The 57,671-nt window shown below is 61.2% G+C and carries 41 protein-coding genes, 2 tRNA genes and 4 rRNA genes (2 of these 47 running past the window's edge); 24 read left to right on the plus strand and 23 right to left on the minus strand.

Annotated elements, in window-relative coordinates; genetic code table 11:
• From JN756_RS00540 to JN756_RS00605, 14 genes are all read right to left on the minus strand, one after another.
• On the minus strand, window positions 1–879 hold the 5' portion of the coding sequence (locus tag JN756_RS00540) for a Na/Pi cotransporter family protein (RefSeq protein ID WP_126589231.1). The gene continues 780 nt to the left of window position 1, outside the view; only the first 879 of its 1,659 coding nucleotides appear in the window; it begins with the start codon at window positions 877–879; its stop codon lies beyond the left edge, outside the window.
• A 211-nt stretch (window positions 880–1,090) separates the two neighbouring features.
• On the minus strand, window positions 1,091–1,858 hold the full coding sequence (locus JN756_RS00545; protein ID WP_017849047.1) for a TerC family protein: 768 nt from the start codon (window positions 1,856–1,858) through the stop codon (window positions 1,091–1,093).
• Window positions 1,859–1,922: 64 nt separating this feature from the next.
• Entirely contained in the window at window positions 1,923–3,230 is a 1,308-nt protein-coding gene (locus JN756_RS00550) for a CitMHS family transporter (protein WP_017849048.1), read from the minus strand.
• 311 nt (window positions 3,231–3,541) lie between these two features.
• Entirely contained in the window at window positions 3,542–5,503 is a 1,962-nt protein-coding gene (locus tag JN756_RS00555; protein WP_108525744.1) for a DUF7844 domain-containing protein, read from the minus strand.
• Complete coding sequence (locus JN756_RS00560) at window positions 5,500–5,820, minus strand: DUF2388 domain-containing protein (protein WP_017849050.1); 321 nt, start codon at window positions 5,818–5,820, stop codon at window positions 5,500–5,502. Before JN756_RS00560 ends, JN756_RS00555 begins: the two co-directional genes overlap by 4 nt.
• Window positions 5,821–5,846: 26 nt before the next feature.
• A complete protein-coding gene (locus tag JN756_RS00565) occupies window positions 5,847–6,155 on the minus strand; it encodes a DUF2388 domain-containing protein (RefSeq protein WP_046381522.1) in 309 nt (102 codons plus the stop codon).
• Between the two features lie 106 nt (window positions 6,156–6,261).
• Window positions 6,262–6,582, minus strand: coding sequence for a DUF2388 domain-containing protein (locus JN756_RS00570; RefSeq protein WP_201021688.1), 321 nt, complete (start codon window positions 6,580–6,582; stop codon window positions 6,262–6,264).
• Between the two features lie 159 nt (window positions 6,583–6,741).
• Complete coding sequence (locus JN756_RS00575; RefSeq protein WP_126589229.1) at window positions 6,742–6,924, minus strand: DUF1127 domain-containing protein; 183 nt, start codon at window positions 6,922–6,924, stop codon at window positions 6,742–6,744.
• Window positions 6,925–7,189: 265 nt separating this feature from the next.
• Window positions 7,190–7,405 carry a DUF1127 domain-containing protein gene (locus JN756_RS00580; RefSeq protein ID WP_017849054.1) on the minus strand — a complete coding sequence of 72 codons (216 nt, stop codon included), beginning with the start codon at window positions 7,403–7,405 and terminating at the stop codon, window positions 7,190–7,192.
• A gap of 316 nt (window positions 7,406–7,721) precedes the next feature.
• The gene (scpC, locus tag JN756_RS00585) at window positions 7,722–9,215 is read right to left on the minus strand and encodes a succinyl-CoA:acetate CoA-transferase ScpC (protein ID WP_017849055.1); all 1,494 of its coding nucleotides are present in this window, start codon (window positions 9,213–9,215) and stop codon (window positions 7,722–7,724) included.
• 179 nt (window positions 9,216–9,394) lie between these two features.
• Window positions 9,395–10,831, minus strand: coding sequence for an NAD(P)(+) transhydrogenase (Re/Si-specific) subunit beta (locus JN756_RS00590; RefSeq protein WP_201021689.1), 1,437 nt, complete (start codon window positions 10,829–10,831; stop codon window positions 9,395–9,397).
• On the minus strand, window positions 10,831–11,151 hold the full coding sequence (locus JN756_RS00595) for an NAD(P) transhydrogenase subunit alpha part 2 (protein WP_003187417.1): 321 nt from the start codon (window positions 11,149–11,151) through the stop codon (window positions 10,831–10,833). The genes JN756_RS00590 and JN756_RS00595 overlap by 1 nt, the downstream gene beginning before the upstream one ends.
• Before the next feature lie 15 nt (window positions 11,152–11,166).
• Window positions 11,167–12,288, minus strand: a complete 1,122-nt coding sequence (locus JN756_RS00600) for a Re/Si-specific NAD(P)(+) transhydrogenase subunit alpha (RefSeq protein ID WP_046381520.1) — start codon at window positions 12,286–12,288, stop codon at window positions 11,167–11,169.
• A gap of 452 nt (window positions 12,289–12,740) precedes the next feature.
• Window positions 12,741–13,640, minus strand: a complete 900-nt coding sequence (locus tag JN756_RS00605; protein ID WP_102618547.1) for a LysR family transcriptional regulator — start codon at window positions 13,638–13,640, stop codon at window positions 12,741–12,743.
• Between the two features lie 156 nt (window positions 13,641–13,796).
• On the opposite strand from JN756_RS00605, the gene JN756_RS00610 reads away from it, so the two are divergent.
• From JN756_RS00610 to JN756_RS00650, 9 genes are all read left to right on the plus strand, one after another.
• Window positions 13,797–14,978, plus strand: coding sequence for an acyl-CoA dehydrogenase (locus tag JN756_RS00610; RefSeq protein ID WP_017849059.1), 1,182 nt, complete (start codon window positions 13,797–13,799; stop codon window positions 14,976–14,978).
• 13 nt (window positions 14,979–14,991) lie between these two features.
• Window positions 14,992–16,212: a CaiB/BaiF CoA transferase family protein gene (locus JN756_RS00615; RefSeq protein WP_126589228.1), complete on the plus strand. Its 1,221-nt coding sequence runs from the start codon at window positions 14,992–14,994 to the stop codon at window positions 16,210–16,212.
• Window positions 16,213–16,851: 639 nt separating this feature from the next.
• A 16S ribosomal RNA gene (locus JN756_RS00620) occupies window positions 16,852–18,388 on the plus strand.
• Window positions 18,389–18,470: 82 nt separating this feature from the next.
• Window positions 18,471–18,547 (plus strand) — tRNA-Ile (locus JN756_RS00625).
• 27 nt (window positions 18,548–18,574) lie between these two features.
• A tRNA-Ala gene (locus JN756_RS00630) sits at window positions 18,575–18,650 on the plus strand.
• Window positions 18,651–18,897: 247 nt separating this feature from the next.
• Window positions 18,898–21,789, plus strand: a 23S ribosomal RNA gene (locus tag JN756_RS00635).
• 156 nt (window positions 21,790–21,945) lie between these two features.
• Window positions 21,946–22,061: ribosomal RNA gene (gene rrf / locus JN756_RS00640) — 5S ribosomal RNA — on the plus strand.
• A gap of 109 nt (window positions 22,062–22,170) precedes the next feature.
• Window positions 22,171–22,286, plus strand: a 5S ribosomal RNA gene (rrf, locus tag JN756_RS00645).
• The 16S, 23S and 5S rRNA genes sit together here with 2 tRNA genes alongside, the layout of an rRNA operon.
• Before the next feature lie 346 nt (window positions 22,287–22,632).
• A complete protein-coding gene (locus JN756_RS00650) occupies window positions 22,633–24,513 on the plus strand; it encodes a methyl-accepting chemotaxis protein (protein WP_046385139.1) in 1,881 nt (626 codons plus the stop codon).
• A gap of 39 nt (window positions 24,514–24,552) precedes the next feature.
• Here JN756_RS00650 and JN756_RS00655 read toward each other — a convergent pair whose 3' ends face one another.
• The 5 genes from JN756_RS00655 to JN756_RS00675 all read right to left on the minus strand — a co-directional run bounded on the left by JN756_RS00655 (window position 24,553) and on the right by JN756_RS00675 (window position 31,176).
• Complete coding sequence (locus JN756_RS00655; protein WP_079442569.1) at window positions 24,553–25,011, minus strand: SRPBCC family protein; 459 nt, start codon at window positions 25,009–25,011, stop codon at window positions 24,553–24,555.
• Window positions 25,012–25,030: 19 nt separating this feature from the next.
• Window positions 25,031–28,399: an amino acid adenylation domain-containing protein gene (locus JN756_RS00660; RefSeq protein WP_201021690.1), complete on the minus strand. Its 3,369-nt coding sequence runs from the start codon at window positions 28,397–28,399 to the stop codon at window positions 25,031–25,033.
• Window positions 28,396–29,343 carry a diiron oxygenase gene (locus JN756_RS00665; protein WP_169886196.1) on the minus strand — a complete coding sequence of 316 codons (948 nt, stop codon included), beginning with the start codon at window positions 29,341–29,343 and terminating at the stop codon, window positions 28,396–28,398. The genes JN756_RS00660 and JN756_RS00665 overlap by 4 nt, the downstream gene beginning before the upstream one ends.
• Window positions 29,340–30,098, minus strand: coding sequence for a DUF3050 domain-containing protein (locus tag JN756_RS00670; RefSeq protein WP_046385135.1), 759 nt, complete (start codon window positions 30,096–30,098; stop codon window positions 29,340–29,342). Before JN756_RS00670 ends, JN756_RS00665 begins: the two co-directional genes overlap by 4 nt.
• A 379-nt stretch (window positions 30,099–30,477) precedes the next feature.
• A complete protein-coding gene (locus JN756_RS00675) occupies window positions 30,478–31,176 on the minus strand; it encodes a GntR family transcriptional regulator (RefSeq protein ID WP_026139846.1) in 699 nt (232 codons plus the stop codon).
• Between the two features lie 332 nt (window positions 31,177–31,508).
• Between JN756_RS00675 and JN756_RS00680 the strand changes: the two genes are divergently transcribed.
• From JN756_RS00680 to JN756_RS00715, 8 genes are all read left to right on the plus strand, one after another.
• Window positions 31,509–32,402, plus strand: a complete 894-nt coding sequence (locus JN756_RS00680) for a TauD/TfdA dioxygenase family protein (RefSeq protein ID WP_057006036.1) — start codon at window positions 31,509–31,511, stop codon at window positions 32,400–32,402.
• A 14-nt stretch (window positions 32,403–32,416) separates the two neighbouring features.
• A complete protein-coding gene (locus JN756_RS00685; protein ID WP_201021691.1) occupies window positions 32,417–33,442 on the plus strand; it encodes an ABC transporter substrate-binding protein in 1,026 nt (341 codons plus the stop codon).
• 1 nt (window position 33,443) lies between these two features.
• Window positions 33,444–34,295 (plus strand): ABC transporter ATP-binding protein, encoded by an 852-nt coding sequence (locus JN756_RS00690; RefSeq protein WP_201021692.1) that lies wholly within the window; start codon window positions 33,444–33,446, stop codon window positions 34,293–34,295.
• Between the two features lie 12 nt (window positions 34,296–34,307).
• Window positions 34,308–35,156, plus strand: coding sequence for an ABC transporter permease (locus JN756_RS00695; protein ID WP_057006034.1), 849 nt, complete (start codon window positions 34,308–34,310; stop codon window positions 35,154–35,156).
• A 72-nt stretch (window positions 35,157–35,228) separates the two neighbouring features.
• A complete protein-coding gene (locus JN756_RS00700) occupies window positions 35,229–36,185 on the plus strand; it encodes a LysR family transcriptional regulator (RefSeq protein WP_046385129.1) in 957 nt (318 codons plus the stop codon).
• A gap of 107 nt (window positions 36,186–36,292) precedes the next feature.
• Complete coding sequence (locus JN756_RS00705) at window positions 36,293–37,828, plus strand: MFS transporter (protein ID WP_201021693.1); 1,536 nt, start codon at window positions 36,293–36,295, stop codon at window positions 37,826–37,828.
• Window positions 37,829–37,855: 27 nt separating this feature from the next.
• A complete protein-coding gene (locus JN756_RS00710) occupies window positions 37,856–38,914 on the plus strand; it encodes an HlyD family secretion protein (protein ID WP_201021694.1) in 1,059 nt (352 codons plus the stop codon).
• Window positions 38,911–40,356: an efflux transporter outer membrane subunit gene (locus JN756_RS00715; protein WP_201021695.1), complete on the plus strand. Its 1,446-nt coding sequence runs from the start codon at window positions 38,911–38,913 to the stop codon at window positions 40,354–40,356. Before JN756_RS00710 ends, JN756_RS00715 begins: the two co-directional genes overlap by 4 nt.
• 126 nt (window positions 40,357–40,482) lie before the next feature.
• On the opposite strand, the gene JN756_RS00720 is transcribed toward JN756_RS00715, so the two are convergent.
• On the minus strand, window positions 40,483–41,187 hold the full coding sequence (locus JN756_RS00720) for a DUF3142 domain-containing protein (protein WP_046385125.1): 705 nt from the start codon (window positions 41,185–41,187) through the stop codon (window positions 40,483–40,485).
• Window positions 41,184–43,352, minus strand: coding sequence for a PA5441 family protein (locus tag JN756_RS00725; protein WP_201021696.1), 2,169 nt, complete (start codon window positions 43,350–43,352; stop codon window positions 41,184–41,186). Before JN756_RS00725 ends, JN756_RS00720 begins: the two co-directional genes overlap by 4 nt.
• Before the next feature lie 219 nt (window positions 43,353–43,571).
• On the opposite strand from JN756_RS00725, the gene JN756_RS00730 reads away from it, so the two are divergent.
• Genes JN756_RS00730 through JN756_RS00745 form a run of 4 tightly spaced genes read left to right on the plus strand, consistent with a single transcriptional unit; the run spans window position 43,572 to window position 48,231 of the window.
• Window positions 43,572–44,288 carry an efflux RND transporter periplasmic adaptor subunit gene (locus tag JN756_RS00730; protein ID WP_231590069.1) on the plus strand — a complete coding sequence of 239 codons (717 nt, stop codon included), beginning with the start codon at window positions 43,572–43,574 and terminating at the stop codon, window positions 44,286–44,288.
• Entirely contained in the window at window positions 44,285–45,604 is a 1,320-nt protein-coding gene (locus JN756_RS00735) for an efflux RND transporter periplasmic adaptor subunit (protein WP_128192272.1), read from the plus strand. Before JN756_RS00730 ends, JN756_RS00735 begins: the two co-directional genes overlap by 4 nt.
• Window positions 45,604–47,700 carry a site-2 protease family protein gene (locus JN756_RS00740; RefSeq protein ID WP_046385121.1) on the plus strand — a complete coding sequence of 699 codons (2,097 nt, stop codon included), beginning with the start codon at window positions 45,604–45,606 and terminating at the stop codon, window positions 47,698–47,700. Before JN756_RS00735 ends, JN756_RS00740 begins: the two co-directional genes overlap by 1 nt.
• Before the next feature lie 15 nt (window positions 47,701–47,715).
• A complete protein-coding gene (locus JN756_RS00745) occupies window positions 47,716–48,231 on the plus strand; it encodes a GNAT family N-acetyltransferase (RefSeq protein ID WP_046385120.1) in 516 nt (171 codons plus the stop codon).
• Here the strand turns inward: JN756_RS00745 and JN756_RS00750 are convergent.
• Together JN756_RS00750 and JN756_RS00755 are read right to left on the minus strand one after the other, a co-directional pair.
• Window positions 48,207–48,515, minus strand: a complete 309-nt coding sequence (locus JN756_RS00750) for a hypothetical protein (RefSeq protein ID WP_046385119.1) — start codon at window positions 48,513–48,515, stop codon at window positions 48,207–48,209. The genes JN756_RS00745 and JN756_RS00750 overlap by 25 nt on opposite strands.
• A 55-nt stretch (window positions 48,516–48,570) precedes the next feature.
• Complete coding sequence (locus JN756_RS00755) at window positions 48,571–49,158, minus strand: phage tail protein (RefSeq protein ID WP_046385118.1); 588 nt, start codon at window positions 49,156–49,158, stop codon at window positions 48,571–48,573.
• Between the two features lie 202 nt (window positions 49,159–49,360).
• Between JN756_RS00755 and JN756_RS00760 the strand changes: the two genes are divergently transcribed.
• The 3 genes from JN756_RS00760 to JN756_RS00770 form a co-directional block, all read left to right on the plus strand.
• On the plus strand, window positions 49,361–50,974 hold the full coding sequence (locus JN756_RS00760) for a glycosyltransferase family 39 protein (protein ID WP_057006041.1): 1,614 nt from the start codon (window positions 49,361–49,363) through the stop codon (window positions 50,972–50,974).
• Between the two features lie 118 nt (window positions 50,975–51,092).
• On the plus strand, window positions 51,093–51,926 hold the full coding sequence (locus tag JN756_RS00765; RefSeq protein WP_017845533.1) for a sulfotransferase family protein: 834 nt from the start codon (window positions 51,093–51,095) through the stop codon (window positions 51,924–51,926).
• 114 nt (window positions 51,927–52,040) lie between these two features.
• Window positions 52,041–57,671: the 5' portion of an Ig-like domain-containing protein gene (locus tag JN756_RS00770; protein ID WP_236255067.1), read on the plus strand. The gene runs 1,281 nt beyond the window's last position; the window shows 5,631 of its 6,912 coding nt (coding positions 1–5,631); it begins with the start codon at window positions 52,041–52,043; its stop codon lies off the right edge, out of view.

Genomic DNA, 57,671 nt, shown 5'->3' on the forward strand with positions numbered 1-57,671 from the left:
GCTCGGTAGCAGGATCAGGCAGCGACTGACGTTGTAGAGCAGGTGGAAGCTGATGACCATGCCTTGGGCGCTGTAATCCAGGCTGTCCATCCACAACACGAGCGGGTCGAGCACCGGGATGATCAGCAACAGGCCGATCAATTTGTACAACAGGCTGCCCAGGGCCACCTGGCGTCCGGCGGCGTTCTGCATGTTGGTGCTGAGGAAGGCCAGCACGCCGCTGCCGATGTTGGCGCCGATCACCAGGCCGATGGCCACGTGCAAGCCGATCACTCCGGCGCCGGCCAGGGTGGCGGTCAGCAGTACGGCGGCGAGGCTGGAGTAGGAAATCATCGCGAACAACGCGCCGACCAGCGCATCGAGCAGGATGTCGCCGGTCAGTGAGGCGAACAGCACCTTCACGCCCTGTGCGTGGGTAATCGGCCCGGCGGCTTCGACGATCAACTGCAGGGCGAGGATGATCAGCCCGAGGCCGATCCCGACCCGACCCAATTGCCCGGCCCGTGTCTGCTTGCGCGAGAGGAAGAAGATCACCCCGAGAAAGATCAGCAGCGGCGACAGCCAGGACAGGTCCAGGGTGAGCACCCGGGCCATCAGCGCCGTCCCGACGTCGGCGCCGAGCATGGTCGCCAGGGCAGGCATCAGCCCCATCAGGCCCTGGCCGACAAACGATGTGACCAGCATGGCGGTGGCGTTGCTGCTCTGCACCATGGCCGTCACCAGGATACCGGCGACGAACGCCAGCCAGCGCTTGGACATGTTTTGCCCGATGACGTGGCGCAGGTTGGAACCGTAGACCCGCAGGATGCCGGTACGGACGATATGCGTGCCCCAGATCAGCAGGGTCACGGCGGAAAGCAGATTGAGCAAGGTCAGCATGCTCGGCCCCCCGTGTGGGTGGGCTCCAACAGGAGCCAATGAGAATTGCCGCGTGCCGTTCTACGTCTTGTACTTAAGCTGTAGTTGGCGAAAGGGCTGTGCGCCAGCATCGCATAGCTAAAGTCGGGTTTGAAACAAAACTGTCATGAAGTCAGTTTTGTGCAGATGAAAAAATGGGGCGCGAACGCCCCATTTCAGCAGCGGATCAAGATTATTGACCCGGAATGTCCTTGCGCAGTTTCACAGGGTCCTGCTGTTTCTTCTTTTTCGCGATGGCGGTACGCATCTTGATGTTCACCGCTTCCACCGCCAGCGAGAACGCCATGGCGAAGTAGACGTAGCCTTTAGGCACATGCACGTCGAAGGATTCGGCGATCAGCACGGTACCCACCACTACCAGGAACGACAGCGCCAGCATCTTCAGCGACGGGTGCTTGTCGATGAAGTCACTGATGGTGCCGGCCGCTGCCATCATCACCAGCACCGCGACCACGATCGCCGCGATCATCACCGGCACGTGGGACACCATGCCGACGGCAGTGATCACCGAGTCCAGGGAGAACACGATGTCGATGATCGCGATCTGGATGATGGTGTAGATGAACTTGCCACCGGCGCCTTTGGGCTCTTCGTGGGTTTCGTCTTCACCTTCCAGGGCGTGGTACATCTCCTGGGAGCTTTTCCACAGCAGGAACAAACCACCGAAGAACAGGATCAGGTCGCGCCCGGAAATGCCCTGGCCGAAGACCACGAACAGGTCGTCGGTCAGGCGCATGACCCAAGTGATGGACAGCAGCAACAGGATTCGCGTGACCATGGCCAGGGCCAGGCCGAAGATCCGGGTACGCGCCTGCATATGCTTGGGCATGCGGCTGACCAGGATCGAAATCATGATGATGTTATCGATGCCCAGGACGATCTCGAGGGCCGTCAGGGTGAAGAAGGCAATCCAGATTTCCGGATTGGTCAGCCATTCCATGTGTATTCCTTTAAGCGAGTGTTAAACCGCGCCAGCTGCAGCGCCGCGCGGTGAGTCGGTACGATTATAGAGTGCTGAACAGCGGAAAAATCCCCATCAGCAACGCCGCGAACATTATGCACAGGCACACCAGCACTGCCCACTTCAGGGTGAAGCGCTGGTGATCGCCGAATTCGATACCGGCCAGGGCCACCAGCAGGTAAGTCGATGGCACCAACGGGCTGAGCAAGTGTACGGGTTGGCCGACGATGGAGGCGCGGGCCATTTCCACGGCGGTGATGCCATAGTGACTGGCAGCTTCGGCCAGCACCGGCAGTACGCCATAGTAGAACGCATCGTTGGACATGAAGAAGGTGAACGGCATGCTCACCAGCGCGGTAATCACCGCCAGGTAAGGGCCCAGGGCTTCTGGAATGACCGCCAGCAGGCTCTTGGACATGGCGTCGACCATGCCGGTGCCCGACAGGATGCCGGTGAAAATCCCTGCAGCGAAGATCAACCCCACCACGGCCAGTACGCTGCCGGCATGGGCGGCGACGCGGTCTTTCTGCTGTTGCAGGCACGGGTAGTTGACGATCATCGCGATACTGAACGCCACCATGAACAGCACCGGCAGTGGCAACAGGCCGGCGATCAACGTACACATCAGCGCCAGGGTCAGCACGCCGTTGAACCAGATCAGCTTCGGACGGCGGGCATCCGGGTATTGCGACACGCTGATTTCGCTGTGATCGATCTCGTCGCCCTGCAGGTGCAGTTCACCCAGGCGCGCACGTTCGCGCTTGCCGTACATGTAAGCGATCACCAGGATCGCGACCACGCCGGCGGCCATGGCCGGGATCATCGGGACGAAGATGTCTGACGGGTCCACATGCAGCGCACTCGCGGCGCGAGCGGTCGGGCCGCCCCAGGGCGTCATGTTCATCACGCCACCGGCGAGGATGATCAGGCCGGCCATGATCCGCGGGCTCATGCCGATGCGCTGGTACAGCGGCAGCATCGCGGCCACGCAGATCATGTAGGTGGTGGCGCCGTCACCGTCGAGGGACACCACCAAGGCCAGCACGGCGGTGCCGACCGAGACTTTCAGCGGGTCGCCCTTGACCATCTTGAGGATCTTGCGCACGGCCGGGTCGAACAGGCCGGAGTCGATCATCAGGGCAAAGTAGAGGATGGCGAACATCAGCATCACGCCGGTCGGCGCGAGCTTGGTAATGCCTTCGAGCATCATCGGGCCGATCTTCGGCGCGAAACCGCCGAACAGCGCGAACAGAATCGGCACGATGATCAGGGCGATCAGCGCGGACAGGCGCTTGGTCATGATCAGGAACATGAACGTGATGACCATGGCAAAGCCAAGGAAAGTCAGCATAGGAATACTCCAGGCGTAGCGCGGCTAAGGAATGGCGAACCGGGTGGGGTCAGCGCAGAACGAGAGGCACGAGGCTTACGGGTGGAGTGGGGGCGAACAGGCGGGAGCGAGCGGACATCGGGAATCACCATTGTTGTTGTTAACAGCCGGTCTGTTGCCGGCAGTGGGGGCGATCCTAGACGCGTAAGCTTTCAGCCAGCTTTCGTTGATCAAACAGGTGAGGTGGAAATGACACACGGTCTCCAGGCCTGCGCAGATCAACATGTGGGAGGGGGCTTGCTCCCACATTCAGCTGGTGTATGCGCAAATTTTCAGGGCAATTCGAGGCCGCCCGCTGCTTTGTGCAGTTTGCGCAGATGTTCGCCAACCTGCTTGAGGTTGGCTTCGCACGCGGCAATCTCGGCGGCGCGGGACGGGTCCAGCAGCGCCCTCACCTCTTTATCCAGTTCGCCGGTCAGGGATTGCAGCTGTTTCTGGCGCTCGGCACTTTCCGATTCCAGCCGCTTGGACTCCGAAGGTTGCGGCAAGCCGTAGCCACCGCTGCCCAGCAGTTCTGCCGGGCGGCTGAGGAAGCCGCTGTTGGCGAGAATCTGCTGCAGCGTGGCGTTGGCTTTCTCCATGCCGCCATTTTTCAGCTCGCGGGCGCCGAGGTAGCGTTGTTTGACTTCGTCCTGGGCCAGCATCAATTGCTTGCGAAAGCTTGCCTGTTCCAGCAGCAGTAATGCGGCGCTGGTGCGCAGGTCGGCCTGCTCGAACCAGTGGCGGCGCTCTTGCGCGCTCAGGGACAGCCAGTCTTCGACCTGGGTCTGCTGGATCGGCAGGCGCTTGCGCAGCACGTCGAACATCGCTTGGTAGCGCTCGCGGAACGAGTCGAAGTGATAGCCCAGGCGCAGCGCCTCGCGCTTGTCGTTCAACACGCTGGTATCGGCCAGGCCGCGCGCCTGCAGGACCTCCAGCAGCCCGTTGGGCGTGATGTTGTCCAGACCGGTCAATTGCGGGTTGGCGCTGCCGCTGCGTAACAGTTTCAGGCCTTCGACCGCACAGTTGTTGGACAGGAAGAAGTAGTTGCCGTCGTAGCTCCAATGCATTTCGGCCGCGTGTTCGACGGTGTCCTCGATCTCCCGGCGCGTCAGCTTCAGCGGCACCGAGGCGAGGCCGCGCAACTCGGTCTTGGTGTACTCGTCGATGACCTGGGCCAGCGGCAACACGAACAGCCGTGACGGGTACTTGCCCACCAGGCCGTCCCAGCTCGACAGTTGTACGTCACCGACAAAGGCGCGGTAGGACAACACCAGATGCTGGTCCAGATCCAGCCGACAGTCCGGGCCGCGAGGGCGCCCCGGCGCGCAGATCACCAGGCGCAACATGCTGTGGCCCCAGCGACTGACCAGGTTCTGGTTGGCTTCGGCGAGCAGGTAATCGATTTCGTAGACCCGTTCCGGGTCGACATGGCCCAGGGGCGTCTTGGCGAAATCGTTGCCGGCGTTGAGGAAGGCGTAGGTCTTGGCGCAGGTGTCTTGCGCGGGCGGCGCCCAGCCAAAGTGTTCCTTGTAATAGCGGAACAGCGCGGGGCGGCGGCAGGCGTAGCTCGGGTCGAGGAGGAAATATTCCATATTGACCGCGACGAACTCCAGCGGGCTGCTGGTTTCGTAGAGGTCCGGGCTGCGCGCGACCTGGCGGTTGTGCTGCTCGCGCTCACCGCGGCGGCCGACGTATTGCGGCCAGCCGGCGAGGTCGAGCAGGCGCGGGTCGTCGCTGAGGGTGAAGCGGCGGTCGTTCTGGCCACGGCATTGATCGGGCAGTCCGACCAGGCCGGTGATGTTGTTCTGGCGGCTGCAGCGTCGGATCAGCGCGCGCTCGTCGCTGGGCCACAGGCGCGCACGGTCGTAGATGTGGGTCAGTTCATGCAGCACGGTGGCGAGCATTTCCCGGCGCACGGTGCCGTGGGGGCGGTTGGTCTTGCGGGTGGCGGCGCTGCCGTCGGTCAGGCTGGCGAGCAGGTTGCGGTTGAGGTCCAGCTCGGACACCAGGGAGGCCTGGCCGTAGGCGTTGGCGGGCATCTTGTCGGTCCAGCCGACATCGATGCGCCGGTCCAACTGTTCGATGAAGCGCGGCGGCAGTGAGCGCAGCGCTTCATCGAGCAACGCCTGGCTGGCCTGCTGTTCGGCTGGGCTCAAACCCTCGGTAATGAGCCGCAGTTGCAGGCTGGCCTGGGCTGCGCCGGCACACAACAGCACAGCCCCGGCCAGGAGCCAGGCGATGAGACGCCTCACAGCGCGAGAATGGCTTCGGCGAGGGTCTGGTCGCTGGCATCACGGGCTTCCGGCACGCGGGTGCGCAGGGTGTCGAAGGCGGCTTCGAGTTGTGCGCCACGGATCTCGCCGTTGCTGGCGACGAAGCTGGCGGCGTCATCGTGGGCTTCGCGCACGATTTTGGAGTCGCGGATGGAGGTGGTGGTGTCCGAGGTGAAATCAATGGTGCGCGCGGAGGCGCGGACGATGATGTTACTGGTGGCCTTCAAGGTCTGCGCGTGGGCGACATCGGTCAACAACAGCAGGCCGAGAGCGGCGGCGATCAGCGGGCTACGCATGGAATGACTCCGAAATACAAAGATGATTATTGGACGAGAATTGCTTGCGCCAGTTCAAGGTCGCTGGCGTTAAGTTTTGGTTGGCTGCGGCGCAGACGATCCAGCGCTGATTCCAGCCGAGCCCCCCGCCATCGGCCGTCAGTGGCAATGAATGCGGCAGCGTCATCCTGGGCGGCCAGCACCCACTTTCGGTCAAACGGCGCGGAGGTCACTTTGCTGGTGGCATAAGCGCTCACCACAGTGCTCTGGGTGGACAGATCAAAGGCCGAAGCCAATGGCGACCAGCCGGCAGCAAACATCACGGGAACCAGCACTAGGCGGTATGAAAAAGCCATGGGACTCGACAACTGAAAGCGAGCGCCAAGGCTAGCGCAATGCCCGGGCGAGAGCCAGCGTCGAGGCATCCGGGAGCGGCTGGCGCTCCCTTGTTCCGACGGGTTTTCAGATGGCCAGAATAGCCTGGGCCAGTTGTGCGTCTGTCGCAGCGCTCAGTTGTGGCGCTTGCTGGCGGATCTGTGCCAGAGCGCTTTCCAGTTTGACCCCACGAATGGCGCCTTGGCTGGCGACGAAGCTGGCGGCGTCGTCACGGGCGGCGCGCACGACCTTGTTGTCACGCAGGGAGGAGGTGGCATCGGAACTGGCATCGGAGGTGGCTTTCAATGCGCCGACGATCGAGTCGGTCGTCACGATGAGGCTGGACGCATGGGCGTTGGCGGCGAGGGCCAACAGGGTGGCGGCACTCAGCAGGCGAAGACGGGACATGGGGTTACTCCTGTAGATGAACAAATAAGGTCACGCGCAGCGGCCACTGTGAAACGGATGTGGATGCCATTGAGCATCAGACGCCCGTTCTACACGGTTCGCCACGTGGTGACCGGATATTAAGCCGCGGCCTGTCCATTCGAAAAGCGTCTTGACTGTCTAGTCACGCCAGAACGGCTTGGACAGCTCGACCTGGCGCTCGCCGGGGCTGATACCCGCGTCGGACAGCTCTCGCGGGTCGAGCTGGGCCAGTTGGTGTCGTTCTCGGGCCTGTTGCCGCCACCTGGCGAGCGTGGCGACGGTGCGGCGTAACAACGTGGTGCGCGGGGCTGGTGGGTGCATGGGGAGCGCCTTACAGGGTCTTTTTTTTGGAAGACCATGTTGAGCGGATCGTTTCGACCGATACAGATACACCGGCGCTCAATTGTACTGCCTAATTGTTATAATAATTGAACTGTACTGGTTGCTTTGCAAGCGATCTGTTCGGGGCCGAAAACACCCGGGCCCAGACACAACAAAGCCCGCCTCCGGTGACCCGGGGCGGGCTTTGCTTAACGAATCAGGTTGCTGGCTGTGGACCCGGTGGGTCAGGGCCAGCGAGCGCTCATTAGCGCCAGAACGGCTTGCTCAGCTCTTCGTAGCGTTGTGCTTCGCTGATACCTGCGTCAGCCAGCAGACGCGAATCCAGACGAGCCAGTTGATGGCGGCTGGAGATGCGGCGCTGCCACAGCATCAGGTTGGCGATAACGCGCAGAGGCAGGGAAGCCTGGGTGCTTACAGCTTTTTCTTCAAAGAACAGATCGGAACTGAGTGTACGTTCCATGATGACATCCTTCCGCTTGTGGCGGGATTAGGTAGTGGTTTAACTGATGCCAATGATCCTCCTCCCGCGCAAGACTCTCTAGATACAGTTCACCTGTATTGTGAGGGGCCAGTTAACTGTTTATAGCGGCTGTACTGTACGGAAATGGGGCAACTGTACCTGTCCGCACTGAAACAGTGCAAAAATGGGATTTTAGAAGAAGGGTGTGGGATATTTCGGTAGGAAAAGACCGGTACAGCAGTACAGTTTTTTACAGAAAGGAGGGTGGTGCAACCGAGCTGATGAAACTGTGTGCATCAGCTCGGTTGTGTATCGATCAATCCTTGAGCATGTGCCCGGTTTCTTCCAGGTTAATGTGCCAGCTCAGGGCTTCGCGCAGGACGTGAGGGGTGTGGCCACCAATCGCGCAAGCGGCGTTGAAGTATTTGTTCAACGCATCGCGATAGTCCGGATGCACGCAGTTGTCGATGATCACCCGTGCGCGCTCCCGTGGCGCCAGGCCACGCAAGTCGGCGAGGCCCACTTCGGTCACCAGGATGTCGACGTCGTGCTCGGTGTGGTCGACGTGGCTGACCATCGGCACCACGCTGGAAATCGCCCCGGCCTTGGCAATCGACTTGGTCACGAAGATTGCCAGGTGCGCGTTACGCGCGAAGTCGCCCGAGCCGCCGATCCCGTTCATCATCCGCGTCCCGCACACGTGCGTGGAGTTGACGTTGCCGTAGATGTCGAACTCCAGCGCGGTGTTGATCGCGATGATGCCCAGGCGACGAACCACTTCAGGGTGGTTGGAAATTTCTTGCGGGCGCAGCACCAGTTTGTCCTTGTAGTGCTCCAGGTTGCCGAACACGTTGCTGTTGCGCCGCTCCGACAAGGTGATCGAACTGCCGGAGGCGAAGCTCAGCTTGCCGGCGTCAATCAGGTCGAACGTCGAGTCCTGCAGCACTTCCGAATACATGGTCAGGTCTTCGAACGGCGAATCGATCAAGCCACACATCACGGCGTTGGCGATGTTGCCGATCCCGGCCTGCAGCGGGCCGAGCTTGTTGGTCATGCGGCCGGCGTCCACTTCCTGCTTGAGGAAGTTGATCAGGTGGCTGGCGATGCCTTGGGTGTCGGCGTCCGGCGGCGTCACTGTGGAAGGCGAGTCAGCCTTGTTGGTGATCACGATGGCGACGATCTTCTCCGGCGGAATCGGGATCGCGGTGCTGCCAATGCGGTCGTCGACTTTTACCAGCGGGATCGGCGTGCGCGTTGGCCGATAGGTCGGGATGTAGATGTCGTGCAGGCCTTCCAGGTTCGGGTTGTGCGCCATGTTGATCTCGACGATCACTTGCTTGGCGAAAATCGCGAAACTGGCCGAGTTGCCCACGGAAGTGGTCGGCACGATATGGCCTTGTTCGGTGATCGCAACGGCTTCGATCACGGCAATGTCAGGCAGCTTGAGCTGGTTGTTGCGCAGTTGCTCGACGGTTTCCGACAAATGCTGGTCGATGAACATCACCTCGCCGGCATTGATCGCCTTGCGCAGGGTGCTGTCAACCTGGAACGGCATGCGTCGCGACAGTACGCCGGCTTCGGTCAGTTGCTTGTCGAGATCGTTGCCCAGGCTGGCGCCGGTCATCAGGGTGATTTTCAGCGGCGACGTCTTGGCACGTTCGGCCAGAGCTTGAGGGACGGCTTTGGCTTCACCCGCACGGGTAAAGCCGCTCATCCCGACGGTCATGCCGTCCTCGATCAGTGCGGCGGCATCAGCCGCGCTCATGACCTTGTTCAACAGCGAAGGCAAGCGGATACGATCACGGTACATGGATTGTTATCTCGAGATACGGAGGCAAGGTGCGCAGTTTAGTGATTTCAAAAGTTTTCGGCCCGCTACCATGGTCGAATGCCGGGCAGCGATTTAGGGCCTTTGGTCGGTTTTCATGCTGCAATAAAAAACCCTAGCCTACTGCAGGCCAGGGTTTCGGGTATTGCGCTGGCGCAGTGTTACTCGACAGCCTTGACCATGTCTTCGATAACCTTCTTGGCGTCGCCGAAGACCATCATGGTTTTGTCCAGGTAGAACAGCTCGTTGTCCAGGCCGGCATAGCCGCTGGCCATCGAGCGCTTGTTGACGATGATGGTCTTGGCCTTGAACGCTTCGAGGATCGGCATGCCGGCAATCGGCGAGTTCGGATCGTTCTTGGCGGCTGGGTTGACCACGTCGTTCGCGCCGAGCACCAGTACTACGTCAGCCTGGCCGAATTCGGAGTTGATGTCTTCCATCTCGAACACCTGGTCGTAAGGCACTTCGGCCTCGGCCAGCAATACGTTCATGTGTCCGGGCATGCGGCCGGCCACCGGGTGGATCGCGTACTTCACGGTCACGCCACGGTGGGTCAGCTTCTCGGTCAGTTCCTTCAGCGCATGCTGTGCCCGTGCCACTGCCAGGCCATAGCCCGGCACGATGATCACGGTATCGGCGTTGGTCAGCAGGAACGTGGCGTCGTCGGCCGAGCCGGACTTCACCGGGCGCGCTTCTTTCGAGCCGGCCGCCGCACCGGCATCCGGCGCATTGCCGAAACCGCCGAGCAGCACGTTGAAGAAGGAGCGGTTCATCGCCTTGCACATGATGTAGGACAGGATCGCACCGCTGGAGCCCACCAGCGAGCCGGCGATGATCAGCATCGAGTTGTTCAGCGAGAAGCCGATCCCTGCCGCAGCCCAGCCGGAGTAGCTGTTGAGCATCGACACCACTACCGGCATGTCGGCGCCGCCGATCGGGATGATGATCAGCCCGCCCAGCACGAACGCCAGGGCCAGCATCAGCGCGAAGGCAGAGAGGTTGCCGGTGAACATGAAGGTCAGGCCGAGCCCCAATGTAGTCAGGCCGAGCACCAGGTTCAGTTTGTGTTGGCCGCCGAACTGTACCGGTGCGCCTTGGAACAGGCGGAACTTGTACTTGCCCGACAGCTTGCCGAAGGCGATCACCGAACCGGAGAAGGTGATGGCGCCGATGGCGGCACCGAGGAACAGTTCCAGGCGGTTACCGGCCGGGATCGCATCGCCCAGGTGTTTGACGATGCCCAGGGATTGCGGTTCGACCACGGCGGCAATGGCGATAAACACCGCGGCCAGGCCGATCATGCTGTGCATGAAGGCGACCAGTTCCGGCATCTTGGTCATTTCCACGCGCTTGGCCATGATCGAGCCGGCGGTGCCGCCGATCAGCAGGCCCACGATCACGTAGCCGATGCCGGCAGTGGCAAGCTCAGCGCCCAGCTTATAGATGAGGCCCACGGTGGTGAGCACCGCCAGCGCCATGCCGAGCATGCCGAACAGGTTGCCGCGCCGCGAAGTGGTCGGATGCGACAGGCCTTTGAGGGCCTGGATGAAACAGATCGACGCGATCAGATAGAGCGTCGTGACAAGATTCATGCTCATTACTTCGGCGCCTCTTCTTTTACTTTCGGGGCTTTCTTCTTGAACATCTCAAGCATCCTGCGAGTCACCAGGAAGCCGCCGAACACGTTGACGGCCGCCAGGGCCACGGCCAGGGTGCCCATGGTCTTGCCCAGCGGAGTCACGGTCAGCGCAGCGGCCAGCATGGCGCCGACGATCACGATCGCCGAGATTGCGTTGGTCACCGCCATCAACGGCGTGTGCAGTGCGGGGGTAACGTTCCAGACCACGTGGTAACCGACATAAATCGCCAGCACAAAGATGATCAGGTTGTAGATACCGGGGGAGATAAGCTCTTCCATCGTCTGAATCCCTGCTTAGGCGTTTTTGCGGATGACTTGGCCGTCGCGGCACATCAGGCACGCGGCGACGATGTCGTCTTCGAGGTTGATTTCAAACTGCCCTTCCTTGTTGAAGACCAGCTTCAGGAAGTCCAGCAGGTTGCGCGCATACAGGGCCGATGCGTCGGCGGCGACGGCACCCGCCAGGTTGGTCGGGCCGCAAATGATCACGCCGTTTTCCACCACCACCTGGTCGGCGACGGTCAGCGGGCAGTTGCCGCCCTGGGCTGCGGCAAGGTCGATCACCACTGAGCCCGGCTTCATCTGGGCAACCGTGTCGGCGCTGAGCAGGGTCGGAGCCTTGCGGCCCGGGATCAGGGCGGTGGTGATGACGATGTCGGCCTGCTTGGCGCGTTCGTGGACCGCCAGGGCCTGGCGTTGCATCCAGCTGGTCGGCATCGGGCGTGCGTAACCGCCGACGCCGACGGCGCATTCACGCTCTTCGTCGGTCTCATAAGGCACGTCGACGAACTTGGCGCCGAGGGATTCGATCTGCTCCTTCACGGCCGGGCGCACGTCAGACGCTTCGATCACTGCACCCAGACGTTTCGCCGTGGCGATGGCCTGCAGGCCCGCGACGCCAGCGCCGAGGATCAACACGCGCGCGGCTTTTACCGTACCGGCGGCAGTCATCAGCATCGGCATGAAGCGTGGGTAATGATGGGCGGCGAGCAACACGGCCTTGTAACCGGCGATGTTGGCCTGGGACGACAGCACGTCCAGGCTCTGGGCCCGCGAAGTTCGCGGCGCGGCTTCGAGCGCGAAGGCCGTGATGCCCTGCTCGGCCAGCTTGGCGATGGTTTCATTGCTGAACGGATTGAGCATGCCCACCAGCACGGTGCCGCTTTTGATCAGCGTCAGTTCGCTGTCGCTGGGGGCAACCACTTTAAGGATCAGCTCCGCGCCAAATGCATCGCTGGCGCTGCCAATGGTTGCACCTGCCGTTTCATAGGCACTGTCGACGATGCTGGCTTTAATGCCCGCCCCGCTTTGTACAGTGACCTTATGGCCCTGGCCGATCAGCTTCTTGATGGTTTCCGGGGTGGCAGCCACCCGCGTTTCACCGGTCTGGGTTTCGAGAGGAACACCAATGTGCACGTGAAATCTCCTGCATGATCTTTTTGCTTTTGATCTTATTGTAAAAAGGCCAGCGCACCGTGAGTGGCGCATCTGGGGCGGCCGATCAGCACGATCCCGCTGAAATGACAGCGGGGCGCGGCATTTTGCAGGCGAACTTTACGGCCTTCAAGGGATTATGACGGGTGACGAAAAATTAACTACAAGTCACCCTGTGACTGATTGTCGCAATGCCTTGAGATAACTTATTTAAATACAAGTGGTTAAAGGTGTATTTCGGTTTTTTGGTAGTTTCGCCCTCGCCGTTGTGAATAGTCGGGCATTAGCCGGTAATAGTTGCTACAAACCATGAGAATCATGGCTTTTAGCCTCATTTTCGCCGAACAGGTACAGTTTGCTGGAATGCGACATTTATATATATCTGTAGGATTCTATTTTAGCTGACTACATAGTCAACAAATGCCGCTCCGTCCTTAGATTACTGGGCTATAGCGCTGGGACTGGTCGATCAGCCAGTCCCTGAAGGCGTGCAGGGAGGCCGATTCGACTTTCCTGTCAGGAATCATCAAGTAATACGCCTTCGAACTGCTCAGTGCTTCAGGGCTCGCGATCACCAGTTGGTGCTCGTCCAGTTCGCGCTGGATGAGGAACGGTGGAATCAGCGCAATGCCCATGTCATGCATGGCCGCCTGGGACAACATCGAGAATAGCTCGTAGCGGGGGCCTGTCATGTCGCGGGGTATGTTCAGTTGTTGCGCGTTGAACCACTGGCGCCAGGCATAGGGCCGCGTGGTCTGCTGCAGCAGCGGCAGTTCTGCGATTTCCTGGGGGCTGAAGTGTGCGCGGCTGCCGAGTAAGCGCGGGCTGCACACCGGGACCGGGTTTTCTCCCATCAGCCGGTGGGATTCGGTACCGGACCAGTCGGCATCACCGAAATAGATCGCGGCGTCGAATTCGGTGTCGGCAAACAGGAAGGGGCGCGTGCGGTTGGTGAGGTTGACCGTGACTTCCGGGTGCTGGCGCTGAAAGTCCTTGAGGCGAGGGATCAGCCATTGGGTGCCAAAGGTCGGCACCACCGCCAGCTCGATGACGTTCGCGCCCTGCTGTCCCATGACGGACAAGGTGTCGCGCTCCACCGCGTCCAATTGCGTGGCGACACGACGGCTATACGACAGGCCCGCTTCCGTCAGCTTGACCCCACGCCGCGAGCGTCGAAACAGCTCGACACTTAAAAACTCCTCGAGGCTGGCGATCTGTCGGCAAATGGCGCCCTGAGTGATGGAGAGCTCCTGCGCCGCCTTGGTAAAGCTCTCGTGGCGGGCTGCAGCTTCAAAGCTGACAAGGGCGGTGGTGCTGGGGATTTTTCTGCGCATGTACCTTGTTCTCACTTATAAGGCGCGTTTGCGCCCTTCTCGGCCGTTACGGAGTGAGAAATTAGCACAAGCCTATGCAAAAACCTCGTTTGCCCTCTGCGCTTGCCGAGCCTAGTCTGCATCCACGACTTCTGATTTCTTTGCGAGGACTTATTCATGGCTGGCAAGGCAAGCTTCAACTGGATCGATCCACTGCTGCTGGATCAACAGCTCACCGAAGAAGAGCGCATGGTGCGCGACAGTGCTGAGCAATTCGCCCAGGACAAGTTGGCGCCAAGGGTGCTCGAAGCCTTCCGCCATGAAAAGACCGACCCGGCGATCTTCCGTGAGATGGGCGAAACCGGCCTGTTGGGCGCGATGATTCCCGAGCAGTACGGCGGCAGTGGCCTGAATTACGTCAGCTACGGGTTGATTGCGCGTGAGGTCGAGCGAGTCGACTCCGGCTATCGCTCGATGATGAGTGTGCAGTCGTCACTGGTCATGGTGCCGATCAATGAGTTCGGCACCGAAGCGCAAAAACAGAAATACCTGCCGAAACTGGCGTCGGGTGAATGGATCGGTTGCTTCGGTCTGACCGAGCCTAACCACGGTTCCGACCCGGGCGCGATGATTACCCGGGCACGCAAGGTGGATGGCGGCTACAGCCTGACCGGCGCCAAGATGTGGATCACCAACAGCCCGATCGCCGATGTGTTCGTGGTGTGGGCCAAGGACGATGCCGGCGATATCCGCGGTTTTGTCCTGGAGAAAGGCTGGAAAGGTCTGAGCGCTCCGGCGATTCACGGCAAGGTCGGCCTGCGGGCTTCCATTACCGGCGAGATCGTCATGGACAACGTGTTCGTGCCCGACGAGAACATCTTCCCGGATGTGCGTGGCTTGAAAGGCCCCTTCACCTGCCTTAACTCCGCTCGTTACGGGATCTCCTGGGGCGCGCTGGGAGCTGCCGAGTTCTGCTGGCATACCGCTCGCCAATACACCCTTGATCGGCATCAGTTCGGTCGGCCATTGGCGGCGACCCAGCTTATCCAGAAGAAGCTCGCGGACATGCAGACCGAGATCACTCTGGCCTTGCAAGGCTGCCTGCGCCTGGGACGGATGAAGGATGAAGGCACTGCGGCGGTGGAAATTACTTCGATCATGAAGCGCAATTCCTGCGGCAAGTCGCTGGATATCGCACGCATGGCGCGGGATATGTTGGGCGGCAACGGTATCTCCGACGAGTTCGGGGTGGCGCGTCACCTGGTCAACCTGGAAGTGGTGAACACCTATGAAGGTACCCACGATGTACACGCCTTGATTCTGGGGCGCGCGCAAACCGGTCTTCAGGCGTTCTATTAATAGGAGCACGGGCATGGGCGCGCTTTCGCATCTGCGGGTACTGGATTTGTCGCGAGTACTGGCGGGCCCTTGGGCCGGGCAGATCCTCGCGGACCTTGGGGCCGAAGTGATCAAGGTCGAGCGGCCGGGCAATGGTGACGACACGCGTGCCTGGGGGCCTCCCTTCCTCAAGGACGCGTATGGCGAGAACACCAGTGAGGCGGCGTATTACTTGTCGGCCAACCGCAACAAAGAGTCGGTGACCATCGACTTCACGCAGCCGGAGGGGCAGAAGCTGGTGCGTGACCTGGCGGCCAAGTCCGACATCCTGATCGAGAACTTCAAGGTGGGCGGCCTGGCGGCGTATGGGTTGGACTATGCCTCGCTGAAGGAGGTCAACCCGGCGTTGATCTATTGCTCGATCACGGGGTTTGGCCAGACGGGGCCTTATGCGGCGCGTGCGGGCTACGACTTCATGATCCAGGGGTTGGGCGGACTCATGAGCCTGACGGGGCGGCCTGAGGGTGATGAGGGGGCGGGCCCGGTGAAAGTGGGGGTGGCGTTGACTGACATCCTTACGGGGCTCTATTCGACGGTGGCGATCCTGGCGGCGCTGGCTCATCGCGAGCGTGACGGCGGCGGGCAACATATTGATATGGCGCTGCTAGACGTGCAGGTGGCTTGTCTGGCCAACCAGGCGATGAACTACCTGACGACAGGCGTGCCGCCAAAGCGCTTGGGCAATGCACATCCGAATATCGTGCCTTATCAGGATTTTCCCACGGCCGATGGCGACTTCATCCTGACGGTGGGGAATGACGGGCAGTTCCGTAAGTTTGCGCAGGTGGCAGGTCGGCCGCAGTGGGCGGATGATCCGCGTTTCGCGACCAACAAGGTGCGGGTGGCCAATCGCGCGGAACTGATTCCCTTGATTCGCCAGGCGACGGTGTTCAAGACGACGGCTGAATGGGTGTCGCAACTGGAGCGAGTCGGCGTGCCGTGCGGGCCGATCAATGATCTGGCGCAGGTATTCGCGGATGCCCAGGTCAAGGCGCGCGGGCTGGCGATTGAGTTGCCTCACGCACTGGCGGGGATGGTGCCTCAGGTTGCCAGTCCTATACGGTTATCCAAGACCCCTGTGGAATACCGCAGCGCGCCTCCTTTATTGGGTGAGCATACGGTCAGGGTGTTGCAGGAAGTGCTGGGGTTGATGCCGGCGAATGTGGCTGCTTTAAAAGAAGCTGGGGTTATCTGAGTCATCTCTTCTATATAGAGCGTCATTAAGGGCTCTATATAGAAGAAAGTTGGTTGTTTTTTAGCCAATCCTAACTATTGGATAGATAAGCGAAATTAAAGGTTGACGGCAAATCCTGGACGTCTATAATTCGCCCCACTTCCGGCGCAGTCGAAACGGAAAACTCCTTGGTAAACAAAGAGTTACACGAGATTCGACAGCGGCCTGCTTCAGTTCATCGAAGCCTGGAAGGAGTTGGTAGAGCAGGGTTGTTTGGCTCTATTAACGTTTCGATCTTCTCGGTCGAAAGCGGAGAAAAAGAGGTGTTGACAGCAGCGTGTAACGCTGTAGAATTCGCCTCCCGCTAACGAGAGATCGGAAGCGCAAGTGGTTGAAGTTACAAAGGAAACTTTGAAAACTTCTGAAAATAATCACTTGACAGCAAATGAGGCTGCTGTAGAATGCGCGCCTCGGTTGAGACGAAAGATCTTAACCAACCGCTCTTTAACAACTGAATCAAGCAATTCGTGTGGGTGCTTGTGGAGTCAGACTGATAGTCAACAAGATTATCAGCATCACAAGTTACTCCGCGAGAAATCAAAGATGTAACCAACGATTGCTGAGCCAAGTTTAGGGTTTCTTAAAAACCCAAAGATGTTTGAACTGAAGAGTTTGATCATGGCTCAGATTGAACGCTGGCGGCAGGCCTAACACATGCAAGTCGAGCGGTAGAGAGAAGCTTGCTTCTCTTGAGAGCGGCGGACGGGTGAGTAATGCCTAGGAATCTGCCTGGTAGTGGGGGATAACGTTCGGAAACGGACGCTAATACCGCATACGTCCTACGGGAGAAAGCAGGGGACCTTCGGGCCTTGCGCTATCAGATGAGCCTAGGTCGGATTAGCTAGTTGGTGAGGTAATGGCTCACCAAGGCGACGATCCGTAACTGGTCTGAGAGGATGATCAGTCACACTGGAACTGAGACACGGTCCAGACTCCTACGGGAGGCAGCAGTGGGGAATATTGGACAATGGGCGAAAGCCTGATCCAGCCATGCCGCGTGTGTGAAGAAGGTCTTCGGATTGTAAAGCACTTTAAGTTGGGAGGAAGGGCAGTTACCTAATACGTGATTGTTTTGACGTTACCGACAGAATAAGCACCGGCTAACTCTGTGCCAGCAGCCGCGGTAATACAGAGGGTGCAAGCGTTAATCGGAATTACTGGGCGTAAAGCGCGCGTAGGTGGTTAGTTAAGTTGGATGTGAAATCCCCGGGCTCAACCTGGGAACTGCATTCAAAACTGACTGACTAGAGTATGGTAGAGGGTGGTGGAATTTCCTGTGTAGCGGTGAAATGCGTAGATATAGGAAGGAACACCAGTGGCGAAGGCGACCACCTGGACTGATACTGACACTGAGGTGCGAAAGCGTGGGGAGCAAACAGGATTAGATACCCTGGTAGTCCACGCCGTAAACGATGTCAACTAGCCGTTGGGAGCCTTGAGCTCTTAGTGGCGCAGCTAACGCATTAAGTTGACCGCCTGGGGAGTACGGCCGCAAGGTTAAAACTCAAATGAATTGACGGGGGCCCGCACAAGCGGTGGAGCATGTGGTTTAATTCGAAGCAACGCGAAGAACCTTACCAGGCCTTGACATCCAATGAACTTTCTAGAGATAGATTGGTGCCTTCGGGAACATTGAGACAGGTGCTGCATGGCTGTCGTCAGCTCGTGTCGTGAGATGTTGGGTTAAGTCCCGTAACGAGCGCAACCCTTGTCCTTAGTTACCAGCACGTAATGGTGGGCACTCTAAGGAGACTGCCGGTGACAAACCGGAGGAAGGTGGGGATGACGTCAAGTCATCATGGCCCTTACGGCCTGGGCTACACACGTGCTACAATGGTCGGTACAGAGGGTTGCCAAGCCGCGAGGTGGAGCTAATCCCAGAAAACCGATCGTAGTCCGGATCGCAGTCTGCAACTCGACTGCGTGAAGTCGGAATCGCTAGTAATCGCGAATCAGAATGTCGCGGTGAATACGTTCCCGGGCCTTGTACACACCGCCCGTCACACCATGGGAGTGGGTTGCACCAGAAGTAGCTAGTCTAACCTTCGGGGGGACGGTTACCACGGTGTGATTCATGACTGGGGTGAAGTCGTAACAAGGTAGCCGTAGGGGAACCTGCGGCTGGATCACCTCCTTAATCGACGACATCAGCTGCTCCATAAGTTCCCACACGAATTGCTTGATTCATTGAAGAAGACGATAAGAAGCAGCCCGAAATTGGGTCTGTAGCTCAGTTGGTTAGAGCGCACCCCTGATAAGGGTGAGGTCGGCAGTTCGAATCTGCCCAGACCCACCAATTTTGTGTGGGAACCTGTAGAAATACGGGGCCATAGCTCAGCTGGGAGAGCGCCTGCCTTGCACGCAGGAGGTCAACGGTTCGATCCCGTTTGGCTCCACCACTACTGCTTCTGAAGTTTGAAAGCTTAGAAATGAGCATTCCATCGTGATGATGGTGAATGTTGATTTCTAGTCTTTGATTAGATCGTTCTTTAAAAATTTGGGTATGTGATAGAAAGATAGACTGAACGTTACTTTCACTGGTAACGGATCAGGCTAAGGTAAAATTTGTGAGTTCTCTTAATTGAGAAATTCGAATTTTCGGCGAATGTCGTCTTCACAGTATAACCAGATTGCTTGGGGTTATATGGTCAAGTGAAGAAGCGCATACGGTGGATGCCTTGGCAGTCAGAGGCGATGAAAGACGTGGTAGCCTGCGAAAAGCTTCGGGGAGTCGGCAAACAGACTTTGATCCGGAGATCTCTGAATGGGGGAACCCAGCCATCATAAGATGGTTACCTTACACTGAATACATAGGTGTAAGGGGCGAACCAGGGGAACTGAAACATCTAAGTACCCTGAGGAAAAGAAATCAACCGAGATTCCCTTAGTAGTGGCGAGCGAACGGGGACTAGCCCTTAAGTGGCTTTGAGATTAGCGGAACGCTCTGGAAAGTGCGGCCATAGTGGGTGATAGCCCTGTACGCGAAAATCTCTTAGTCATGAAATCGAGTAGGACGGAGCACGAGAAACTTTGTCTGAATATGGGGGGACCATCCTCCAAGGCTAAATACTACTGACTGACCGATAGTGAACTAGTACCGTGAGGGAAAGGCGAAAAGAACCCCGGAGAGGGGAGTGAAATAGATCCTGAAACCGTATGCGTACAAGCAGTGGGAGCCTACTTTGTTAGGTGACTGCGTACCTTTTGTATAATGGGTCAGCGACTTATTTTCAGTGGCGAGCTTAACCGAATAGGGGAGGCGTAGCGAAAGCGAGTCTTAATAGGGCGTCTAGTCGCTGGGAATAGACCCGAAACCGGGCGATCTATCCATGGGCAGGTTGAAGGTTGGGTAACACTAACTGGAGGACCGAACCGACTACCGTTGAAAAGTTAGCGGATGACCTGTGGATCGGAGTGAAAGGCTAATCAAGCTCGGAGATAGCTGGTTCTCCTCGAAAGCTATTTAGGTAGCGCCTCATGTATCACTGTAGGGGGTAGAGCACTGTTTCGGCTAGGGGGTCATCCCGACTTACCAAACCGATGCAAACTCCGAATACCTACAAGTGCCGAGCATGGGAGACACACGGCGGGTGCTAACGTCCGTCGTGAAAAGGGAAACAACCCAGACCGTCAGCTAAGGTCCCAAAGTTATGGTTAAGTGGGAAACGATGTGGGAAGGCTTAGACAGCTAGGAGGTTGGCTTAGAAGCAGCCACCCTTTAAAGAAAGCGTAATAGCTCACTAGTCGAGTCGGCCTGCGCGGAAGATGTAACGGGGCTCAAACCATACACCGAAGCTACGGGTATCACGTAAGTGATGCGGTAGAGGAGCGTTCTGTAAGCCTGTGAAGGTGAGTTGAGAAGCTTGCTGGAGGTATCAGAAGTGCGAATGCTGACATGAGTAACGATAATGGGTGTGAAAAACACCCACGCCGAAAGACCAAGGTTTCCTGCGCAACGTTAATCGACGCAGGGTTAGTCGGTCCCTAAGGCGAGGCTGAAAAGCGTAGTCGATGGAAAACAGGTTAATATTCCTGTACTTCTGGTTATTGCGATGGAGGGACGGAGAAGGCTAGGCCAGCTTGGCGTTGGTTGTCCAAGTTTAAGGTGGTAGGCTGGAATCTTAGGTAAATCCGGGATTCTAAGGCCGAGAGCTGATGACGAGTCATCTTTTAGATGACGAAGTGGTTGATGCCATGCTTCCAAGAAAAGCTTCTAAGCTTCAGGTAACCAGGAACCGTACCCCAAACCGACACAGGTGGTTGGGTAGAGAATACCAAGGCGCTTGAGAGAACTCGGGTGAAGGAACTAGGCAAAATGGCACCGTAACTTCGGGAGAAGGTGCGCCGGTGAGGGTGAAGGACTTGCTCCGTAAGCTCATGCCGGTCGAAGATACCAGGCCGCTGCGACTGTTTATTAAAAACACAGCACTCTGCAAACACGAAAGTGGACGTATAGGGTGTGACGCCTGCCCGGTGCCGGAAGGTTAATTGATGGGGTTAGCTAACGCGAAGCTCTTGATCGAAGCCCCGGTAAACGGCGGCCGTAACTATAACGGTCCTAAGGTAGCGAAATTCCTTGTCGGGTAAGTTCCGACCTGCACGAATGGCGTAACGATGGCGGCGCTGTCTCCACCCGAGACTCAGTGAAATTGAAATCGCTGTGAAGATGCAGTGTATCCGCGGCTAGACGGAAAGACCCCGTGAACCTTTACTATAGCTTTGCACTGGACTTTGAATTTGCTTGTGTAGGATAGGTGGGAGGCTTTGAAGCGTGGACGCCAGTTCGCGTGGAGCCAACCTTGAAATACCACCCTGGCAACTTTGAGGTTCTAACTCAGGTCCGTTATCCGGATCGAGGACAGTGTATGGTGGGTAGTTTGACTGGGGCGGTCTCCTCCTAAAGAGTAACGGAGGAGTACGAAGGTGCGCTCAGACCGGTCGGAAATCGGTCGTAGAGTATAAAGGCAAAAGCGCGCTTGACTGCGAGACAGACACGTCGAGCAGGTACGAAAGTAGGTCTTAGTGATCCGGTGGTTCTGTATGGAAGGGCCATCGCTCAACGGATAAAAGGTACTCCGGGGATAACAGGCTGATACCGCCCAAGAGTTCATATCGACGGCGGTGTTTGGCACCTCGATGTCGGCTCATCACATCCTGGGGCTGAAGCCGGTCCCAAGGGTATGGCTGTTCGCCATTTAAAGTGGTACGCGAGCTGGGTTTAGAACGTCGTGAGACAGTTCGGTCCCTATCTGCCGTGGACGTTTGAGATTTGAGAGGGGCTGCTCCTAGTACGAGAGGACCGGAGTGGACGAACCTCTGGTGTTCCGGTTGTCACGCCAGTGGCATTGCCGGGTAGCTATGTTCGGAATAGATAACCGCTGAAAGCATCTAAGCGGGAAACTAGCCTCAAGATGAGATCTCACTGGGACCTTGAGTCCCCTGAAGGGCCGTCGAAGACTACGACGTTGATAGGTTGGGTGTGTAAGCGCTGTGAGGCGTTGAGCTAACCAATACTAATTGCCCGTGAGGCTTGACCATATAACACCCAAGCAATTTGCGAACTCGAAAGAGACCAGATTGCGGTGTGTGAAGACGAAACGAACCGAAAGTTCGACTCTTACAAAACACCGAAAGCTATCACATACCCAATTTGCTGAAGCGAGGCCAACAGGCCACGACTCAGTACCCGAATTTCTTGACGACCATAGAGCATTGGAACCACCTGATCCCATCCCGAACTCAGCAGTGAAACGATGCATCGCCGATGGTAGTGTGGGGTTTCCCCATGTGAGAGTAGGTCATCGTCAAGATTAAATTCCAGAACCCCTGTTTGCTCGCGCAGACAGGGGTTTTGTTTTAGTAGAAGTCCACGAATTTCACTGGAGCGTTGCCAAGGCAACGGTCTGGTACACAGAATTTCTTGACGACCATAGAGCATTGGAACCACCTGATCCCATCCCGAACTCAGCAGTGAAACGATGCATCGCCGATGGTAGTGTGGGGTTTCCCCATGTGAGAGTAGGTCATCGTCAAGATTAAATTCCAAAACCCCTGTCTGCTTGCGCAGACAGGGGTTTTGTCGTTTAAGAGGTCTGCTTCGGTCGCATATCTGCTCAGCTGACTCCCTGCATCTGATCGATGCTCATCCGTCCTCGAAAACTGCAAGACTTTGCAGTTTCGGACGCCTTGCTTGTACCGCCGGTCTGTTTCCCACTCAAAAAGAGGATCTTTCTGACAAAACCTTAAGATTCCACTTCATTTGGCCGAAAGCCTGACGAGCCATGCGTGCACCGATTTGGAGCAGATCAAGCGTCTGCCCAGGCGTTACATGGAATGTTCCACCCAGCACGCTCCCCCCCTTTGGCAAAAGAAGTCGATGAAATGAATCTAAAGTTCAGTCATAAAATTCTGTTGGCCGCGTCAGGCGTCGTGGTCTTGGCCTTCGCGTTATTCACGTTGTACAACGATTACTTACAGCGCAGCACCATCAAACAGAACCTGGAGTCGTCCATCCAGCAATCCGGAGAACTCACCGCCAGCAGTGTGCAGAACTGGCTCAGTGGCCGCGTGTTGATACTCGAAAACCTGGCACAAAACATGGCCCACCAGGGCAGTACTGCAGATCTTCCAGGCTTGGTTGATCAGCCCGCACTCACCTCGAACTTCCAGTTCACTTACGTCGGCCAAACCAACGGCGTGTTCACCCAACGCCCCGACGCAAAAATGCCCGATGGCTATGACCCGCGCCAGCGTCCTTGGTACAAGCAAGCCGTGGCGGCTGACAAACCCATGCTGACCCCGCCTTACATGGCAGCCGTGGGTGGGCAGATCGTGACCATCGCCATGCCGGTGAAAAAGAACGGCGAGTTGCTGGGCGTGGTCGGTGGTGACCTGAGCCTGCAAACGCTGGTGAAGATCATCAACTCGGTAGACTTCGGCGGCATCGGCCATGCGTTCCTGGTCAGCGGCGACGGTCAGGTCATCGTCAGCCCCGATCAGGGCCAGGTGATGAAGAACCTCAAGGACATCTACCCAGGCACCAGCGTCCGCATCGAGAAGCTTAACCAGGATGTTGTCCTCAACGGTCAGGATCGCATTCTGTCCTTCACCCCGATCGCCGGCTTGCCAGGTGCGGACTGGTACATCGGCTTGTCGATTGATAAAGACAAAGCCTACGCACCCCTGGGTAAATTCCGCACCTCCGCGCTGATTGCCATGCTGATTGCCGTGGTGGCGATTGCGGTGCTCTTGAGCTTGCTGATCCAAGTACTGCTGCGGCCGTTGACCACCATGGGCGTTGCCATGCAGGACATCGCCCAGGGTGAGGGTGACCTGACCCGCCGCCTGGACGTGACCAGCAAAGATGAGTTTGGCGAGGTAGGCAGTGCCTTCAACCAGTTCGTCGAGCGTATCCACGCCTCGATTTCCGAGGTGTCCTCGGCAACACGCCAGGTGCATGACTTGTCCCAGCGCGTAATGGCGTCGTCCAACGCTTCGATCGTCGGTTCTGACGAGCAGAGCGCGCGCACCAACAGCGTAGCGGCGGCAATCAACGAACTGGGCGCCGCGACCCAGGAAATCGCGCGTAACGCCGCTGACGCTTCCCAGCACGCCAGTGGTGCCAGCGAGCAGGCTGACGATGGGCGCAAAGTGGTGGAGAAAACCATCCTGGCGATGTCGGAACTGTCGCAAAAGATCAGCCTGTCCTGCACCCAGATCGAAACCTTGAACGCCAGCACCGATAACATCGGCCACATTCTCGATGTGATCAAAGGTATCTCCCAGCAGACCAACCTGCTCGCGCTCAACGCCGCGATTGAGGCCGCCCGTGCCGGGGAAGCGGGTCGCGGGTTTGCCGTGGTCGCCGATGAAGTGCGCAACCTGGCTCACCGTACCCAGGAGTCGGCGGAGGAAATCCACAAAATGATTACTTCGCTGCAAGTGGGTTCGCGTGAAGCGGTGACCACCATGAACGCGAGCCAGACCTCCAGCGAAGAGAGCGTCGAAGTCGCCAACCAGGCCGGTGAGCGCCTGATCAGCGTGACGCAGCGGATTGTTGAAATCGACGGCATGAACCAGTCGGTCGCCGCTGCCACCGAGGAGCAGACCGCGGTGGTGGAAACCCTCAATGTCGACATCAACCAGATCAACCTGCTGAACCAGCAAGGCGTGGCCAACCTCAATGAAACATTGAAGGACTGTGACGCGTTGTCTCAACAGGCCAGCCGCTTGAAACAACTGGTCGACAGTTTCAAGATCTGACCTCAACGGCATAGGAGCGAGGCCTCTCGCTCCTACTGCTTAGCCGAGCATTTGTCGGACATTTTCCAGTGCGCCGTCGGCGAAGTTCTGCATAAAGTGTTCGAACCCTTCCTGCGCGGTGTCGACCGGTTCGCCGATGAGCGTCCAGGTCGCCCTGGAGCATCCGCAGCCAAGTGGCTCCACACGCATTGCCGCCCACAAGCGGGCCACGCCCAAGGTGTTGTAGACCGTGGTCCAAGTCATGAACATGGCCTCTTCGTCACGGCTGTTGAGCTGCTCCACCGCACAATGGCCATCGTGGAAATACTTCGTGCGTAAAGCGCCTACGCCGGTGCCGGTCATTTCGATGTGCGACAAGGCGGGAATGAACGCATCAAAGCCTGCAAAGTCCCCCACCAAGCCCCACAGCCTGGCGGCCTCGCAGGTGACTACGACAGAGGCCACCACTGGTGTGCCCCGGGGGTTGCGGATCAATGTATCGGGTTGCAACGGTTTCATGAGGTTGTCCTGAGGCGGTTCAGAGAAAGCCGATGGCCTTGAGGTAGTCGCAGCCTTTGCCTAACAGCGCGGGGCTTTTCTCGGGGTACGGCTTACCCATTTCTTCCACGCCCCGGCGTGCGTTGTCGTGACGGATCATCGACGTATCGCCGATGTCTTCACCCAACCCGTCCAGGTAAAAACCCAGCACGCCAAACAGCGCATTTTCGCGGCCCACCGTTCGCAGTTGCCGTTGCCACTGCGCGACACTGACCCGCTCGAATGTGTAGCCGGCGTCGCGGAATGCATCGAGGTACTGCTCCCAGCTCAGGGGTTGTGGGTTATGCAGGTTGTACACGCTGCGCCCGGTTGCGAAATGAGCGCAGTGGAACGCGATGAAGCGTGCAAAAAAGTCCACCGGCATCAGGTCGAAGTTCACCGCTAACCGCGGAACCAGGCCCAACTGCAGCGAGCCCTTGAGCATCAGCATCAGGCGATTTTTCTGTGGTTGGCAAACACCGCTTTGGCTGTTGAAACTGATATTGCCCGGACGATAGATATTCACCCAGGCACCTTGCTCCAGCGCGCGCGCCGATAGCCGCTCGGCCACCCATTTGGACAGGTTGTAACCATTCTTGATGTAGATCGGCGGTGTCGCCGCAGCAGGCGACTCGAGGACCTGTCCCACGGCGTCGATGGCGCTGCATGCCGAGAGTGTCGAGATGAAGTTGAAGACTTTTTTGCTGTGGGTTTCACACAGGCGCACGCATTCCAGTACCGGGTCGACGTTGTCTTTCACCAGCGACGCGTAGTCCATCACATGGTTGACCCGCGCCGCGTTATGCACCAGCACGCCAAAGTCCCTGGCGAGGCGCTCGTACACCTCGGCGGCCAGGCCCAGGCCAGGCTGGCTGACATCGGCGGCGTACACCTGCACCCGGCTCCGGTCCAGATGTTCCAGGCGGTACTCCTGCAACGCCTGGGTGAACCGTACCGTTGCCGGCTGGTTCGGCAGTTCCCGCACCAGGCATGCTACTTCGGTCGCACCGCCGGCCAGCAAGGCTTCGACAATGTGGACCCCGATAAAACTGTTGGCCCCCGTCACGATCACTTTGCGGCGATCACCGGCGCGGTCCTCGGGCAGCACCTCAAAAGCCGGTTCCCGCTGTGCGTCTTGAACCGCCTGGCCGACGGGTGCGGCAGCGCGCGGGCCGTCCTCCAGCAGCGCCGCGAGCGTGCGAATGGTCGGCATTTCAAAAAAGCTGTTCAGGGGCAGGCTGCGACCAAATTGTTCGCGAACCCGCAGCAGCAGGCTCGACAGCAAAATGGAGTGGCCGCCGACGTTAAAGAAGCTGTCATCGATGGACAACGTGCCCGTGGGAAGCTGCAACAACTCATGCCACAGCCCCAACAGCTCAACCTGCAGCGGCGTTTGCGCGGCCTTTGCGGTGTGATTCGAAGGGCGCTGCACCGGCAGTTGCAACAAGGCCTGGCGATCGACTTTACCGTTGCTCGCGTAAGGCAGGCCGGCGAGTTCGATCCACCGCTCGGGTTGCATGTAATCAGGCAGCCACTGCCGTGCATGCTGCTTGAGGTCGTCCATCGTGGCACCCGGTTCCGGCTGGGCGACCACACCGCGAATCCTGCGATCACCGTCGATCAGCACCGCCACCTGGCGGAACAGGCGGCTGGCACGCAGGCACTGTTCGATCTCCTGGGGTTCGACTCGAAACCCCCGAATCTTCACTTGCTCGTCCCGACGCCCGCCCAGCTCGATGCCGTCGCCGGTCCACTTTGCGTAATCACCGCTGCGGTAGGCGCACACGGGTTGTCCTCCCGGCAGTACCAGTTCGACAAAAGGGTCGTCGTGCAGTTGTGTTGCGTTCAAGTACCCCAGGCTCACGCCCGGCCCGACGATGTACAGCTCGCCCATCACCTGTTCGTCCACTGGCTGCAAATGCTCATCGAGTATCAGCACCTGGCTGTTGGCGATGGGACGGCCGGCGTTGCGATTGCTGTCCCCGGGCCGCAACGTGCGATGGGTGACCAGCACCGTGGCTTCGGTGGGGCCATAGAGGTTGTGCAACTGGCATTGGCCGGCCAGTCGTTCGATCACATAGGGTTCACAGGCATCGCCGCCGGTCAGCAGGTGCGTCAGGCCCAGCGGTTGGTCCAGCGGCAGGATGCTCAGCAGCGCCGGCGGCAGGAAGGCATGGGTGAGCCGCTGCTGGCGGATCAGTTCTACCAGCTGCTGCGGGTCGCGTCGTTGCGCCTCGCTTGGAACAATCAACTCGGCGCCGGCAATCAGGCTGGGGAAGATATCCATCAGCGAGGCGTCGAAGCTCAACGAAGCGAACTGCAGTACCCGACTCTGCTCGTCCAGCCCCATGCAACCGCCGAACCAGGCGGTGAAATGGGCCAGGTTGCTCTGGCTCAGCAACACGCCTTTGGGGCGACCGGTGGTGCCCGAGGTGAAGAGCACCATGCACGGTGCATCCGGGGAGGGGCGATGCTGCAGCAACGGTGACGTGTCGTGCTGATCGAGCGCACTGACATCCAATGAAACGAAGTACTCGCGCAGTGGGTGGCCGCCATCATCCAGCAACAGCCTGGCTCCCGCGCTGTCCAGCATGGCCTGTTGGCGTTGCGCCGGATGATCCGGTGCCAGTGGCAGGTAAACCGCGCCACAGCCCAGCACCGCAAGAATGCTGGCATACAACGCCGTTGTTTTTTCCAGGCACACCCCGACCACCGGTGGTACCTCGAGGCCTTCCAGCAGTGGGCCGAGGCGTTGCTGGATCGCCCGTGCTTGAGCGTGCAATTGTCGGTAGGTCAGCACACGGCCGGCAATGTTCAGCGCCGGTCGTGCGGCGAAGGTGAGCAGGCTGGCTTGCAGTCGTTCGATTATCGGCACCTGCGCTGCCTGCAGCAATTGCACATCGGCGGTGTGATTGAACCGATGCACGAACGCCAGTGCCTCCAGCTTTTGCAAGCTGTGTTCGGGCCAGGCATTGATGCCGGCCGCGGCGGGGCAATACTCCGGGTCGCGGGCGAAGCCGCTGACCAGCACGGCGACCCATTCCACCAGCGCGCTTGTCGCTTGCAGGCGCAGTCGCTGGCCATTGCCGCTGGGCGCGTCGGCAAGGTCCAGCACGGCCAGCAAGCATTGGCCGGCGGCATAAGCGCGTAACTGCAGCCGCGGCAACCCATGCTCCGTCAGCGGGCCGACGCCCAGGCGCAGGCTGATGCGTGGAGCGGCGGCCAGGTGCGCGGGCAGTGACTCGCTACCGTCCTCGATCACCAGGTCGGCAGCGTCATGCCCCGACAGATGACCATACTGTTCCAGCTCCACCCTCACCGCATCCAGGGCACGGCTGATACCCAACCATCCAATTGTCAGGCGCCTCATGCCGCTCTCCCGGCCACCGGCAGATAGTCGGCCAATGCCAGGGCCACGCTCGGTGTCTGCAGCAAACCGCTGTGTTGCAGAAAGCCCATGATGTTGCCGATCAGCGGGTGGTGGCGGGTGATGGGGAACTCCAGTGCCGCCATGTCGGCCCGCAGCGCATGGCGAACGTCAGCGCTGACGTCCAACTGATCAATCAGTTGCAGGTCGAAGGATTTTTGCAGCTCGTTAGTCAGGTAATGCGCCAGAAAGATGGGCAAGACCGGCGCAATGCTGTCGCGGTCAGCCGGGCTTGCCGCCTGCCAATAGAGGCGCACCAGGCGTGTCCAGAACTGCCCATGGCGCCCTTCGTCGAACAGGTGATCGGCCATCAAGCCACGGATGGAGGCCTTGACGCTGTCGTCCCTGGAAAACGCCGCTACGTCATGGGTCACGGTGTTTTCGGCAATGGCTACGGCAATCAATTCCACCGCATCGCGCAGGTGCGCCGGGGCTTGCGCCTGCGCCGCCGGCAGGGCGCGGCTCAGTTCGATCTGCCCGGGCAGATCCAGCGGTGATATACCGGTCATCTTCACGGTCTGTTGCAGGAAGTCCAGCGCGACCAGGGCGTGATAGTCCTCGTCCACCACGACGGTCATCGCGTCGTAGCGACACACAAGGGGGAAGGGCAGGGCGAAACGGTTCTTGGCGATGTTGCGCGCGGTCCTGTCGACGATCTCGGTTTCGAAAATCACCACGTCATTGATGAATTTGTAGAAGCTTTGCAACAGCACGAAGTCGCGCCACTGCGGGCAATGTTCAAGGAAGGTCGCGCTGAGCGCCAGGGGCTGGCGGCACAGCGGGTAGATCAGTTTGTCGTCGTTTTCCAGCAGGCGGCGAGGGCGTGTGCGGATGGTGGCGCGGCGTTCCCAGTCTTCGGCGATGGAGCGGTAGGCGCTGATGTTCATGGGCGCACCTGTTGCAGCAAGGTGTGTACGTCGTCCCAGAGCTTGATGCGGTTTTCCACGGCGTTGACCGCGGTTTCAGCCGCCTGTTGCTGGCGCTCGGGTGCGTTGTCGGTAAGGCCCTGGAGCATCCTCTGCGCCCCTGGCTCGTGGTCTTGGGTGTCCAGTTCGATGTGGCGGTTGAGGTACTCGCCCAAGGTTGGCGCCTGGCTTCTGATGATCTCACTGCCCTGCAACAGCCGTTCGAACATGCTCGGGATAATGCTTTCGCGGCCGTGCAGGAAGGCGGCGGCCACACAATGGGTGGGCGCATTCAACGCGATGTGCAACGTGCTGGCGACGAAGCGGGCCACGCCGGGCAGCACATCGACCTGGCCCAGGGCGGCATTGGCCTCGACGCCCCGACGTTGCAGCGTGATGAACGTATCGATGGCGTGGGTACTGGCGCCCACTTCGAGCATGGCTTCGCGGTACAGCTCGAAGTGGCTGCAATGACCGCGCCGGGGGTGTTCGTCCGACTCTTCGCCCAGCACGATTTCGTTGATCAGGCGGGCGGCTTGCGGGTCGGTCGGCGGGAGCCAGGGTAATTGCGTACAGGTCAGGTCCCGTTGCAGGCGTTTGGTGAGGCTCATGAAGTCCCAAACGGCAAATACATGGTTTTCCATAAAGATTTGTAACTTGCCAAGTGAAGTTATTTCTTCAAATAACGGATGGCTGCATAACTGCAGTTTTTTTTGTTTAAGTAAACCTTGATACATAGTTGATGCCTATAAGTTGTTGCGACTGCTCTGAAAACAGTGCTGGGCTTTTGCAGCCCAAAAGCGGACAGATAACGTTTAGCCAAGCAGCGCGCGCAGCGCTGCCCAAACAAGGGTTCGTGCAAGCTGTTGAGGTGCTTGGTTTATTGAGGAAAGATAATAAGCCGATTAAACGTTTGGGCGAGCTTATAAATGTATTAGATGTTTTTTCGAAAAGATTCCGATTGTGGGTAAGTTATATTATTAAACGTGGGAAGTTTCTCGAACATTAGCAGGCATTACGCAGTCGAATAGTTTTAACCGGGGCGTCTTGATGCAGGTTCTGCCAACAGCGAAGGTCGCCCCGCAATGCTTGATCGGTGAAGCAGGCTGGAAAAGTTCAGTTGCCGGTCGCCTCAAGGCCCTTGAGGTAAGTGCTGATGACCTCCATGCCTCGCATCAAGTGATTGCGCAACGTCAGGATACTTTCGTCGACCTTCTTCTGCGCCACCAGGCTCAGCAGTTCGCGGTGATCTTCCTGGGACGTCTCGCCGAGCCCCATCGCCTCAAGGTTGAAACGCAGGAAGCGCTCCTCTTCATTCAAACCGTGTTCGACCAACGTGAGTAGCCGCCGGTTGGGGGCCTTGCCATACAGCGCCATGTGGAACAGGCGGTTGAGCCGGCCGATCTCGGTATAGTCTTTCTCTTGTTCCAGCGCCGTGATGAAGGCATCGGCCTGGGCAATGTCGTCTGCGCTGAGCAACGGAATCGACAAGCGCAGCGCTTCGGACTCCAGCAGCATGCGCAGGGCGTAGGTCTCGGCCGAATTGTCTTCGATCAGCGGTGCAACCACCGCCCCCTTGTGCGTCACGACGTGCAGCAACGACTGGGCTTCCAGCTGCCGAAGGGCTTCACGCACGGGCATGCGACTGACGCCGAACAGGCTGGCCAGCTCCTGCTGGCGCATGGCGGTACCACAAGGCAATCGGCCATCGAGGATGGCGTTGCGCAAGGTTTCTTCGATTACGGAACGAGCAAGATGGGCGGGAATAGGCCCGCTGACCTTGATACTGCTCAAAGGGCTCGGCTTTTGCGTCACGGCTACGCTAGCCTCCTCATAGAATGGCAATGGCTTATTGGATCCAATGCACACTAGAGATTGCCTACAGGCTTGTCAAACGAGCAAGGTTTTCGGCTTGTAAGCGGCTAAACACGCCACTCTGGGTGCCCACATCGAGCTTTTGCGCTGTCTTACACGGAGGTGTCGGATTGCCCTGCATTGAACACTTCACCGCCATCGTTTGTTCCATTCCCGCCGCCCAACGCAGGGTTTCGTCGGTGCATTCCTGTCTATGCATATTCTCTAACGGTATTTAAAATACAGTTCTTATATCTATAAAGTCACTCTCCTGTCCGATCGGGAGTGAATTCATGTCAGCCACCTCTACTGTTCCAGCAGCGATCCCTAACGCCCAAACCTTCGAGATTCGTCCACTCCCCGGCAGCGTGGGGGCCGAGATCATCGGCCTGGATTTGTCCCGCCCGGTCAATGACGAGGATTTCGCCCGCATTCACCGCGCGCACCTGGATCACCATGTGGTGGTCTTTCGCGACCAGCGCATCACCCCCGACCAGCAGATCGCCTTCAGCCGTCGCTTTGGCGTGCTGCAGATCCATGTGCTCAAGCAGTTCCTGCTGGCCAACCACCCGGAAATCCTGATTGTCTCCAACATCATCGAAAACGGCCAAGCCATCGGCCTGGGCGATGCGGGCAAGTTCTGGCATTCGGACCTTTCCTATAAAGAACTGCCCAGCCTGGGCTCGATGCTGCATGCCCGGGAACTGCCAGCCGAAGGCGGCGACACCCTGTTTGCCGACATGCACAAGGCCTGGGACCACTTGCCCGAGCACCTGCGCAACGCCGTACACGGCCGCAGCGCTGCGCATTCCTACACCGCGCGTTACAGCGAAACCAAATTCGAAGGCAGCTGGCGCCCGACACTGACTCCCGAGCAGCTCGCCCAGGTCGCCGAAGTGGTCCACCCGATTGTGCGTACCCATCCGGAAAACGGCCGCAAGGCGCTGTTCGTCAGTGAAGGCTTCACCACCCGCATCGTCGGCCTGCCGGAAGACGAAAGCCGCGACCTGCTGGCCCAGCTCTACGCCCACAGCGTGCTGCCGGACAATATCTACCGCCACCACTGGCAGCCCCACGACTTGGTGTTCTGGGACAACCGCTCGCTGATCCACCTGGCTACCGGTTGCCCGAGCCATCTGCGCCGCAAGCTGTACCGCACCACCATCCAGGGCGACGCGCCTTTCTGATTCGGAGCATGACCATGTCCAGAAGCATTCCATTTGCGCGGCTGGCCGCCACGTTCGGCCTGGGTATCAGCCTGCTGGCCGGCAGCCTCGTCGCCCCGACGGTGGCGCAGGCTGAAGGTGAGATTCGCATCGCCGAGCAGTTCGGCATCGTCTACCTGTTGCTCAACGTGGTGCGCGACCAGCACCTCATCGAAAAATACGGTAAGCAGGAAGGCCTCGATATCCAGGTCGACTGGACCCAACTCTCCGGCGGCGCGGCCGTGAATGATGCGTTGCTCTCCGGTTCCATCGACATTGCCGGTGCCGGCGTCGGGCCGCTGCTGACCATCTGGGACCGTACCCGCGGCAAGCAGAACGTCAAGGCCGTCGCCTCCCTCGGTAACTTTCCCTACTATTTGGTGAGCAACAATCCCAAGGTCAAGACCATCGCCGATTTCACCGATAACGACCGCATCGCGGTACCGGCGGTGGGTGTGTCGGTGCAGTCGCGCTTCCTGCAATACGCAGCTGCCAAGCAGTGGGGCGACAAGCAATTCAATCGCCTCGATCAGTACACCGTCGCCGTCCCGCACCCCGACGCCACGGCGGCGCTGATCGCCGGCGGTACCGAGCTGACCGGGCACTTTTCCAACCCGCCGTTCCAGGACCAGGCCCTGGCGAACCCCAATGTGCATGTGGTGCTCAACACTTATGACCTGCTGGGCCCGAACTCGCCGACGGTGTTGTTCGCCACTGAAAAATTCCGTAACGACAACCCGAAAACCTACAAGGCATTCGTCGATGCGCTGACCGAAGCCGCGCAGTTCGCCCAGCACGACAAAGGCGCCGCCGCCGACACTTACATCCGCGTGACCAAGGCCAAGATCGACCGTGCCGAGCTGCTGAAAATCATCGACAACCCGCAATTCGAGTTCAGTGTCACGCCGAAAAACACTTACCCGCTGGCGGAGTTCCTCTACCGCGTCGGCGCAATCAAGAACAAGCCGGAATCGTGGAAGGACTACTTCTTCCAGGACGCCAAGCCCCTGCAAGGAAGCTGAGATGAACGCGCCCCTGCAAGGCCACACGGCCAGCAACCTGCCCACCGCCACTGCGCTGCTGGCGGTGGATAACGTCAGCCTCGAATACCGCACCCCCGAGCGCGTGGTGCGGGCCACGCACCAAGTCAGTTTCGACATCGACCCGGCCGACCGCTACGTGTTGCTCGGCCCGTCGGGTTGCGGCAAATCCACCTTGCTCAAGTCCATCGCCGGGTTTATCCAGCCTTGCGAAGGGGAGATCCGCCTGCTGGGGCAGAGGGTCGAACAGCCCGGTCCAGACCGCATCGTGGTGTTCCAGGAATTCGACCAGTTGCCGCCGTGGAAAACCGTCAAACAAAACGTCATGTTCCCGCTGCTGGCGTCGAACACCCTCAAGCGGCGGGACGCCGAAGAACGCGCGCTGCACTACCTCGACAAAGTCGGCCTTAGTGCCTTTGCCGACGCCTATCCGCACACTCTCTCCGGCGGCATGAAAGCCCGCGTGGCCATCGCCCGCGCCCTGGCGATGCAGCCGAAAATCCTGTTGATGGACGAACCCTTCGCCGCCCTCGATGCGCTGACCCGCCGCAAGATGCAGGAAGAGTTGCTGCGGCTCTGGGAAGAGGTGCGTTTCACCTTGCTGTTCGTCACCCACTCCATCGAAGAGGCGCTGGTGGTGGGCAATCGCATCCTGTTGCTGTCGCCCCATCCTGGGCGTGTGCGCGCGGAAATCCACAGCCATCAATACGATCTGCACAGCCTTGGCGGTGCGCAATTCCAGGCCTCGGCGCGAAGGATTCATCGCCTGCTGTTCGATGAAGCCCCCGAAGCCGAACGTGAGTTGGGCTTCGCCGATATCCGCATCGCTTACTGAAGGGCCCCTCCCATGCGCCAGGAATATGAAGTCACCCTCGAACCGCTGCTCAGCGTCCCCGTGGAGCGCGAGCTGCCCCTGCGCCAACGCGTGTGGCAACAAGGCTGGTTGCGCAAAGGGTTGATCCTGATCGTGCTCGCGATCCTCTGGGAAGCGGTCGCGCGCTACCAGAACAATGACCTATTGCTGCCGAGTTTCTTGCAGACGTTTCACGCGCTCTACGACGGGCTTCTGAGTGGCGAGCTGCTGAGCAAAGTCAGCATTTCGTTGGTGGTGCTGATCAAGGGTTACCTGATCGGCATTGTGCTGGCATTTGCCCTGACCACACTGGCGGTCTCGACCCAACTGGGCCGCGACCTGCTCAGCACCCTGACCTCGATGTTCAACCCGCTGCCGGCGATTGCGCTGTTGCCGCTGGCGCTCTTGTGGTTTGGCCTGGGCCAGAACAGCCTGATTTTCGTGCTGGTGCATTCGGTGTTGTGGGCGTTGGCGCTCAACACCTATTCGGGGTTTCTCGGCGTGTCCGAAACCCTGCGCATGGCCGGTCGCAACTACGGGTTGAAGGGCATGCGCTTCGTGCTGTTCATCCTGATCCCGGCGGCACTGCCGTCGATCCTCGCCGGCCTGAAAATCGGCTGGGCATTCGCCTGGCGCACGCTGATTGCCGCCGAGCTGGTGTTCGGCGCCACCAGCGGTAAAGGTGGCTTGGGCTGGTACATCTTCCAGAACCGCAATGAGCTGTACACCGATAAGGTTTTTGCCGGGCTGGCGGTGGTGATCCTGATCGGCTTGCTGGTGGAAAACCTGGTGTTCGACACGTTCGAGCGGCTCACCGTGAAGCGTTGGGGCATGCAGCGTTGATGCTGTAGCCCCACGCGACATCCCTGTTACGATTGCGCCCAGTTCACTCCCTATCGATCACGAGTGCTTGGCATGCAACTACCGGACATGAACCTGCTGGTCGCTCTCGACGCATTGCTCGACGAGGGCAGCGTGGTCGGTGCTGCGCGGCGGATGAACCTCAGCCCGGCGGCGATGAGCCGCACCCTCACGCGTATTCGCGAGGCGGTGGGTGACCCGATCCTGGTACGCGCCGGGCGTGGCCTGGTGCCGACGCCCAAGGCGCTGGCGTTGCAGGGCCAGGTGCGCAGCGTAGTGGAACAGGCGGCGCTGCTGTTCCGTTCGGCGGATCAGGTCGACCTGAGCACCCTGCGCCGGCGCTTCAGCGTGCGGGCCAACGACTTTTTCATCGGTGTGTATGGCGGTCGTCTGTTCGACACCCTGGAGCGTTCGGCACCGTTATGCGAGCTGTGCTTCGTGCCCGAAGGCGATACCGACGACGAAGCGCTGCGCGAAGGGCGCCTGGACTTGCGGGTGAGCAATACCCTGCCCGCCAGTCCCGAAGTCAAGGTGCAGAACCTGTTCTCCACCACCTTCGTCGGGCTCGCGCGGGAAGATCATCCCTTGTTCGATGAGGAGATCACCGCCGCACGGTTCGCCAGCTATTCCCACATCAGCATCTCGCGACGCGGCATCGCCCGAGGGCCGATCGACACTGCGCTCAATGCCCTGGGCCTGGAGCGCCACGTGGCAATGATCGCCCCGGGTTTTCACGGCGCGATGTTCATGTTGCCCGACTCCGACCTGTTGCTGCCGGTGCCCAAGGAAGCGCTCTACAGCGTCAATCGCTTGAAGTTGCCGTTGCGTGTGTTCCCGTTGCCGATTTCCCTGCCGACCCTGGTCCTGGCCCAATTCTGGCACCCGCGTTTCGACAAGGACCCGGCCCACAAATGGCTGCGCGAAACCCTGCGCGAGAGTTGCCACGCCACCTGGTTGGAAGCCCAGCCTGCCCAGGCTTTAAGCATGCACGATCAAGGGTGGAAGGGGTGAGCCCAGGATTGCGTTCGGCGCACTTATAACCTTCCGATATGTAACTTTTTGTCATGAATGTGCCCGATTAAACTACTCGGGTATTTCTCATCCCGAGTTACCTGTTCATGACGTCCCTCGCTGCCCCGGCCCCCCTGGCCGCGGCCAAACCCACTGCCCCGAGCCCGCCCGTGTTCGGCCCGCGTATCATCGTTGGCCTGGTCGGCGTTTTGCTCGCGGTGTTGGTGTCCGGTCTCAACGAAATGGTCACCAAGGTCGCCCTCGCCGATATCCGTGGCGCGCTGTACATCGGTTTTGACGAAGGCACCTGGCTGGTCGCGGCCTACACGGCCACTTCCGTAGCGGCCATGGCGTTTGCGCCCTGGTGTTCGGTGACGTTTTCTCTGCGCCGTTTCACCCTATGCGCCATCGGCCTGTTCACCGTGCTCGGCATCCTGTGTCCGTTTGCGCCGAACTACGAAAGCCTGCTGCTGTTGCGCACTGTGCAAGGCCTGGCGGGCGGAGCGCTGCCGCCGATGCTGATGACCGTGGCGCTGCGTTTTCTGCCGGCCAACGTCAAACTGTATGGCCTGGCCGGCTACGCGCTCACGGCCACCTTCGGGCCGAGTCTGGGTACGCCGCTGGCGGCGTTGTGGACCGAATACGTCGGCTGGCAATGGGCGTTCTGGCAGATCGTCGGGACGTGCCTGCTGGCAATGGCCGCCGTGGCTTACGGCCTGCCACAAGACCCGCTGCGGCTGGAGCGCTTCAAGCAGTTCAACTGGCGCGGCCTGCTGCTGGGTTTTCCGGCGATCTGCATGCTGGTGATCGGCCTGTTGCAGGGCAACCGCCTGGACTGGTTCGAGTCGGGCCTGATCACCGGCTTGCTGGGCGGCGGCGCATTGTTGCTGGTGCTGTTCATGTTCAATGAATGGTCGCACCCGATGCCGTTTTTCAATTTGCAGATGCTTGGCCTGCGTAACTTAGCGTTTGCCCTGATCGTGCTCGCGGGGGTGTTGATAGTGCTGACCTCAGTGATCATCATCCCGTCGAGTTTCCTTGCCCAGATTCAGGGTTACCGGCCGCTGCAAACCGCGCCGCTGATGTTGCTGATGGCGCTGCCGCAATTGATCGCGCTGCCGCTGGTGGCGGCGATGTGCAACCTGCGTTGGGTCGATTGCCGTTGGGTGCTGGGGATCGGGCTGGGCCTGTTGGCGCTGTCTTGCATCGGCAGTGTGCACCTGACGTCGGCGTGGGTGCGCGACGATTTCTATGGCCTGTATCTGCTGCAAATCTTCGGCCAACCCATGGCCGTGTTGCCGCTGCTGATGCTCTCCACGGGCAGCATCCAACCGGCGGACGGGCCGTTCGCTTCGGCCTGGTTCAACACCGTCAAGGGGCTGGCCGCCGTGATCGCCACCGCCGTTCTCGATGTGCTGACCACCCGGCGCCTGCATTTCCACTCGACTGTGCTGGTCGACCGCCTGGGCAACTCGCCACTGGCCGACAGCGACGCGCCGGGCCTGGCCCAGCGCCTGCACGCGCAGGCCGTGGTGCTCACTTCCTCGGATCTCTATTACGTCATGGCGGTTGTCGCGGCGACGTTGATCCTGCTGATTTTCTGGATGCCCACGCGGATTTTTCCGCCCCGCGCGCCGACTTGATTGCTCACCGAGCCCTAAGGACTTTCCATGAAACGCAAAGACAAAATGGCTGTCTCCGCCATCGCTGTGTTCGCCGTCGGTGTGCTGCTGTACCAGGCTGTGCCGGGTCTGCTGGGCAGCCAGCGCCAGACCACCAATGACGCCTTCGTCGCCGCCGACTTCACCCTGGTCGCACCCCGTGTGGCCGGGTTTATCAAGGAGGTGTTGGTGGAAGACAACCAGCGCGTCAAGGCCGGCCAGTTGTTGGCGCTGATCGACGACCGCGATTTTCGCGCCGCCGCCCAGGCTGCCGATGCGGATATGTTGGTGGCCCAGGCTCAACTGAAAAACGCCACCGCCACCCTTGAGCGCCAAAGCTCGGTGATCACCCAGGCCCAGGCCACGGTGGCGGCAGAGCGCGCCGAAGTCGCCTTCGCCGAACACGAACTGAACCGCTACAACCACCTCGCCGGTGTCGGTGCGGGCACTGTGCAGAACGCCCAGCAAGCCAGGACGCGCATCGACCAGGCCACCGCGCGCCTGACCAATGCCACGGCGGTGCTGGCGGCCGAGCGCAAGCAGGTGGAGATCCTCAGCGCCTTGCGCGACGCCGCCGCCGGTGGACTCAAACGCGCCCAGGCCGCTCTGGAAATGGCCAGCTATCAGTTGTCCTATACGCGCATCGTCGCGCCGCTGGATGGCATGGTCGGCGAACGCGCGGTGCGGGTCGGCGCCTACGTCACGCCGGGCAGCAAAATCCTCGCGGTGGTGCCGTTGGCCGAGGCATACGTGGTCGCTAACTTCCAGGAAACCCAGCTTCTCCATATGCATGCCGGCCAGGCCGTGCAGGTGCGCGTCGACAGCCTCGACGGCGAGTTGCTCGACGGTCACCTTGAAAGCCTGGCACCCGCGACCGGGGTGACGTTCGCCGCGGTCAAACCGGACAATGCCACCGGCAACTTCACCAAGGTGGTGCAGCGCATTCCGGTGAGGATCGTCCTCGAACCCCACCAAGCGCTGACCGAACGCCTGCGCGTCGGCATGTCGGTGGAAGCCAGCGTCGACACCCGGTCCGTCGCGCAACAGCGTGAGGTGGCCCAGCAATGAGACAGGTCGCCTGGCTTACCTTGAGCCTCATCAGCCTGACCGCCTGCAGCGTCGGCCCGGATTTTCAGCGGCCACAAGGCCTGCCCATGGCGCAATGGGCCGAACCCCAGGGCCGTCAGGCGGCCAGTCGCGCGGTCAGCGATGCGCTGCAAGAGCGCTGGTGGGACGTGTTCCATGACGAGCAACTGTCGGCCCTCACCCGTCGCGCCCTCACCGATAACCTGGACCTGAAACTGGCCAGCAGCCGCCTGCAACAAAGCCGCGCCCTGCGCCAGGTGATCACCGCCGAACGTTACCCCAATGTCGATGCCACGGGTGGCTCTCAGCGCAAACGCAACAGCGGCAAAGGCTTGAGCGACCCTTCTGGCGAAAATGGTCGCTCGGCGTTCAGCCAATGGGACATGGGCTTCTCCGCCTCCTGGGAACTGGACTTCTGGGGCCGCGTCAAGCGCGAAACCGAGGCCGCCGACGCCACCCTGCACGTCGCCGAAAACGACCGCCGCGCCGTGTTGCTGTCGGTGCTGGCCGAGACCGCCCAGGACTACATCCAACTGCGCGGCGTGCAGAACACCCGCGCCGTCACCGAACAAAACCTTGCCGTCGCCCGCCGCAGCCTCTCACTGTCGCAACTTCGCCTGGCTGACGGTGTAGCGACGGACCTGGACGTGGCTGAAGCCGCCGCCCAGGTTGCGGCCATCGAAGCGCGCCTGCCGGATTTGCAGCAACGCCAGGACCAGTTGATCAACGCTCTCAGCCTGCTGATGGGCGAACCGCCGCAAGCCCTGCATGCGCAACTGTCCAGGGACGCGGCCGTGCCGCAGACCCCGCGTCAGGTTGCCATCGGCCTGCCTTCGCAACTCGCCGAACGCCGCCCCGATATCCGCCAGGCCGAAGCGCGCCTGCACGCCGCCACCGCCAGCATCGGCGTGGCCCGGGGCGACTTCTACCCGCGCATCACCCTGTCCGGCAGTCTCGGCTCCCAGGCCATGCAACTGTCGGACTTCGGCTCCTGGGGCTCCCGCGCATTTGCCTTCGGCCCGCAATTCAGCCTGCCGCTGTTCAACGGCGGGCGCTTGCAAGGCATGTTGAACCTGCGCGAAGCCCAGCAGCAGGAAGCCGCGCTGGCCTACCAACACACCGTGCTGCGTGCCTGGCATGAAATCGACGATCAACTGACCCGCTACAACACCAGCCAACTGCGCCGCGACAGCCTCGCCGAAGCGGTGCGCCAGAACCAGATCGCCCTGTCCACCGCGCAACACCAGTACGTCGAAGGCGTGGTGGATTTCGTCAACGTACTCACCGTGCAAAGCGCGCTGCTGACCACGCAAGAGCAGTGGGTGGAAAGCTCTACCGGCGTGTCGTTGGCGATGGTGGGGTTGTATAAAGCGCTGGGCGGCGGCTGGGAGTCGGTCTACCCGTTGACGGACGTTCGACGCTGAAATGGGAAAATCTTCTCGTCATTTCCTGCGAGGCGAAGATTTAGAAAGGGGTCGAGGTTAGCCCGGGCCTCCGTTGGAGCAAAGACGCATGGCTTCTTGCATATTTTAATTGGGCGTCAGGATTGATCAGGGGTTGCGCAAAAACACCACATACCCGCGAAACCACTCACTCCCCTTCAAATACCCCGGCGCCGTCCATTCCCCGCCCTGGATCAAGCCGATCTTGAACGGCAGCCCCAGCCGATTCATCCGTGGCAGATACGCGGCGTAATCCGGGATGCTCTGGCGCCCCTGATACGTCTGCACCACCACCTCATCCACCACGCCGTTGAGCCGGGCGATGGCGGTTGGGTCGGCGTTGCTGCTCCAGTCCATCAGGCCGGTGATGCTCAGGCGCAGGTCGGCGGGCAGGCGCTGGCGCAGGTCGCGCAGGAAGTCGGCGTATTCGTGCAGGTACTGGGTGCGGGCGTCGAAGTCGATCTGGATGCCGATCACCGGGTTGCCGGCGTCGCGCCAGCGTTGTACCTGGCCGAGCAGTTGGGTGTAGACGCGGTCCGGCCAGCGCAGGGTGTGGGCGCGGTAGACCAGCCAGATGTCGCCCTGGGTGATGCGCGGCACGCTTATGCCCTGGGCGATCAATTGCACGCCGCGTTGGGGCGCGCGGCGGGTGGCGTTGATCTGGCCCTGGAGGATGTACAGGGTGTTTGCCTGCTTGAGCACCGGCTGCGGCGTGACCCCGCTCCACAGCCAGAAGGCGTCATAGTCGCGGGCGTCGACCGCGCCGAAAGCCGGGCTTGCCAGCAACAGCAAGCCGAGCCACAGCGGTTTCACCAGTAGTACTGCAGGGATTTGCCCCACTGCGTGTCGGCAAAGCCCGTCTTGAGTTGACGGAACCAGGCCTTGCGCACGGCCGGTGCGACGTCTTCGCCGCCGCAGCTGTTATAGCCGGCGGGCGCGTAGCAGTTGATGGCGCGGAACAGCGCGTAGGCTTTGTCGGTTTTCGGCGCCTTGGGGTTGCCGATCACCTGTTGGTAGCCGTCGAGCCGCGAGAAGGTGTCACCCTTGAAGTCCGATGGCGTACTGCCCAGGCTGCCGGCGGCGCGTGCCTGTTCAAGGGGCATGCCGTCGAGGTTGTTGCGCAGGATGAACTCACCGAAGCAGTTCAGGCCTTGTGGGTTTTTCGCGTCGTTCTGCAAGGTCGCGGCGGTTTGCGCAATGCTCGGGCAGACGTAGCCGGATTCAGCTTTTTCGCCGTTCCACTGGAACAGTTTCAACGTCTGGCTGGCGCTGTAGACATAACCCAGGCTGGTGCCCAGCTTGTCGTCCGGGGCCGACGCCGGCAGTTGCTTGAGGTCGTCGTCGAAGGTGGCGAACTGGCCGCGCAGCAGGTCTTTATAGAGCAGCACGAATTGGGCGGTCTGGCGCTCCAGCGGGTCATGGGCCTGGGCGATCTGTTGGCGCAGCAAGTCCGGCCCGGCGATGTGGCGCAGCAGGATGTAGCGCACCTGTTTGGCGCTGATCGGCGAATCGGCGGCGAACACCTTGGCCAACTGGCCGCTGCGTTCGTAATTCATCGCCAGTGCCAGCTCCAACTGGTCGCGTTGCAGCGGTTGCTTGGCCAGCGGCAGCAGTTGCAGCCACAGGGTTTCGGCGGCTTTCCAGTCTTGCTTGGCTTCCAGGGCCAGGCCGCGCAGGGTCTGTTGGCTGAAGGCGAAGTAATCCGGGTTCGACGGCACGTCCTGGGGCAGGTGTTTCAACGCGTTGTCGGGTTGATGCTCGACGTACAGGGCATACGCCGCTTGCAGGTAGTCGAACAGCGCCGGCGTGTCGGCAAACACGGCTTTTTGCTGATCGAGATCGGCGCGGCTGAGGGCCGGCGGCGTGTGAGCGCGCATCCGCATCAGGTCGCTGACGAGCAGGATCATCGGGTTCTGGACTGCCTTGCCGTTGACCATCAGCAGCTTGACGTCGGCTTCGGCCACCAGCTCATCCACGGACACATTGCGCTGGGCGTCGGTGGCCTGGGTCAGTTGCCAGGCATAGGCCTCGGCGAGCTTGGCTTGATCGTCCGCCAACCAATACACCCGGCGCAGCAGGCCACGGGCGGAGGCGACGTAATCACCCTGTGGATAAGTCTTCAGGTAACCGAGGAAGCCTTCCTCGGCGTCGCTCAGGGCGGACTTATCCACATGCTCGAGTTGCGGCATGCCGTATTCGTCGAAGGCGTCGGCCTGCGCCTGGTTCAGTGACGTCCGCGCGGTCATGTACAGCGCGGTTTCCTTCAGCCAGGGCACATTGCTGGTGCTGGCGCCGGCGAAACCGCGCTCGGCGTCGCTGAAACGGCCGCTATAGAAGTCGGCGGCGGCCTGCAGATAAGTGCGGAACAATTGGCCTTCGCTGGATTGGATCTGCTGTGCATCCAGCACTTGGCCTTCCCAAGAACAGGCCGTGAGCAATTGCAAACGCGCCTTCACCAGTAGCTCGCGTTCGGCTGCCGGCATGTCGGCCTTGAGCACCTGGCGGATAAACGCGGTGGCGCTGTCATCGTCGTTGCTGCGGCAGCGGCTGCCTTCGCCATTCAGGAAGTCAGCCCCCGCCGATTTGTATTCGTCGCGCTTGATGCCCAAAGGCTGGAGCAGGGTGTCGAGTTCGGCGCTGGGCGAGGTGTGCGATGTGTTATCCGCTTCGGCCGGCGCGGCGGCGATCGGCACCAGGCGGTACACCGGGAACGGCACCGGACCGAAGCCTTGGGACAGGTCGTCCTCGCTCAAGGCGTTCGGCGCCAGGGGCGCGGCTTTTTTGTCGGCCAGCAACAGGCGCAGGTTGGTTCGGCTGTCATTGCCGGGGCTCAGGAACGGCAGGTTGTTGCAGGTGTCCAGGCTGTCCCGCGAGACCCTCCAGTCGGGGTAGCACGAGTCGTCGGAGCTGGCGAGTGCCGGCAGGGAGAGACCGGCGAGCAGGGCCAGTGCCAGGGGTGACAGAAAACCAATGTGCATGACGTGTCCTTGATCCTGAGTCCTTGGAGGTCGGCAATCATAACGTGATCCGGCGAAGGCTTCGGCAAAGGCCTACAAAAAATGCTGATTTGTCTGACTGGGGGTAGTGGCAATTTAACTCCGCTGCCCTAGACTGCGCACATCGTCAGGGAGGTCGAATGTATGAAGCAGTTATGTAGATCGGTACTGGGATTTTCCTGCTTGGTGAGCCTGGCGCCGATGGTCATGGCGGACGATCCGCTGTTGGACCACGCGCCCGCAGCGGCCGTCAGCGCCGACAGCGAAGCCCGTGGTGTATTGCGCGCCCGTGACCAGGCGATGCTTGCCAGTGAATTGTCGGGGCGGATTGTCGAACTGCCGTTCAGCGAGGGCGAGTCGTTCAAGAAAGGCGACACCCTGGCGCGTTTCGATTGCTCGGCCTACCAGGCCCAACTCAATGCCGCCTCGGCCGCCAGCCGTGGCGCCGGCGAAGAACTGGCCCACAACAAACAACTGGCGGCGCTGAATTCGGTCGGCCGGTTCGAAGTGGCCCGCGCCGAAGCCAAACTCACCGAAACCCAGGCCCAGTCCCAGGTCTATCAGGTGCAGGTCAAGCGCTGCAGCGTGCTGGCGCCGTATGACGGCCAGGTGGTGCAGCGCAAAGTCCAACGTTATGAAAGCGTCTCGGCCGGCGCACCGCTGCTGGAAATCGTCGACAACCGCAGCCTGGAGATCCACCTGCTGGTGCCGTCGCGCTGGATGGGCAAACTCAAGCCCGGGCAGACGTTCAGCTTCACCCCCGACGAAACCGGCCAGGCATTCAACGCCACCGTCAAACGCCTTGGCGCGCGCATCGACGAAGGCAGCCAGACCCTGTTGCTGGTCGCGACCTTGCCCAATGCCAGTGGGTTGATGGCCGGCATGAGCGGCACCGCGCACTTTGCACAACTGCAATGAACGCACCGATGACGGGCAATGCCGAGCGGGTATTCGCGCAGTTTCTCGAATTGGAACGCCAGACCCGCGCCGCCCAGAGCACTGAGCAATTGGCCTACAGCCTGGTCAACGATGGGCAACCGCTGTTCGGCTATCGCCATGCGGCGCTGTTGATCGCCGGCAAGGTGCGGGCGGTGACGGCGGTGAGCAGCGTCGACCCGAACGCGCCGTTCGTGGCCTTCGTCGAGCAGGCCGTGGCCCAACTGCACAAACACGGGCTGGGCCAGACCGCCCGGGAAGTGCCGGCCGCGCAATTGAGCGCGCAACTGCAGGCCGACTGGCAGAGCCTGTCCGCCGGCCATGTGTTCTGGTTGCCCTTGATCGACCCGCAAGGCCGAGTGTTCGGCGGTGTGTGGCTGGCGCGGGATACGCCCTGGAACCCGGCCGAGCAGGTGCTGCTGGCGCAGTTGGGCGACACCTACAGCCACGCTTGGCGTGCGCTGCAACCGCGCCAGCCGTGGCGCCTGCGCCTGACCCGCAAACGCCAGGTGCTGGTGGTGGTCGCGTTGCTGCTGATGCTGCTGATTCCGGTGCGCCAATCGGTACTGGCGCCCGCCGAAGTGGTGCCGTTGGCCGGCCAGGTGGTAGCGGCGCCGCTGGATGGGGTGATCGCCGAGTTCCTGGTCAAGCCCAACCAGACGGTGAAAACCGGCGACCTGCTGCTGCGCTTCGAAAGCACCACCCTCACGGCCCAGGCCGATGTGGCAGCGCGTGCCCTGGGCGTGGCCGAAGCGGAGCTCAAGGCTAATTCCCAGCGCGCCTTTGCCGATGCCGAATCGAGTTCGCGTATCGACCTGCTCGCGGCCCGGGTCGAGCAAAAACGCGCCGAGCGCGACTATGCCCGCGAACTGCTCAAGCGCAGCGAAGTACGCGCCGAGCGTGACGGTATCGCGGTGTTTGCCGACGCCGAACGCTGGACCGGCAAACCGGTACAGACCGGCGAGCGTCTGCTGCAGATCGCCGATCCCGGCCAGGCAGAGTTGCGCATCGAACTGGCGGTGGGCGATGCCATCGCATTGGCGCCCGACGCCCAGGTTGCGCTGTTCCTCGACAGCGACCCGTTGCAGCGCCACCTCGCCACCTTGCAACGCGCCGCCTACGAGGCGCAGCCCACGCCCGGCGGGCAACTCGCCTATCGCCTCGATGCGCGCTTCGATGAGGCACCGCCACGCATCGGCCTGCGCGGCACGGCGAAGCTCTTCGGTGAGCGCGCGCCCCTGGCCCTGTACCTGTTGCGTCGGCCATTGGCCGGCTTGCGCCAGAGCGTTGGCCTCTGATGAACCTGCCCCCACTGCGTGAAGACCTGCAACTGTCCAGCGCCGGCGCGGCCCTGGACGGCTCGCCGCGCTGGACCCTGGCCGACCCGGTGCGCGGGCGTTACTTCAAGCTCGGCGCCACCGCCATTCGGCTGCTGCGCCACTGGTCCTTGGGCGACCCGCAACACGTCCTGCAAGCCGCCAACCGTGAGCCGGGCCTGCCCCTGGGCGCCAGCGAAGTGGATGAGCTGCTGAGCTTCCTGCGCGCCCATGACCTGATCGCCGCGCTGGACCCGCAGCAACGTGCCAGTTACGCCTACAAGGCCGCCGCCCGTAAGCAAAGCCTGTGGCAAATCCTGCTGCATCAATATTTGTTCTTCCGCATCCCGCTGTGGCGCCCGGACGCGTTCCTCAACCGCGCCTGGCCGTGGCTGGCGCGCTTCGGGCCGGGGCTGTTGCGCTACGGCTTGCCGCTGACCCTGGGCCTGGGCGTGTTTCTGGTGGCGCGGGACTGGCAGCGCTTTCTGGCGACGTTCCCGCACCTGTTCAGCCTCGGCGGTGCCCTGGCGTTTGGCGTGGCGCTGTTCTTCGCCAAGCTGTGCCATGAATTCGGCCATGCCTTCATGGCCAAGCGCGCCGGGTGCCGCGTGCAAAGCATGGGCGTGGCGTTCATGGTGTTGCTGCCGATGTTCTACACCGATGTGAGTGACGCCTGGCGGGTCAATGATCGGCGCGCGCGATTGCTGATCGGCGCCGGTGGGGTGATGGCCGAGTTGTTGCTGGCCTGCGTGGCCTTGCTGGCCTGGTCGCTGCTGCCGGACGGCGCGGCGCGCACGGCGGCGTTCATGTTGGCCAGTGCGACGTGGCTGACCACCCTGGCGATCAACCTCAACCCGTTCATGCGCTTCGATGGTTATTTTTTGATCAGCGACTTGTGGGGCGTCGACAACCTGCAAGGTCGCGCCTTCGCCCTTTGCCGCTGGCGCCTGCGCGAGTGGTTGTTCGGCTATGGCGAACCGGCGCCGGAACCCTGGGCGCCGAACATGCAACGGCGCCTGCTGTGGTGGGGTTACCTGGCCTGGTTGTGGCGGGCGGCGCTGTTCCTGGGGATTGCCCTGGCGGTGTATCACCTGTTCTTCAAGCTGCTGGGGATCTTCCTGATGCTGGTGGAACTGGTGTGGTTCATCTGCCTGCCGATCTTCAAGGAGTGGCGCGAATGGTGGAGTCGCCGCAGCCAGGCCCATGCGCCGCGGGTGCTGCTCAGCGGCCTGGGGCTGCTGTTGATCGTGCTGGCCCTGGTGGTGCCGTGGCGCAGTGCCGTGGAGTTGCCGAGCATGCTCGAGGCCGGGCGCGCCAGTGCCTTGCACGCGCCGGTGGCGGCGCGGGTGAAACAGTTGCGGGTGGTGGATGGGCAAGTTGTGACCCAGGGCCAGGTGCTGATCGAATTGGAATCGCCGGATTTGGATGCGCGGCAAAGCATCGTGCGCCGCGAAGTGGAGATCCTGCAGTTGCAGATGCGTCGCCAGGCCGGACGCAGTGAAACCGCGGCCGACGCCGGGATCAACGATCAGCGCCTGTCCCAGGCCCTGGCCGAATACCGCGGGCTTGCCGCCCAGCGCGAACGCCTGCTGTTGCGTGCGCCCCATGCCGGCACCGTGCGCGACGTGCTGCCGCAATTGAGCGTGGGCCGCTGGCTGTCGCCTAAAGACGCGCTGGCGCGAGTGGTCGAGGAGGGCGCGCGCCTGCGCGGGTATCTGGCGGAAGCCGAGCTGTGGCGGGTGACGCCGGGGGCGAGCGGGCGCTTTATCGCCGATGACCCGATGCGCGCCGCCATCCCGGTGGTGCTGACCGATATCGATGCCAACGGCGTGGCCTATCTGGACCAGGAAGCCCTGACCTCCGACCACCACGGGCCGATTGCCGTGCGCCGCGACGAAAACCAGCGCCCGGCGCCGGTGCAGGCGCAGTACGGCGTGCGGTTGCGCAGTGCGCAACCGATCGCCACCCCCCATCAACCGCTGCGCGGCGTGGTGGTGTTGCAAGGGCGCAGCGAGTCGGTGCTGGGCGTGGCCTGGCGTCGAGCGGCGGCCTTGGGCGTGCGGGAAAGCGGATTCTGACAGGAGTGCAAAGGCATGTTGAACAAGGACGGCGCTTTGGCGCAGGGCCTGGTGGTGCGCCCGTCACGGCCCACCGACGGGCCATTTCTGCAAAGCCTCTACCGCTCGGCGCGTGCCGATTTGCAGTGGATCGACGGTGAGCAGGGGCTGGTCGAGGCGGTGATCGCGCAACAGTTTCAAGTGCAGGAAAACGGCATGGGCGAGCATTTTCCCGGGGCCTTGCATTATGTGATCGAAAAACTCGACACGCCCATTGGCGCCCTGAGTGCCGATTTCGGCCCGAATGAAATCCGTGTGCTGTACCTGGCGTTTATCCCCGCTGCCCGAGGCCAGGGTTTTGGCCGCGCGGTACTGCACGGCGTGCAACGGGCCGCGCAGCAGGTGTGTTGCCCGGTGGCCACGGTGGTGTGGGCGAGCAACCCCCATGCGCGCCAGCATTACCTGGCGCTGGGGTTTCGGTTGGAGGAAGAGACGCCCGCCGCGCAGCGGCTGGTGTGGTACCCGTCTCAGTTGAACACGATGCAGAAATAACCGCGGGCGTTGTCGCGGCCCATGGCGGGTTCGCGGGACACAAACACCTGCTCCAGGCAGGTCTGCGCCAGCGGCAAACGGCAGAGGCCGTCGACGAAATCCGTCGGCTCCAGGCTGTCGAGCAACACGCTGAAGGCCGTGCGCGGGCTGCCCGGCACGCTGGCTTTGGGCGCATCAGTCACCTGTTGGATCTGGATCGGCAGCGCCGACCCATCCGGCAGGTACAACACACTCGTGCGCGCAAGCAGAGGGCGAAAGTGCTCGGGGGTGACCAGGTTCAACATACATCGGCTCCGTGTCAGAGAGGCCGAGGCCCAAGTGCCCCGGCCCGGGTGCGGGTCAGTCGCGTGACGGGAAGACCCCGTTCAGGGCAATGCTGAAGTTGATCACCAGGAACGGGTTCATCGTGTCCATGGGCAACCCTTGGCCGGCCAAGGCCAGCGTGCCGGTCAAGCTCGTGCTGACGCCTTTGAGCGGTACCGGGCTGGCGCCCTGCTGGTCGGAAAAGATCGAGGCACTGCCCGGCCCGCCGCCGGAGGCGCCGATAAACGCGTTGGCGGCGCTCGGCGCTGTAAGCGGGTTGCTGGCGGTGGCGGCCAGTTGCACCGCCGCGCTGACTGCCAGCGCCGCCGTGCTATGGGTGTGCGTGGGTAGGTTGGCCTGGGTGGCCATCACACTTTCGACGCCGTCGACGTCGCCGATCAACCGCTGCGACAGGCCCGGGCCATTGCCTTGGCCGATGGGCAGGCGACCTTGCAGGTCAGGCAGCTTGAAGGTTTGCGTGCCGTCCCCGCCATATGTCGTGCCGATCAGCGCGTACAGCGCCTGGTATTGGCTGATGGGCAGGAGCTGGCCGGCGCAGAAGGCCCAGTTTCTTGGGGCGAAATTAAAGGCGAAAGGTTGGATGGTGCCGATGAATACTTCCATGAATCGTTCATCCTTGTGTGAGCTGTTCAAGGGGATATAAAGCCAGTCGATCCGGCTTCATCGCAGAGCGTAGACGCAGGTTTTGAGCGCTGCCTGCCGGTTGCGAAACAACGAGCGAATCCGGGGCTTTTGTCCTAGAGTGGCGCTTGTTTGCGCATGCGCAGGTTTGGCCCTGGAAATGGGCAGTGGCGGGGGAATCGGGGTGCGACGGTCTGTGGTAGAGCAAGACGACAAAGTTGGGGTGATTTCTGCTGTCAATCGCCTCGCAAAGGGCCGTGACGGTGGCGATTGGTTGCGCCAGTTATGGTGGGTGCCGATTCTGGCGCTGGCGCTGGCCGTGCGTTTTTATGGCCTGACGGCCGCGGCGATCTGGGGCGACGAAGGCTCGAGCCTGCTGCTCAGCCAATATGCGGCGACCGACCTGTGGTTTCACGCCGCCCACGATGTGCATCCGCCGTTGTATTTCTTCTTGCTGCGCGGCTGGATCGAGCTGTTCGGCGACGGCATCTGGTCGATTCGCAGCATGAGTGCGATTCCCGGTGTGGTCGTGGTGGGCCTGGGCATCTGCCTTGCGCGGCAGTTGTCCACCCTTCGTGCCGCCGTGCTGGCGGGTGTGCTGCTGGCGCTGTTTCCCAGCGCGGTGCGCTACAGCCAGGAAGTGCGTATGTACTCGCTGCTCGGCGTGTGGCTGCTGGGCGCGACGCTGGCGTTGGTGTATTGGGTGCGCCACCCCGAGCGCACGCGCTACCTGCTGGGGTATGGGCTGCTGATGGCCGCCGGTTTCTATACCCATTACTTCACCGCGTTGTGTGTGTTGGTGCATTGGGCCTGGCTGGGCCTGTTGAGTGCGTCCCAGCCCCCCGGTCGGCGCTTGATCACGCGTCCGGCCTGGTGGGTGGCCAACGTCGCGATCGTGCTGGTGTACCTGCCTTGGCTGCCGAACCTGGTGGGCCTGGTGCAGCATGTCGAACAGCTCAAGGTCGGCGGCGACATCGGCTGGGAAGAGCCGATCAACCTGTTCTCCGTGCCGTCGATGATCTGGCAGTTCATGTTGCAGGACGAGGGTCTTGGCTTATCGCCTGTGCTGTTCTGGTCATTCCCGCTGCTGCTGGTGGCCGTGGTCGGCGTCTGCGCCTGGCGCGATCAGACGCGCTACCGGTCGGCCGGTCTGTTGGCGCTGTTTTTCTTGCTGCCGTTGCTACTGGTGTACGGGGTGTCGTTTATCTCGTCGGTGTTTATCGAGCGTTACCTCACCGTCTATGCCCTGGCTTTGCCGATCATCCTGGCGCTGGCCATCGACCGCCTGCCCGGACGTCTTTCATGGCTGGGCGCGGCATTGTTCGTGCTGTGCGTCGGTGTGGAACTGCTGGGGGTGAAGAACAATGCCACCGTGGATGTGGATGATCAGTTCAACGTGCCGGTGGAGTTCGTCAATCGCAACTACCAGGAAGGTGACCGCATCGTCCTCAGCGACATGCTGTGGTACCTCAGCTACGTGTATTACGACCGGACCGACGCCCAATTGCAGCTTTACACCCCGCCCAAACCGGATGGCACGCCGACGCGGCCGAACTCCTATGGTTTTGGCACGCTGGTGGATCAGGACGGCGGGCGTATTTACCTCGACCGTTTGTCGGCATTACCGGCCGATACCCAGCGTGTCTGGCTGATCAGCAGCAACGAAGCACCGGACGATTTTGCGCCGCTACCGGACGGATGGCGTGAAAAAATGCAGCAGGACGGGGGCGGTGCCAGGGCGCGATTATTCGTGCTATGCCTCGGCCCAGAGCCTTCGCAGCCAGAGGCCTGCCGCTAATATCCATTTGGAATGAAGGGAATATCAAAACAGTGGCATTTGACCACTAGTGAACTTTGTAATCATCAGTTACGATTCGTATACAAATGGATTTTTGTCCTACAAAAGTGGTGAAGGGATGCAGTATCACTTTATCTCCGGTTTGCCCCGCTCCGGTTCGACGCTGCTGTCTGCGATCCTCTTGCAGAACCCGCGCTTTCACGCTGGCATGAGCAGCCCCGTGGGCACTCTGTTCAACGGCGTGCTGGGGCAATGCAGTGCTGGCAGCGAGTTCGGCTCGGTCATCGATGCCAACACCCGGCGCCGCTTGCTGCGCGGGTTGTTCGATGCCTATTACGCCGACCGCGCCCCTGTGCCGGTGGTGTTCGACACCAATCGCCAATGGTGCGCCCGCATGCCGGCGCTGCACGACCTGTTCCCCCAGGCCAAGGTGATCGCCTGCGTGCGTAATGTGGCGTGGATCATGGACAGCCTCGAGCGTGTGTACCGCGCCAACCCCTTCGAAAACACCAAGCTGTTCAACGACGACGTCGAGCGCAACACCGTCTACAGCCGTGTCGAAACCCTTGGCCAGCGCAATCGCCTGGTGGGGTACGCCTGGTCGGCGCTCAAAGAGGCGTACTACGGCGAACACGCCGACTCGATGCTGGTGGTCGACTACGACTTGCTCTCCCAGGCCCCCGAGCGGGTCATGCGGCTGGTCTACGAATTTATCGGCGAGCCCTGGTTCGAGCACGATTTCGAGCACCTGAGCTACGACGCGCCGGACTTCGACGACGCCCTCGGCGTGAGCGGTTTGCATCGGGTCAAACCGAAGGTGGAACTGCAGCCCCGGCGGACCATCCTGCCGCCCGATCTCTTCGAGCAGTTCGCGCATATGTCTTTTTGGCGTGATGGCACTTCCAGCGCCGCCAATGTGATCCGTACCAAAGCCGATGCCGCGATCAGTTGATCGCGGTTTTTTTCATTGCGCAAATCAGCATTCGACCAACGGGTGAGCAGCATGTGGTGGAACAACCTTAAGGCACGGCCAGCAACAACCAATGCCAGCACCCTGGCGACGCCGATGATTATGTCCCTGGAACCGCGCATGCTGTTCGACGGCGCAGTGGCCGCCACCGTGGCCGATGCGGCCCAGGCCGACAGCCACGCCACCGCAGATGCTGCGGCCAAGGCGCCGACGACCACCGAACACGCCGCCACCGGCAGCGAAAGCCACGCGCAGTCCGACGCGCCCGCCACCCCCGCGCCGGTTGCCGTGCCGGGGCAGAGCGTGGTGTTTGTCGATGCCCGCGTGAAGGATTCCGCCGAGCTGCTCAAAGGCGTCGCACCCGGCACCCAAGTGGTGCAACTGGATGCGAGCAAGGACGGCCTGCAGCAGATCGCCGATTACCTGGGCAGCCATCAGGGCGTCAGCTCGGTGCAGATCATCGCCCACGGCAATGCCGGTGATCTGTGGCTGGGCAGTACCTATTTGTCTGCCGACAACGTCGCGGCCCGCAGCGAAGTGCTGGCGCAGATCGGTCAGGACATGAACGTGGGCGGCGATATCCTGATCTACGCCTGCAACACCGCCGCTGGCGACAAAGGCATCAACTTTGTCGACTCCCTGGCGCAACTGACCGGGCGCGATGTTGCCGCGTCCACCAACCGCACCGGCCTGGGCGGCGACTGGACCCTGGAAGTCGCCACCGGCTCCATCGAAAGTCATACGGCGTTGTCGTACCAGGCGATGTCGGCGTATCAGTACGGCCTGGCGACCATTACCGTGACCAGCAACGCTGACAGTGGCGTCGGTTCACTGCGTTCGGCCCTGAGCAGCGCGGTGGCGGGTGATATCGTCACCTTCAACTCCAGCATGACGGTCAACCTGAATTCGCAACTGGTCATCAGCAAGAACCTGACCGTCGAGGGCGACCTGAACCTCGATGGCGTTGCTGATGTGACCCTCAGCGGGCAGCACAAGACCCAGGTGCTCAAGGTTAACAGCGGTGTCACCGCGACCTTGGACGGCTTGGTTATCACCCAGGGTCTAGCGGCTGGCAACGGCGGCAATGGCAGCGCCAATAGCAGCGGTGCCACCGCAGCCAATTTGTTGGGGGCGGGGATAAGTAACTTCGGTGTCCTGACCCTGAATAATGTCAGCGTGACAGCGAACGCGGCCTCAGGCGGCGGCGGTGGTGGTGGCGCGGGCGTTGGTAATGCCAGCGGTGGCGGTGGTGGTGGCGGCGCGTTGGGCGGCGGCATCGGCGGGACTGGCGGCAACTCCGGGGCCAACCTGTACGCCGGTATCGCAGGTTCAACCAACCTTGGGGGGGCAGGCGGGGGCGCCTACACCATGGGCGGTCGCGGTGGTTCGAGCGTCGGTGGCGCCGGCTCGACCGGTGTCGGGGGTTATACCAACGGCTCCGCGGGTGGCACAGCGAGCTCTGGCGCCTTGTCGATCGGCGGCGGCGGGGGTGGTTCCGGCTGGGATGGTGCCGGTGGCAAGGGCGGCGGAGCGGCTGGCGGTATCTACAACGCCAGCGGCGCCACCCTGACCATCGTCGGCACCAGCTCGATTACCGGTAACATCGGTGCCGGCGGCGGCGGCGGTGGCGGTTCGGCTACCGGCAGCGGCACTACTCTGAATGGCGGTGACGGTGGCCTGGGTGTCGGTGCCATCTGGAACAAAGGCACGGTATTGATCACGGCGGCCAACTTCGCGGCGCTGGGCGGTTCGGCCAACACCGGTGCCAGTGGTAACGGTGGCTTGGCCACCAACGCCTCGGCGGGCAGCAAACCCACAGCAGTCAACGGTCTGTTCAACGATATCGGCGGAACGGCGAACACCGCTTACAGTCCGGCCCCTGTCGCGACCATCGTGGTCAGCAACACCGCGCAGCACATCGGCAGCACCTCGCAGGTGACCATTACCTTCAACCAGGCCGTGACCGGCTTTACCAGCGCCGATCTGACGATCAGCAACGGTACCCTGGGCACCCTGACTACCAGCGACAACATCACCTACACCGCGACCTTTACGCCGAGCGCGAGCGTGACCAGCGCCACCAACCAGATTGTCCTCGACAATACCGGCGTCACCGCCACGTCGACGGGGACACCAGGGACCGGCACCACCTCGTCCAACAGCTTCAGCATCGATACCGTGCGCCCAACCGCGACCGTTACGGTCGTTGCGCCGACGTTGAGCACCACGGTCAACTCGACGGTGAACATTACCTTCAGCGAAGCGGTGAGCGGTTTCAGCCTTACTGACATGTCGGCGTCCAACGGCACCCTGAGCAACCTGACCACCAGTGACAATATCCACTGGACCGCGACCCTGACACCAAGCGCCAGCAACAGCAGCAGCGGCAATGTCGTTACCCTGGACAACACCCTCTATACCGATACCGCGACCAACGCCGGTACCGGCACGACCACGTCCAACACCTATGCGATCGACACGGTGCTGCCGACCTCGACCATTGTGGTGTCCGATACCGCACTGAGTATCAGCGGTAACACGTCCCTGGTGACCATCACCTTCAGCGAGGCGGTCACCGGGCTCACCGTCGGCGCCTTCACGGTCGCCGACGGCGTCCTGAGCAACTTGGGCAGCAACGACGGTGGTCTCACGTGGACCGCAACCCTGACTGCGACCCCTGGGGCCTCCCATACCGGCGATGTCATCACCCTGAACAACACCGCGGTCAGTGATGGCGCGGGCAACGCCGGCAGTGGCACCACCAATTCCAACACCTATGCGGTCGACACCGCGCGGCCGAACGCGACTGTCGTGTTCGCCAACACCAACCTGGGCATCGGCCAGACCTCGCTGGTGACCATCACCTTCAGTGAAGCCGTGACCGGTTTCACCAACGCCGACCTGATAGTGTCCAATGGCACCCTGAGCGCGGTCAGCAGCAACGACGGTGGTACCACCTGGACCGCCACCTTTACCCCGACGGCGAGTATCGTCAGCGCGAGCAACCACATCACCCTGGACAACACCGGGGTCCAGGACGTGGCGGGCAACGCCGGCAGCGGCACTACCACGTCGAACAACGTGGCCATCGACGGCGTGCGTCCGACCGCGACCCTGGTGGTTGCGAGCAACTCCCTGGGCATTGGCCAGACCTCGCTGGTGACCATTACCTTCTCGGAAGCCGTGGTCGGTTTCTCCAATGTCGACCTGACGGTGTCCAATGGCACCCTGAGTGCGGTGAGCAGCAACGACGGTGGCATCACCTGGACCGCGACCTTCACGCCGAGTGCAAACCTCACCGACACCACCAACGTCATCACCCTGGACAATACCGGCTATAGCGACACCAGCGGCAACACCGGCACCGGCACCAGCGACTCCAATAACTACGTCATCGATACCGTGCGCCCCACCGCGACCATCGTGGTCGCCGACCCGGCGCTGACCGCTGGCGAAACGTCGCTGGTGACGATCACCTTCAGCGAAGCCGTGACCGGCTTCACCCTCGCCGACCTGACGGCAAGCCACGGCAGCCTGAGCAGCCTGAGCAGCGCCGACGGCGGCATCACCTGGACCGCGACCTTCACCCCAGGAACGAACACCAACAGCGCGAGCAACGTGATCACCCTGGCCAACACCGGCATCGCCGACCTGTCCGGCAACGCAGGCGCGAGCACCACCAACTCGGCGAATTACACCGTCGATACGGTGTTGCCTTCGGCGACCATCGTGGTGGCCAACCCGACGCTGAAAATCGGTGACTCCTCCCAAGTGATGATTACGTTCAACGAGGCCGTGACCGGTTTCAGCAATGCCGACTTGACGATCACCAATGGCACCTTGAGCGCGGTCAGCAGCAGCGACGGCGGCATTACCTGGGGCGCGACGTTCACCCCGAGCAGCGCGATCAGCGACGCCACCAACCTGATCACCCTGGACAACAGCGGTGTCCAGGCGGCGGTGTCGGGTAATGTCGGCGTCGGCACCAGCAATTCCAATAACTACGCCATCGACACCCAACGTCCGACCGCGACGGTGGTGGTGAACAACGACCACCTGGGGATCGGCGGCTCGTCGCTGGTGACCATCACTTTCAGCGAAGCAGTGACCGGGTTCAGCCTGGCCGATCTGACCACCGACAATGGCACCCTGAGCAGCCTGAGCACCAGCGACAACATCACCTATACCGCGACGTTGACGCCTGTGGCAGGCGTCTCTCAGAACAACAATCACATTGTCCTGGATAACACCGGCGTGGTCGACGGCGTCGGTAACGTCGGGTCTGGCACCACGTCGTCCAACGCCTATATGATCGACAGCCAGCGGCCAACGGCGACCATCGTGATGGCCGACCCTGTGTTGAGTGCCGGCGAAACTTCCCTGGTCACGGTCACGTTCTCGGAAGCCGTCAGCGGTTTTGACAACAGCGACCTGAACGCACCCAACGGCACCCTCTCGACAGTCAGCAGCGCGGATGGCGGCGTGACCTGGACGGCGACTTTCACACCGACCGGCAACGTCCGCGACACCACCAACCTGATCAGCCTGAACAACGCCGGCTACACCGACCTGGCCGGCAACGCCGGCAGCGGTGTCACCAACTCGGGTAACTTCACCATCGACACGGTGCAGCCGAGCGCAACTATCGTCGTCGCCGACAATGCCCTGAAAATCGGCGACACCTCGCTGGTCACCATTACCTTCTCCGAAGCGGTCAGCGGTTTTACCAACGCCGACCTGACGATCGCCAACGGCACGCTGACCGCCGTCAGCAGCAACGACGGCGGCGTGACGTGGAGAGCCACCTTCACGCCGAGCAGCGCGATCAGCGACACCAGCAACGTGATCACCCTGGACAACAGCGGTGTGCAAAACGGCTCCGGCAACAGCGGCAGCGGCACCACCGATTCGAACAACTACGCCGTCGACACCGTGCGCCCAACGGCCACCATCGTGGTCGCGAACCCGGCCCTCGGCGTGGGTGACAGCTCACTGGTGGTGATCACCTTCTCGGAGGCGGTCACCGGGCTCAGCAACGCCGATCTGACGATCAACAACGGCACTTTGAGCACCGTGAGCAGTGCGGACGGCGGCGTGACCTGGACCGCGACGTTCACCCCGACGTCCGGCATCACCGACACCAGCAACGTGATCACCCTGGACAACACCGGCATCGCCGATCTGGCGGGCAACAGCGACAGCGGCACCACCGACTCGAACAACTACACCATCGACAGCCAGCGGCCAACGGCGACCATCGTGATGGCCGACCCTGTGTTGAGTGCCGGCGAAACCTCCTTGGTCACGGTCACCTTCTCGGAAGCCGTCAGCGGTTTTGACAACAGCGACCTGAACGTCGCCCATGGCACCCTGAGCGCGGTCAGCAGCAGCGACGGCGGCATCACCTGGACGGCTCTCTTCACACCGGCGGCGGGTATCCGCGCCGCCAGCAACGTGATCACCCTGGCCAATACCGGCATTGCCGACCTGGCCGGCAACGCCGGTACGGGAACGACCGACTCGGCCAACTACAGCATCGACACCGTGCTGCCGACGGCGACCATCGTGGTCGGCGACACCGCCCTCAAGGCCGGCGAGACCGCCCCGGTGACCATCACCTTCTCCGAGGCTGTCAGCGGTTTCACCCTGGCCGACCTGAGCGTGGCCAACGGCGTGCTGAGCAACCTGGGCTCCAGCGACGGCGGCGTGACCTGGACCGCGACCCTG

This window comes from Pseudomonas sp. Y39-6, assembly GCF_023651955.1.
GTDB classification, from domain to species: domain Bacteria; phylum Pseudomonadota; class Gammaproteobacteria; order Pseudomonadales; family Pseudomonadaceae; genus Aquipseudomonas; species Aquipseudomonas veronii.

Bases quoted from the DNA above. Each gene is read 5' to 3' on its own strand.
- JN756_RS00730 (WP_231590069.1), top strand. From the start codon at position 43,572: ATGGTCATGGCGGACGATCCGCTGTTGGACCACGCGCCCGCAGCGGCC.
- JN756_RS00560 (WP_017849050.1), bottom strand. From the start codon at position 5,820: ATGCGTAGCCCGCTGATCGCCGCCGCTCTCGGCCTGCTGTTGTTGACC.
- JN756_RS00700 (WP_046385129.1), top strand. From the start codon at position 35,229: ATGCAACTACCGGACATGAACCTGCTGGTCGCTCTCGACGCATTGCTC.
- JN756_RS00705 (WP_201021693.1), top strand. From the start codon at position 36,293: ATGACGTCCCTCGCTGCCCCGGCCCCCCTGGCCGCGGCCAAACCCACT.
- JN756_RS00575 (WP_126589229.1), bottom strand. From the start codon at position 6,924: ATGCACCCACCAGCCCCGCGCACCACGTTGTTACGCCGCACCGTCGCC.
- JN756_RS00655 (WP_079442569.1), bottom strand. From the start codon at position 25,011: ATGAAACCGTTGCAACCCGATACATTGATCCGCAACCCCCGGGGCACA.
- JN756_RS00660 (WP_201021690.1), bottom strand. From the start codon at position 28,399: ATGAGGCGCCTGACAATTGGATGGTTGGGTATCAGCCGTGCCCTGGAT.
- JN756_RS00665 (WP_169886196.1), bottom strand. From the start codon at position 29,343: ATGAACATCAGCGCCTACCGCTCCATCGCCGAAGACTGGGAACGCCGC.
- JN756_RS00565 (WP_046381522.1), bottom strand. From the start codon at position 6,155: ATGGCTTTTTCATACCGCCTAGTGCTGGTTCCCGTGATGTTTGCTGCC.
- JN756_RS00740 (WP_046385121.1), top strand. From the start codon at position 45,604: ATGAACCTGCCCCCACTGCGTGAAGACCTGCAACTGTCCAGCGCCGGC.
- JN756_RS00725 (WP_201021696.1), bottom strand. From the start codon at position 43,352: ATGCACATTGGTTTTCTGTCACCCCTGGCACTGGCCCTGCTCGCCGGT.
- JN756_RS00595 (WP_003187417.1), bottom strand. From the start codon at position 11,151: ATGGAAGAGCTTATCTCCCCCGGTATCTACAACCTGATCATCTTTGTG.
- JN756_RS00745 (WP_046385120.1), top strand. From the start codon at position 47,716: ATGTTGAACAAGGACGGCGCTTTGGCGCAGGGCCTGGTGGTGCGCCCG.
- JN756_RS00550 (WP_017849048.1), bottom strand. From the start codon at position 3,230: ATGCTGACTTTCCTTGGCTTTGCCATGGTCATCACGTTCATGTTCCTG.
- JN756_RS00710 (WP_201021694.1), top strand. From the start codon at position 37,856: ATGAAACGCAAAGACAAAATGGCTGTCTCCGCCATCGCTGTGTTCGCC.
- JN756_RS00690 (WP_201021692.1), top strand. From the start codon at position 33,444: ATGAACGCGCCCCTGCAAGGCCACACGGCCAGCAACCTGCCCACCGCC.
- scpC (WP_017849055.1), bottom strand. From the start codon at position 9,215: ATGTACCGTGATCGTATCCGCTTGCCTTCGCTGTTGAACAAGGTCATG.
- JN756_RS00755 (WP_046385118.1), bottom strand. From the start codon at position 49,158: ATGGAAGTATTCATCGGCACCATCCAACCTTTCGCCTTTAATTTCGCC.
- JN756_RS00750 (WP_046385119.1), bottom strand. From the start codon at position 48,515: ATGTTGAACCTGGTCACCCCCGAGCACTTTCGCCCTCTGCTTGCGCGC.
- JN756_RS00590 (WP_201021689.1), bottom strand. From the start codon at position 10,831: ATGAGCATGAATCTTGTCACGACGCTCTATCTGATCGCGTCGATCTGT.
- JN756_RS00650 (WP_046385139.1), top strand. From the start codon at position 22,633: ATGAATCTAAAGTTCAGTCATAAAATTCTGTTGGCCGCGTCAGGCGTC.
- JN756_RS00610 (WP_017849059.1), top strand. From the start codon at position 13,797: ATGGCTGGCAAGGCAAGCTTCAACTGGATCGATCCACTGCTGCTGGAT.
- JN756_RS00670 (WP_046385135.1), bottom strand. From the start codon at position 30,098: ATGTATCAAGGTTTACTTAAACAAAAAAAACTGCAGTTATGCAGCCAT.
- JN756_RS00765 (WP_017845533.1), top strand. From the start codon at position 51,093: ATGCAGTATCACTTTATCTCCGGTTTGCCCCGCTCCGGTTCGACGCTG.
- JN756_RS00715 (WP_201021695.1), top strand. From the start codon at position 38,911: ATGAGACAGGTCGCCTGGCTTACCTTGAGCCTCATCAGCCTGACCGCC.
- JN756_RS00605 (WP_102618547.1), bottom strand. From the start codon at position 13,640: ATGCGCAGAAAAATCCCCAGCACCACCGCCCTTGTCAGCTTTGAAGCT.
- JN756_RS00615 (WP_126589228.1), top strand. From the start codon at position 14,992: ATGGGCGCGCTTTCGCATCTGCGGGTACTGGATTTGTCGCGAGTACTG.
- JN756_RS00695 (WP_057006034.1), top strand. From the start codon at position 34,308: ATGCGCCAGGAATATGAAGTCACCCTCGAACCGCTGCTCAGCGTCCCC.
- JN756_RS00680 (WP_057006036.1), top strand. From the start codon at position 31,509: ATGTCAGCCACCTCTACTGTTCCAGCAGCGATCCCTAACGCCCAAACC.
- JN756_RS00545 (WP_017849047.1), bottom strand. From the start codon at position 1,858: ATGGAATGGCTGACCAATCCGGAAATCTGGATTGCCTTCTTCACCCTG.
- JN756_RS00735 (WP_128192272.1), top strand. From the start codon at position 44,285: ATGAACGCACCGATGACGGGCAATGCCGAGCGGGTATTCGCGCAGTTT.
- JN756_RS00580 (WP_017849054.1), bottom strand. From the start codon at position 7,405: ATGGAACGTACACTCAGTTCCGATCTGTTCTTTGAAGAAAAAGCTGTA.
- JN756_RS00570 (WP_201021688.1), bottom strand. From the start codon at position 6,582: ATGTCCCGTCTTCGCCTGCTGAGTGCCGCCACCCTGTTGGCCCTCGCC.
- JN756_RS00685 (WP_201021691.1), top strand. From the start codon at position 32,417: ATGTCCAGAAGCATTCCATTTGCGCGGCTGGCCGCCACGTTCGGCCTG.